The organism is Stappia sp. P2PMeth1 (assembly GCF_900185735.1).
Taxonomy (GTDB): Bacteria; Pseudomonadota; Alphaproteobacteria; order Rhizobiales; family Stappiaceae; genus Stappia.
The window spans coordinates 1-54,128 of sequence record NZ_FYAW01000031.1 but is presented as its reverse complement, the minus strand read 5'-3'; the positions used below and the strand labels follow the sequence as shown (position 1 = coordinate 54,128).

Below are 54,128 nucleotides of genomic sequence, written 5' to 3'. Positions count from 1 at the left end.
CCGCCCCCACGCCCGCCGGCAGCCGCCGGGCCGCGATCTCGGCACCGCCCGCCTGCTGGCCGGCGCCCTCGCCCCCCGCCGCGCCCAGCAGCATCGCGAAGGCCGAGGCGCCCTGCTCGCCGCCGCCGGCAAGGCCGGTGCGGGCGGCCGTGGTGCCGGCCGTCGATGTCGTCGGGAACTGCCCTGCGAGGATCACGCGTTTCTCCGCCAGTCGTCGGCGCGGACACCGGATCCCCGGCGCGCGCCATCTTTTGCAAGAGAGGAGAGCAAATGCCGGGCCAGATCGGAAAAATCGCGAAAATCCTCGCCTTTTCGGTAAACACCCCCTTGTCGAGCCGCCCTTTGCGCCTCACATGCCGGGTAAAGTTTGCCGGGTGTGGCAAGCTTTGCCGGGTGGACCGGGCGAAAACCGCCCTGGCGCGCTGCGGCGTCCCCTTTCCCATGGGCCGGGCGATCCGCTATAGTCGCGGGCAACAGAAGCGGGCCGCCAGATACAGAGACCTCACGCGCGTCCTCCAGCGACCGTCCGCGCAGAGCCCGACAGCCGCCGCAAGCGGCCGCCGGCCCGCAATCCGACAGGACCGCAAGGTGACATTCATGCTCAACAGTCTCGACATCCCCAAGCGACCGGAGGACACCCGCGTCGTCGTCGCCATGTCCGGCGGCGTCGATTCCTCCGTCGTCGCCGGGCTGATGAAGCGCGAGGGATACGACGTCATCGGCGTCACGCTGCAGCTTTACGACCACGGCGAGGCGGTGCACCGCGCCGGTGCCTGCTGCGCTGGCCAGGACATCCAGGACGCCCGCCGCGTCGCCGAACGCCTCGGCATCCCGCATTACGTGCTCGACTACGAGGACCGCTTCCGCGAGAAGGTGATCGAGCGCTTCGCCGAGAGCTACATCGCCGGCGAGACGCCGATCCCCTGCGTCGCCTGCAACCAGACGGTCAAGTTCTCCGACCTGCTGGAGACCGCCCGCACGCTCGGCGCCGACGTGCTGGCGACCGGCCACTATGTCCGCTCCCGCCTCATCGACGGCCATCGGGCGATGTTCCGCCCGGTCGATCTCGACCGCGACCAGAGCTATTTCCTCTTCGCCACCACCCAGGAGCAGCTCGACTTCCTGCGCTTCCCGCTCGGCGGGCTGACCAAGCCGCAGACGCGCGAGCTCGCCCGTGAGTTCGGCCTCACCGTCGCCGAGAAGCAGGACAGCCAGGACATCTGCTTCGTGCCGCAGGGCCGCTATGCCGACGTCATCGAGCGGCTGAAGCCCAATGCCGCCGAGCCGGGCGACATCGTCCATGTCGACGGCCGGGTGCTCGGCACCCATCACGGCATCATCCACTACACGATCGGCCAGCGCCGCGGCATCGGCATCGCCACCGGCGAGCCGCTCTATGTCGTGCGCCTGGAGGCGGAGGGCCGCCGCGTCGTCGTCGGCCCGCGCGAGGCGCTCGGCACCCGCGAGATCGTCCTGCGCGAGATCAACTGGATCGGCCCCGGCCGCCTTTCCGACATCCCGCCAGGCGGCATCGAACTGCACGCCAAGGTCCGCTCCACCCGCCCGCCCAAGCCGGCCGTGCTGCGCCTCGTCGAGGGCCAGGCGGTGATCGATCTCGCCGACGGCGAGACCGGCGTCGCGCCGGGCCAGGCCTGCGTCTTCTTCGACGACGACGGCGATGGCGCCCGCGTTCTCGGCGGCGGCTGGATCGAGCGCACCATTCCCGTCAATTCAGGCCTCAGCGCCCCGCGCGCCGAAGCCGCCACCGTGGTTCCGCTGTAATGGCTGCCGAGTTCTGGCCCGTCAGCCGCCTGCGCCGGATCGCCGACCGCCTCGCCAAGCGCCTCGGCCTTGCCCGCGTCGCCGGCCCCTCCACCGGTTCGGTGGAAAGCGCCTATGCCCGCTGGGCGCCGGTCTATGACTGGGTGTTCACCGCGCCGCTGGTCTTCGGCCAGCGCGCCGCCGCGCGCGAGGCCAACCGGCTGAGCGGCGAGCTGGTGGAAGTCGGCGTCGGCACGGGCCTGTCCCTGCCGCTTTACGGCGAGAACCTGACCGTTACCGGCATCGACCTGTCGAAGCCGATGCTGGAGCGCGCCCGCGAGCGCGTGCGCCGCAAGAAGCTGAAGAACGTCGCCACCTTGCGGGCGATGGACGCGGCCGAGATGGATTTCGACGCCGCCCGCTTCGACATCGCCACCGTCATGTATGTGATGACCGTGGTGCCCGACCCCTCCGCCGTGCTCAAGGAGCTGGAGCGAGTGGTCAAGCCCGGCGGCACGGTGATCATCGTCAACCATTTCGCCGCCGACAAAGGCCTGCTGGCGCTGATCGAGCGCGGCCTTGCCCGCTTCGCCTCGACGCTTGGCTGGGACCCGCTGTTCCGCCGCGAGACGGTGCTCGACAACACCGCGATGGAGCTGGTCCGCGAGGAGCGCCTCGCTCCCTTCGGCCTCTTCACCATGATGGTGTTCCGCCGTCCGGACTGACCCGAACCGATCCTCTCGAGCCCGAAACGAGCGGCGGGCCGGTGTTACCCGGCCCGCCTGTCGTTGCATCCTGTCGTTACGTCCTGCCGGTCACATCTTTCCGGTCACATCTTGCCGATCGAGAAGAACAGCGTCTCGCCCGAGGCGTCCTGCAGGCCGTCATTGTCGGTGACGACGAAGGCGGTGCCGGCCGCGTCGATGGCGAAGCCCTCGACCTTGTCCTGCACATAGCCGTTCAGCACCATGAGGTCGGGAAGCAGGTCGCGCACCTCTTCCTTGCTCACCACCGGCAGGTCGCCGCCGAGCGGCGCCGGCTGCAGCTCCGCCACCGGCACGCGGTAGAGCTTCTTGATTGTCGCCGCCGCGCCGATCTGGTTGTCGCGCTCCAGCACATAGACATGGTCGCCATGCAGGGTGATCTCGGACAGGCCCACCCAGCCGGTCTCGGCCGCGTCGAGCGGGTAGTGCACCGCGCCCCAGGTCTTGGCCTTGGTGTCATAGGCCACCAGCTTGACCATCCCCTTGGGATCGTCCTTCCATTCGCGCTGCACCGCCATCCACAGCACGTCGCCCTGCACGGTGATCCCCTCGAAGCCGAAGCGGATCTCGTGGGCGAGCAGTTCCGGCGGCAGGGCGATCTCCTGGCGGATCTCGCCCTTGGCATCCGTGCGATAGATCGCATGCGGCACCAATCGGTCGCTACGCCCTTCCGAGGCCAGCCAGAAGCCGCCGTCACCGGCCAGCGCAATGCCTTCCAGATCCAGCTTCTGCGCCGGCTGGCCGGAGCGGGTCACCACCCGCTTTTCGGTGATGCGCGCCGGCGTCTGGTTGGCGTCGATCGTGTAGATGGCCGGCTGCATGCCGTAGACGCTGTCGGACACGGCGTAGAGAATGCCGGGCTTTTCCGCATCCGCCACCAGGCCGGACAGCGCACCCCAGCCGATCAGGCTGTCGGCCCCGGCCGAGGTCAGCATCGGATAGGCGGCCGGCGCGTCCTGCCATTCGTAGATCATCACATGGCTGCCGGCGCCGCCGTCCTCGCGCGCGTCGAACTCGTTCGCCGTGGCGATCAGGTTGCGCGAGGGGATGGCGACCACGCCCTCGGGGCTGATGCCGGAGGGCAGCACCTGGTGCAGGCGCGGTTCCGACAGGGTCGACACGTCATAGACGCCGATCACCGAGCCGCGCTCGGAGGCGACGAAGACCATCGGGATGCCGCCGAACGTGCCGGTCTCCATGCCTTCCGGCTCCACGCCCTTGGAATGGCTGCGGTGCTCGGGATAGTGGCCGATCTCGACCAGTGCATGTTCGAACGACGTGCCGGCGTCATAGACCAGCGTGCCGTCGCGGCGGAAGATCGACCAGCCGCGCGTGCCGCCCTTCCAGTCGCCCTCGTTGGCGAAGGCGACATGGTCGCCGTCGAGCCACTTCACCGCATCCGGCTCGCGCGGGATCGGGCCCTTGCTGCCGGTGAACTCCAGCGCGCCGTTGCGGCGGGTGTCGACGCCCTCCAGCGTCACCTCGCCGGCCGAAAAATGCGACACCACCGTGCCGTCCGCGCCGATGATGACGATGTGGTTGTTTTCCTGCAGCGTGACGACGATCTCGCCGGCCTCGTTGATGTCGACGAATTCCGGCTCCGGATCTTCCGGAGCGATCTCGGCAAGGCCGGTCATGTCGATCACCTGCAGCGCCGCGCAGTCCACCGCGCCGTCGCTGACCGGCAGCTTGACGACGAAGCCCGCCGGCATCTGCGGCAGGCCGCCATCGCCCAGCTTCTCGTCGCGCTCGTTCTCGATCGCCACCGCCAGGAAGCTGCCGTCCGGCGCCTTGGCGACGGAATCGGGCTGGCCGCCGAGGTCGCATTCGGCGACGATCGCCTTGCTGGCCGGGTCGATGGTCACCAGCTTGCCGGAGGGATTGGCATAGCTTTCGGACGTGTTGACGCCGGCGAAGACCATGTTGCCGACGAAGACGGCGGTGGTCGGCTCGCCGCCCACGTCGATATTGCCGAGCGGCTTGGGCGCGCGCGGGTCGGTGATGTCGATCAGGCCGATCACCCCGAGCGGGCTGTCGCTATAGACCAGGGTCATCCCGTCTTCCGAGGCGGAGATGATCTCGGCCGAGGTTTCGCGGGCCAGATCCTCGCCCGGCGCCATGTTGGCGATCACCGGGAAGGTGGCGATGCGGTTGAAATTCTGCTCGGCGCCGGCCATCGCCGTGGAGGCGAGAAGGGCTGCTGCGAAGCCTGCAAGTGTACGGAGTGTCATGGGTTCCCCTCTCCTGACCGCGATCGGTCGCGGATACGCGGAACCCGTGTTAGGGGCGGTCTGTGACACGCCGTTGACAGCCCGTCCCGATCCGCCTGGCGGCACCGTCACACAGGTTTGGCGGAAGGGATCGAGCGGCCGGGACAGGGGCTAAGGGGGAGAGCCCCTGCGGCCGTCGGAAAACCGCGTCAGCTTTCCGTTTTCTCGGAAATCTCCAGCAGCAATTCGTCTTCATCGCGGAAATAGAGGGTGAAATGCTCCGGGTTCAGCGCCCGCCGGTCGGGATCGGGCTCGCGGTCGAGGATATACTGGATGGCCTTGCCGACATCTTCCGCGATCATCGGCACCGCCTCCTTGAAGGAGGGGTAGCCGGCGATGAGAGTGTAGGACGTGACGAGGACCGTTCCGACCATCTTGAACCGCGCGATGATGCTGCCCGCGCGCACGTCGCTGAAGTCGAGGGTCAGCCCTTCAAGGGCGACATCGTATCCCGAAATGCTGAAGCCGAGGCCCGCATCGAGGACCGCGTGAAGAGCGTCATTGATCTTCTCCGCGATCTCCCGCGAGGCCTGCTCGGCATATGCGTCCCCGACCTCCGCGAGGGAGACCCCCGTATAGACGATCTCCGCATAGCCCAGGGTGAGGGTCTCCGCCTCGGGTTCGGGCTCCATCATCTCCATCATGGCCATTTGCTTGCAATCCGCTTTTTGTCCGCGCAGGCAGATCAGAATTCATTCATGAAACAAAATTATACTACCATTACTGCCTTAAATTTAAAAGTATTATTACGTTAACTTCACGCAAAAATCCTCTCATCTGCACAAAGAGAGGTTCTGCATGTTGAAAAATCCCCGCATCCTTGCTGCCACACCCCACCAGAGCGACAGCCGGGAGAACGGCCGTCGTCACACACATGAGTTGCAGCGCCGCTATGGTCCAGCACAGGCCGCCACACGCGGCCTGCCTCCAGCCAGCATGGCCCCCCACCAGTAAAGAATGCCAGCAAAGGAGTCCCAGCATGGATCGCAAGACCGAACAGGACGTTGATTTCGAAGGCTTCTCCTTCGACGCATTCGACGAGGCCCGCAGGCCCTCCCCGCAGACGACCGGCTTCGACCAGGTGGTCGACAGCGCGCTGTCCCGCCGCGGCCTGCTCGGCCTCCTCGTCTATGGCTCCGGCGCCGCCGCCATGGGCCTTGGCACCGGCGTGACCGGCCTGCTGTCGTCCGTCTCCGCCGAGGCCGCCGCCTCGCGCTTTGCCTTCGCCGCCATTCCGATCGCCACCGACGCCACCGTGCATGTGCCGGAGGGCTACACCTGGCAGGTGCTGGCGCGCTGGGGCGACCCGCTGTTTTCCGACGCCGCGGAGTTCGACCACGCGACCGGCGGCGACGCCGCCACCTCCGACCGTGTCTTCGGCGAAAACACCGACGGCATGGAACTCTTCACCATCGGCGGCCGCCAGGTGATCGCGGTCAACCACGAATACGTCAACCCGAAGCTCAACCTGCCGAACAATGACGGCGGCACGCCGGCGAGTGCTGAGGACGTGCGCAAGCTGCAGAACCTGCAGGGCGTCACCGTCATGGAAGTGGCGGAAGGCGAGGACGGCTGGCGCATCGTCGTCGACAGCCCGCTCAACCGGCGCATCGACCACAACACGCAAATGCGCCTGTCGGGTCCGGCCGCCGGCCACGACCTGTTGAAGACCGAAGCCGATCCGACCGGCACCGCCTCGCTCGGCACCTTCAACAATTGCGGCTCGGGCCGCACCCCCTGGGGCACCTATCTGACCTGCGAGGAGAACTTCAACGGCTATTTCGGCTCGACCGACGAGGCCGTCGCCCTGCCCGAGCACTTCAAGCGCTACGGCATCGGCGCCAAGAGCGTCTATTCCTACGAGAAGTTCGACCCGCGCTTCGACATCTCGAAGAACCCGAACGAGCCGCACCGCGCCGGCTATGTCGTCGAGATCGATCCGTCCGACCCGTCTTCCGTGCCGGTCAAGCGCACCGCCCTCGGCCGCTTCAAGCACGAGAACGCGGCGACGGTTCTGACCCGCGACGGCCGCGTCGTCGTCTATATGGGCGACGACGAGCGCGGCGAGTTCCTCTACAAGTTCGTGTCCGCCGGCATCTACACGCCGGGCGGCGACACCTCGACCCTGCTCGACGAGGGCACGCTCTTCGTCGCCCGCTTCGCCGACGACGGCAGCGGCGAGTGGGTCGCGCTGACCCCGGAGGCGACCGGCATGTCGGCGGCCGAGATCGCCATCTTCACCCGCGTCGCCGCCTCCAAGGTCGGCGCCACCACCATGGACCGGCCGGAATGGGTCGCGGTCAACCCGGTGGCGGCGGAGGCCTATTGCGCGCTCACCAACAACACGCGCCGCGGCGTCAAGCCGAATGCCGGCGGCGACGACACCCCGGTCGGCGGACCGAACCCGCGCGCCGAGAACCAGTATGGTCAGATCGTCCGCTGGTATCCGGCCGGCGACGATCACGCCGCCACCGGCTTCACCTGGGACCTCTTCGTCATGGCCGGCAATCCGACCGTCCATCAGGACGCCTATGCCGGCTCGCCGAACATCCATGACGGCAACATGTTCAACGCACCCGATGGCATGATGTTCGACACGACCGGCCTGCTGTGGATCCAGACCGACGGCGACGACGACAACGCCGGCGACTTCGCCGGTCACGGCAACAACCAGATGCTGGCCGGCGACCCGGCGACGGGCCGCATCGAGCGCTTCCTGACCGGCCCGCACGGATCGGAAGTGACCGGCCTCACCTGGTCGGCCGACCGGCGCACCATGTTCGTCGGCATCCAGCATCCCGCCTCGCCCTTCCCGGACGGCGAGGGCACGCTCGGCCGCTCCAGCATCGTCGCGGTCAAGCGGGCGGACAACGCGCCGGTCGGCTGAGGCCGTCCCGGATCGCCCTTATTCCCGCCCTGTCCCCGTTTCGGGGGCCGGACGACAAGCTCCGGCGCGCTGCGACAAGCGGCGCGCCGTTTTTTGCGACGATTGAGAGAGTTTGAGAGGCCGATTCTCAAAATTTCTCAAAATTTTGCAAAAATCTCGCAAAATTCTGCAAGCCTCCGCCCCCTGCTCCAACCCTGTCCCGCGCCTGCCTCGCGCCTGCGCCGCCCCTGCGCCGCCCCTGCGCCGCGCCTGCGTCGCCCCTGCCCCGCGCCTGCCTCCGCCCCTGCCTCGCCCCTGCGCCGCGCCCGCTCTTGTCCCCGACGCCGCGCTCGCTCTTATCCCCGCCGCCCGCGGAGCGCGCATCGTCCCGCTCCTGATTTTGCAAATCATTCGCAATTGCATTGACAAGTTGCAAATGGTTCTCATAATCATTCAAAACAACGGGACATCCCCGCCGCCGGCACTGCCGGACCGGGAGACACGAAAGGATACAGCGCATGCGAACGGGATCTATCACCGGGCTTCGACGGATCGCCCTGGCGGCGGGCTTGATGCTGCTGGCGCTCGCGGCCCTCGCGCCGGGCCAGGTCCGGGCCGAGGCCTCGCAGGCGGCGCGGCCGCTGTCGGTCGTGGTTACCACCGGCATGATCGCCGATGCGGCGCGGCGGATCGGCGGCGATCATGTCGAGGTGCGCGCGCTGATGGGGGCGGGCGTCGACCCGCATGCCTACCGCCAGACCCGCTCCGACATCGCCGCCATGGCCCGCGCCGACCTCGTTCTCTGGCACGGCCTCTACCTTGAGGCGCAGATGGAAGGCTTTCTCAAGGAGCTCGGCGCCCGCAAGCCGGTCGTCGCGGTGGCCGAGAGCCTGCCGCGCGAGCTGCTGATCTCTCATTTCGACTATGCCGACAAGGTCGACCCCCATGTCTGGATGGACCCGCGCCTGTGGTCGCGCGTCGTCGAGGCGGTGCGCGAGGCGCTTGTCGCCGCCCGGCCGGAGGCGGAAAAAGCCTTTTCGGTCAATGCAAAAGCCTATCTTGACGAGTTGGAGCAGGTCGCCGCCTATTCCGACACGGTCTTTGCCAGCGTGCCCGAAACCGCGCGGGTTCTGGTGACGGCGCACGACGCCTTCAGCTATTTCGGCCGCGCCCAGGGCTTCGAGGTGCTCGGCATCCAGGGCATCTCGACCCAGAGCGAGGCCGGCCTGCAGCGCGTCGCCGAACTGGTCGACATCCTGGTGGACCGGCGGATCGGCGCGGTTTTCGTCGAAAGCTCGGTCTCAGACCGCTCGATCCGCGCGCTGATCGAGGGCGCCGCGGCGAAGGGCCACACCGTCGCCATCGGCGGCGAGCTCTTCTCGGATGCAATGGGCCCGGAAGGCGCCTATGAAGGCACCTACCCTGGCATGATCGATCACAACGCCACCGTGATCTCGCGCGCTCTCGGCGGCGATGCGCCGGAGCGCGGCATGGCCGGCCGGCTGGCGGCGGGAAGCTGAGGAGCGTGACGGCGATGCAGGCGCGCGACAGGATCGAACTGGTGGCGGACCGGGAGGCGGAGGCCGAGGCGCGCGCCGAAGCGGCGCGGGCGGCGATGGCCCTGCGGGCGATCACCGTCTCCTATGGCGAGAGCCCGGCGGTGTTTTCCGTCGACGCCACCTTCCCGCGCGACAGCCTCATCGCCATCGTCGGCCCCAACGGCGCCGGCAAGTCGACCCTGCTCAAGGCCGCGCTCGGCATCGTGCCGCGCCTGTCGGGCACGGTCACCGTCTTCGGCGCGCCGCTGGAGCGGGCCCGCGCAAGGGTTGCCTATGTGCCGCAGCGCGCCTCGGTCGATTGGGACTTCCCGACCCGCGTCATCGACGTCGTCCTGATGGGGCTCTATCGCGAGCTCGGGCTGCTCGGCTTCGTGCGCGCCAGCCACCGCGAGCGCGCGCTCGCCTGCCTCGCCCGCGTCGGCATGACCGATTTCGCCGACCGTCAGATCGGCCAGCTTTCCGGCGGCCAGCAGCAGCGCGTCTTCCTCGCCCGCGCGCTGGCCCAGGACGCGGACCTCTACCTGCTCGACGAGCCCTTCGCCGGTGTCGACGCCGCGACCGAGAAGGCAATTATCGATGTTCTCAAGGCACTTAAGGCGGAGGCGCGCACCGTCGTCTGCGTCCATCACGACCTCGCCACCGTCACCGCCTATTTCGACCGGGTCCTTCTGATCAACACCCGCCGCATTGCCGAAGGGCCGGTCGCCACCGCCTTCACGGCGGAGAACCTGCAGGCGACCTATGGCGGCCGGCTCGCCTCCGCCCATATCGACCAGTTGCGGCTGTCGGAGCAGGGCTGATGCCGGTGCCGGGCTCCCCGATCGAGGCGTTTCTGTCAGCACTGCTGCTGCAGGCCGGCTACAATGCGGGCCTTGTCGCCATCGGCGCCAGCCTGCTCGGCATTGCTGCGGGTGCCGGCGGCACCTTCCTGTTTCTGCGCAAGCGCGCCCTGCTCAGCGATGCCATCGCCCATGCGACGCTGCCCGGTGTCGGTATCGCCTTCCTGGTCATGGTCGCCTTCGGCCTCGACGGCCGCAGCCTCGTCGGCCTCCTGGCCGGCTCGGCCCTGTCGGCCGGCCTTGGTCTTCTGTGCGTCGAGTGGATCACCCGCCACACCCGCCTTGCCGAGGACACCGCGATCGGCGCGGTTCTCTCGGTCTTCTTCGGCTTCGGCATCGTCCTGCTGACGGTGATCCAGACCCTGTCGCAGGGGCGGCAGGCCGGGCTCGAAGGGTTCCTGCTCGGCTCCACTGCCGGCATGCTCTACCAGGACGCGGTGGTGATCGCGCTTGGCGGCGTCCTTGCCGTTCTCGCTCTCGTGGCCTTGCGCCGGCCGATGACGCTGGTCTCCTTCGATCCGGGCTTTGCCGCCGCCCTCGGACTGAACACTCGCCGCATCGACCTTGCCATGATGCTGCTGGTGCTGGCCGTTACCGTCGCGGGGCTGAAGATCGTCGGCCTCGTGCTGGTGGTCGCCCTGCTGATCGTGCCGCCGGTCGCAGCCCGCCTGTGGAGCGAGCGCACCGACCATGTGGTGCTGATCGCCGGCGCCATCGGCGGCCTGTCCGGCTATGTCGGCGCCGCGATGTCGGCCGCCGCGCCCGGCCTGCCGACCGGCCCGATCATCGTGCTCGTCGCCTTCTCGCTGTTTCTCGTCTCGCTGCTGCTGGCGCCGGGGCGCGGCGTTCTGGCCGCCGCCATCCGCCACCGCCGGTTCCAGTTGCGTCTGCATCGCCGTCAGGGCCTGCTGTCGCTGGCCCGCGGCGAGCCGATCTTCGACCCGCTCACCTTGAAGGTTCTGCGTCGCGAAGGGCTGATCCGACCCGACCGCGTGCCGACCGAAGCCGGGCGCCTCGAAGCGACCCGCGCGCTGCTCGACGAACGCCGGTTCGAGGTCGCCCGCCGCATCCACCGGGACGACCCGCTGAGCCACCGCTATGACGGGCTGACCCCGATTGCGGCCGTGATGACGGGTGACGAGATCGCCGAGATCGACCGCTTGCTGGCCGACGCCGCGGCGCGGCACCGCCGGGAGGACGCATGATGGGCGCCGACTTCGTCCAGCTCTCGCTCACCCCGATCCTGATCGGCGTGCTCGCGGCGATCGCCTGCGCGCTGCCGGGCAACTTCCTGATCCTGCGCCGGCAGGCGCTGATCGGCGACGCGATCAGCCATGTCGTGCTGCCGGGCATCGTCGTCGCCTTCCTGGTCACCGGCAGCCTTGCCAGCCTGCCGATGCTGCTGGGCGCCGCCGGAGCCTCGCTGATCGCGGTCCTGCTGATCGAGACGATCCGCCGGCTCGGCCGCATCGAGCCGGGCGCGGCCATGGGCGTCGTGTTCACGGCGATGTTCGCCGGCGGCGTGCTGCTGCTGGAGCAGAGCGACACCAGCGGCGTCCATCTCGATGTCGAGCACGCGCTGATGGGCAATCTGGAGAGCCTGATCTGGTTCGACGCCACCGGTTGGAGCTCGCTGCTGGATCCGGTTGCCCTTGCCTCACTGCCGCCGGAACTGCCGCGCATCGCGCTGGTCGCCGCCCTGATCACCGTGCTGATGCTGGTGTTCTGGCGGCCGCTGAAGCTCTCCACCTTCGACGAGGGCTTTGCCGCAACGCTCGGCCTGCCGGTCCGCCTGATCGGCCTGGCGCTGGTCGCCGCCTCGGCAGTGGCCGCCGTCGCCGCCTTCGATGCGGTCGGCTCGATCATCGTCATCGCCATGTTCATCTGCCCGCCGGCCACCGCCCGGCTGATGACCGAGCGGCTCGAGCACCAGGTGGCCTGGAGCACCGGATTCGCGGCGCTCTCAGCGGTGCTCGGCTATGTGCTCGCCGGCTATGGACCGCTCTGGCTCGGCTCGGCCCATGCGGTCAGCGCCGCCGGCATGATCGCCACGGTCTCGGGCCTGATGCTGGCCGCCGCCTGTCTCGCGGCTCCGCATCGCCGCCGTATCGGTCAGCCGTCAGCCTGATACTTTTGCCATTTCCTCTTGAGATGCGCAATTTGTCGAGACTTTATCTACGTATAACTAAATAAAACTACGCAACTTATACAATTACATTCGAAGTGTAAGTTTCTTTTCGAATTGAAAGTACGATTAAAGGTCGAAAATACAATCAGCCCTGCAGCTTCTGTCGATTGAAAGAAACTCTGCGCAGTGAGAACATTCGCGCATAGGATGTTATCGACGTTAATTGCAATTTTTTGTGGAGGGCTGTGATGTTCGACGTCTCCAGCGTTCGCGAGATCGAATACGGCGCCAGCGGCGTCACCTATGTCTACCAGGACCACGACGATCCCAAGCTCTGGTACATGGTGCCGGTGCCGCGGTTGCGGACTCTGGACGGGGCTCCGGCCTTCGGCCTGACCGAATACACCTCCAATGGCGGCGGCATCGCCGGCCTGTGCACCTTCGAGATGGAGCTGGTGCAGCCGCTCGAAGCGCGGCGGGCGGCGGAAGAGATCCTCGGTCCCGACATTTCCTGGGGCGGATTCGTCTGGGTCGGCGGCACCGCCTTTTTCTATTATGACATTGCCGGCGAGACCCAGGTCCTGGCGATCGAGCCGACGCTCTACGGCACCAATGTCGCCGCCTTCCAGATCGAATTGCCGACGGCGGAGGCGGTCAACACCTTCAAGAACGCCTTCAGCGGCGACGAGGGCGGCGCCTCCCCCTTCCGCGTCGAATACGAGATGCAGGTGCTGACCAAGCTGCTCGGCGCCAAGGCGACGGTCAGCTACACCGCCGAGGCCGCCATCGAATACGAGAAGAAGTACAAGACCGTCCGCGACACCTGGGGCAACCAGAAGCAGGTGTTGCAGGAGGTCAAACAGGTGCTGCGCCAGTCGGGCGCCGGCGAGGTCAAGGTCGAGCTCGGGCCGGGCAGCAGCGACGAACTGGCCCAGCGGGTGCGCGACTGGGGCTGGACGACGCTGGAAAACCAGGTCGCCAACACGGTGGCCGCCGCCGCGATCATGGCAACGGGGCCGTTCCCGGTCTCCGCGACCACCTCGTTCAACCAGACCTATCAGGAAGACACGGTGATCGACTGGTCGACGCCGGTCAGCAGCTTCATGCGCCGCTTCACCGCCGACGAGTGGAAAAAGGTCTTCACCAAGGTCGACAACCGCAAGCTCTCGGTGGTCTTCAACCTGATCGGCGAACTCACCCGTTCAGGCTCTGACGATCCGATCGCTGAGACGGTGACCGTCACCGTCACCTACCCGACGCGCAAGACCGACAACACCTTCATGCTGATCGTCACCGACGGCGACCAGTCCTCGAAGATCTACGAGGCGCCGGGCGACTTTTCCGGCGGCAGCTACAATCCGGAATTCACCTATAGCTATGTGATCCACTTCAAGGACGGCAAGTCCTTCCAGAGCGACCCGATCACCACCACGGATACGCTGGTCAACATCACGCCCAACGTCTTCGGCACGCGGCAGGTCACGTTCATCGGCCAGGCCATCCCCTTCTCCGGGGCGACCGGTGTGCGGCAAGTTAATATCGACTTCTTCTTCGCCCCGCCGGCCGGCAATCCGGCGATCGTCCAGACCAAGACGATGACCGGCAACGGCGAGACCAACGCGGTCCGCTTCGAGAGCTTCTACAACCTGCCCATCGGCCCGAATTACAGTTATCGGCTGCGCTACCAGATGGCCGACAATACCGAAATCGTCTCCGAACCGCCGGGCGCCCTGTCCTCGGCGCCCGACTACACCGGCTCGGGCAATGCCGACATCGTCTTCGTTCTCGATCCGAAGGGCCTGTTCACCCAGTTCACCCTGCGCGCGTTCAACTACACGAGCGAGCCGACAACGCTGCTGCTGGTCGATGTCAACGCCCAGTATTTCGACCCCGCCAACAACGGCGACCACTGGGTGGCGGAGAACAGTTGGTCGAACTGGGAGCCGAAGGGCGCGCTCAGCTTCGCCGAGCCGCGTTGGAACTTCCAGGCGATCAACAACACCAACAATGCCTACTTCAACATTTCCGGAAACATTTTCTACTCTGACGGCCAGAGCTTTACCCTCGACAGCTATCGTCAGTCGAGCGAATACAAGACATTGACCATCACCAATACGATACAGAACTACAGCGTCAAGGTCGACAGCAGCCGGATCGACTGGACGCAGGTGGCGAGCGTCAACCTCACCATGTTCCAGTTGACGCCGAAGGCGCGCCAGACGTTCGGCGACAGCCTGCCGGGCTTCCTGTCGCGGCCGCGCCACGAGATGACCCGGGCGGAGCGGGTCGAGGCGGAAGCCTCGCAGCAGAACGTCATCCTGTTCAGCCTGCTGGGGGCCCCTTCGGGTGTCGTCGTCGAAAATCTGGAACGCTATTACGGCATCCAGCGCCTGCGCAGCGAGCCGACCATCGAGTTCTACTACACCGCCGTCTATGTGCTGAAGGACGGCAGCACCCGCGAGTTGGAGAAGCAGCAGGTCTCCGGCCGCCTGTCGGTGGAACTGCCGCCGCTGCCCCCGGCAACCGTGACGGCCGGCCTCGTGCACCAGGTGATCGATCCCGATGCGCTGGCCGCGCGGATGCGCCAGGGCGGGTGAGCGCCATGCCTCCGCCGATCCCGTCCGGGAACGCGCGGCGGCGACGGGATCTGGGTGCCGAGCCTCCGGTTCGGCTCCTGGCCCCGCTCCCGGATGTGGGAGCGGGAACGGTTCCGGCTGCCGCCGTCTCGTCGCTCGACCGCCTGCTGGCGGCAGCCGCCCCCTTGCTGCCGCCAGGACTGACAGCACAGGACTGTCCGCCAAGCGATCTCACGCCGGCCGGCGCGCCGCTTGAGGCCGCCTTCGTCTGGGCCGATGGCGAGGCGGGCTGCGATCCGCGACTCAGCCTCGATCCCGCGCCCGGCGCGCGGCCCGACACGCGCCGGGCGGCGGCGCTGTCGCTCTGCCGGACGGGTGCGGGGACGGCGCTCGCACCCGCCGCGCTACGGCTCGTCGAGCGGCTGTCCTGCTGGCAACGGCAGGCGGGGGCCCGCTATGGCGCCTGGGCGGGTCTGCGCGAAGCGCCCTCCGGGGGCCTTGCCGCCAAGCTCTATCTGGAACTGGCGCAGGCGACGAAGGCGAATGGGCGCCCGCTCTGGGCCGCCCTGGAGGAGCGCCTTGCCGGCGCGCCGCCGGTGCTGGCGGGCCGAAACCTCAGGCCCACCATGCTCGGCGTCACGCCGGACGGCGGCCTGCTGGAGCTCTACTATCGCGCCGACCCGCTGTTTCCCGGCGATCTCGACACGCTGATGGCCCGGTTCGGCCTTGCCCCGCGCGGGCACGAGGTTCGCCGGCTCATCGAGCGGCTGACCGGGCGCAGCGTCCGCTTCGAGATCCCCTCCAGCGACATCGGCTTCTCCGTCGCCTTCAGGATGGCGGCCGAGGGCCGGACCCAGGCTGTCGCCTTCACCTTCTATTCCAACGCCGCCGCCCTGCTCGGGCCGGATGCGCGCATCTTCGACGCGCTGCTTGTCGAGGGTGCGTCGCGCGGCTGGGACATGACGGCCTATGAACAGGCCTTCGCCGGCTCCGCCGCGCTGCGACGCACCGGCGAGGCGCCGCTGCAACGGCACGGGCTCCTTGGCATCGTGCTGGCGGCAGATGCCCCGCCGCGCGTGACGGCGACGCTCGCCGTGCCGGTTCCGCCCGCGGGAGGCCGCCATGCTTGAGCCCGCCCCGCGCCCGGCTGGTCTTCTGGCCGATCTTCTGGCCCTGCAAGCGCCATCCGGGGCGTTTCCCTCGCAGGTGGAAACGCCGGCCGGGTGTGTCGCCGACGAAACCGCCTTCGTCACCGCGCAAGTGGCTTTGCTGCTGCCGGCGCTCGGCCGAAGCGAGGCGGCGATGCACGCCCATGCGCGGGCGCTCGACTTCGTCGAGGCTTGCGAGGATGCGAGCCTGCCGGGGGCTTTCCGCTTCTATCCGCAAGGCGGCGGCGGGCCCCGCCTGATCGACAGCCTGCCGCCGGACGCGGACGACACGGCGCTCGCCTGGATGGCGCTGGTCGCCGGCCGCCGCCGCGAGGCGCGCGAAGGGCGGGCACGGCTGGCGGACCTGCTGCCGCGCCTCGCCTGCGGCCCGCTGCGCCGCGGCGATCCGCCGTTCGCGCGGGCGCCGCTCCTGCGCACCTGGTTTCTCGACAGCGATCCCGGTCCCGTCGACCTGACAGTCAATCTCAACATGCTGGCAGCGCTCGCCGCCTGCGGCGCGGCGAGCTCCGACAGCGATCTGTCGGGCCTGATGCTGCAGCTTGCCGGGCGCCTTTCCGCCGTCATCGCCGCCCATCCCCCGACCCGCTCGGCCCTGCGCGCGCTCAGTCCCTACTACGCCGATCCGGCGGAACTGGCGATCGCCGCGCTGCGGGCACGGGCCTGCGGCGCGCCGGGGATCGAGGGGCTCGCCGGAACACTCGCGCCCCTTGACGCGCGCGAGCGCGCCGCCGGGCGGCCTCCTGACCGTCCGCTCTATTGCAACGCCCATGGCCGACCGCTCTGGCGGGCACCGGCCCTGCAACTCGCCCGGCGCCTTGCCGACCGGGCGCCTGCCGCCTTCGACCTGTCCCTTTCACCGGCCAGATTTTCGGGAGGTTTCCATGATTGCGATGCCCAGGTCCGTTTTTGCTGAACTCGATGCCGGCGAGCGTCCGGCGGCCCGCGCCAGCACCAAATACATGGAGACCTTCCAGCTCTCCCGGCCGGCGCTCGGCGGCACCGATATCGTCACCTACGCCAATGTCGCCGGCGATCTCGACCTCTACACCATCGGCACCGGGGGCGAGGTCTACCGCCTGCGCCGGGGCGAGAAATCGCTGGCTCCTTACCAGGATACCGACCTGCATATTCGCGGACGGCAGCTCTTCCTCTACACCTCTGGTTCGGAAAGCAGCGACACGCCGAACATCATGACGCTGGGCGACAACGGCCAGCTCTCGCTTGCCGAATATCAACCGACCACCGCCAGCTACTACCAGCGCGAGACCAAGCCGCGCGATGCGGGCGAGACCATCCGCCAGTTCCGCGGCGCGCGCGGCATCACCGGCAATGTCTATGTCAATGTCATGCTGGACGTGCCGGGTGAGAATTACGGCCTGCTCGCCAACAATTTCTTCAAGCCGGGCAGCAGCGAATGGGCCGGGCCGGTCTGGGCGCCGGTGATGGGGCCGGGCGGCACCCAGGCGCAGGTCAAGACCATCGCCATGGTCGCCAACAGCGCCGTGCAATCGGCGATCTTCGCTATCGGCAAGGACAATTCGGTCCTGTTCAGCGAGACCAGCGACCGCACCTCGGCGCTGCGGGTGCTGGGACCGAAAAAGGCGACGGCGCTCTATGTGGTGGCCGATGCCAATGACCGGCTCGCGATCTTCGCGGTCGAGCAGGGCACCGGCAAGCTGCTGCTGAAGAAGGAGAAAAAATACCAATCCGGCACGGTGAAACAGTTCGACGACTGGATCCAGGTCGATCCCGCGCAAAGCGTGCCGCTGACCGAGATCTACGCCTCCGTCACCTTCGACGACCTCTTGCAGGTCTTCGGCATCGGCACCGACGGGCGGCTGTGGCGCGCAGGCCAGGCACCCGGCAGCGGCCGCAGCGCCGAGCCGGTGTGGCAGACGCTGTTTCCGCTCGGCAACGAGATCCCGTCCGACCCCGGCTCCAAGGCGACGATCTTCACCGTCGGGCGCGACCGGGCCGGCTATGCGGAGGCCTATACCGTATCGGCGGCCGGCGACCTCACCCGCTTCTGGCAGTCGCCGACCTCGCGCCAGTGGTTCGACCAGCGCATCGACCTGCTGCGCCAGGACAACGACATGGTGCCGGTCGAGACCCATGCGCTGGAGATGGTGGTGCTCGACGAGGACGGCATGCCGCTGTCCTTCGCGCCCGTGTCGATCCAGGCCTCGTTCCTCGTCACCCTGTTCGTCGACGGCCGCTCCTATCGCTGCAGCCAGCTCCAACGGGTGGCGGCGCAGACCGGACCGGGGGGCAAGCTGGTGATCTACCAGCAGGCGACGGCGCTGGCGGCGGCAACGCTCTATGTCGAGACGCCGGGAACGCTGGCCGGCACGCCGATCGTGGTGGAGCCGAACCTGCAATTGCAGGAGAAACTCGCCAGCCTTTCGGTCGCCGACATCAAGAACGCCAAGGATGCCGCCGGCAACTACTTGCTGCCGGCCGAGTATCGCGGCAGCGACGAATATGCCCAGAGCCTGCAGCAGATCACCCAGGCCTCGATGGAGATCGCCGGCCAGCGCGAGACGAAAGCCGCAAGGGTCGTCTATCACACCGTGTCGCGGCGCATGGCGGCGCGCGGCTTCGACCCGCGGCTGGATTTGCGCGCCATGTCCGGCACGGCCTGGTCGATCGACTTCACCTCCGGCTTCCCGCAATACCAGCCGATGACGGTCTCCGAGGTCGCGACGTGGAAAAGCGAGCGACTCGCCGCGATGCGGGCCTCGGCGGCCAATGACGACGGCGCGGAGGTCGCCGGGTTCCTCGGCATCGACTGGGGCGATGTCTGGAACGGCATCAAGAACGCGGCGAAATTCGTCATCGACGGGCTGACCAAGATCGTCGTCGAGATCATCGACGGCATCGGCCGGGTGCTGTTCGAGATTGCCGGCAAGGTGTTCGAGGCGATCATCGAGTTCGTCCAGCAGGCCTTCGACTTCGTGCAGGGCGTCTGGAACTGGCTGAAGGTGAAGTTGCGCCAGCTCTTCGAATGGCTCGCCTTCCTGTTCAACCTCGGCGACTTCCGGCGCATGGCCGAGGCGGTGGAACACAATACGCGGGTGCTGCTCGACTTCACGGCGGCGGGCGTCGACCACGTCAAGGACATGATCCTGTCCGGCATCGACACGCTGAAGGAGTCGCTCCAATCCGTCGTCGACACGATGATCCAGGAGCTCAACAAGGACGACAACCCGACCTACGACCAGTTCTCCTCGCAACAGGAGATGACCGACGAGCAGGCGTATGAGATGGAGCACAATCTGTTCTCCAACGCCTATGAGCAGAACGGCGGCAAGGCCGATGAGCGGGGCGGCAGCACGGTCAGCCTGATGAGTTCCAGCGCCCTGTCGAGTTCGCTCGACGGGCTGATCGCAATGATGGAGGACCTTGCCAACAACTTCCAGTTCGGCGACGGCAAGGAAGCATTCGAGGAGGCGCTGACCTTCTTCACCGCCATTGGCGACGATCCCAACAACGCGCTGAACCTGTTGATGAGCGGCGTCATCAAGCTAATGGAGAGCGTCGCGCTCTTCGCGCTCGACGCAGCCAAGGGCGTCATCGCGACGCTGATGGATCTCGTTCGGGAAGTGGTGGAATCCTTCCGCGACGTGCTGTTCTCGGAATGGGAAATCCCGGTCCTGTCGCAGCTCTACAAGTTCTTCACCGGCAAGAGCCTGTCGATCCGGGTCAGCCAGATCGCGTCCTGGCTGGTCGCGATCCCGGCGACGCTGATCTACAAGCTGGCGACCGGCAAGGCGCCCTTCCCGGACGAAGCCTCGCTCGAGGCCTATAAGAACTACGTCACCGTCGACTGGGTGAAATCGAAATTCGGCATCGCGACCGACAAGCAGGTGCTGTTCGACAGCACCTCGGAAAAGGTGGTGGCCGGTGTCTCGCTCGGCATCTATGCGGCGGCGATGGTGGTGCGCATCTTCACCGACGGGCTTACCGGCTTCCTCAGCTCCACCGGAGCGATCCCCGATCAGGGCAGCAGGGTGCCGGAGGGGCTGAAGAATTACTCAAGGAGCTGGACCCCGAAAGGCAAGAACCTTGCTGGCCTTGCCGCCGTCCTGATGCGCTACGTCACCACTTTCGCCACCATGCCCTGGCTGATCCGCCCTGGCTCGCCGGCGCCGAGTTGCCCGGCCGGGCAGCCGGGCTTCGCCGGCGTCATCTGGATCTGCCAGGTGATCGCCGGGCCGACGCGCGGGCTGCTGATCCTGGCGTTCCCAGGCGGCAAGGCGCGTACCTACACGGCGGAACTGACCGTCACGCTGTGGGGCTTTGCCAATATCGGAATGATCTCCTGGAATTACGCGGCAAGTCCGAAGAAGGACACGCTCGCCAAGCTCGGCCTGTCGCGGGCGCTGACCAATGTCATTCCCGGACAGGCCACGCGCTTCCTGTTCGTTCCCGACGTGCAGGAGGCGCTGTACTACGTACCGGCGATCATCGGCGAGGCGCTGATCGTGGTCGGCTATCTCGGCTCGGCCGGCATCGCCGTAGCGGAACTCGTCGAAGTGGTGAAAGCCGACTGAGACGAGGCCCGCTGGCGGCGGAAGAGGGGGCGGCGCCCGTCTTCCGCCGCCAGCGCGAGCCATCTGCCTCATCGCGGCCGGCAAACCGCAATCCGCTCGCTCGGCCAAGCCCTTCCGCAGAACAGACAGGCCTCCCAAGAACGGTCACCTCCCGGATCGGATAATTCTGTCATTGTATGTTCATATGAGCGTTGTGCTATGTTCATATGAACGAAGTAGAGACGGAACGTCCGCATTCGGGAGGAAGACAGTCGCTCATGACCGGCGACCTGACCATAACCGCGCGCCAGCGCGAGATCGCCGACCTCGTGCAGTCGAACGGCTTCGCCTCGGTCGAAGCGCTGGCCGAGCGCTTCGAGGTGACCACCCAGACCATCCGGCGCGATCTCACCCGGCTGTGCGAGCACGGCATTCTGCGGCGCACCCATGGCGGTGTCGAGCCGCCGGCCCCGGCGGGCAACCTGCACTATGCGCGTCGCCAGATCCTGAACCTGCCACAGAAGCGGGCGATTGCCGAGACGGTCGCGCGCCATGTGCCGGACGGCGCCTCGCTGGCCTTCTCCATCGGCACGACGCCGGAGATCGTCATGCAGGCGCTCACCCGGCATGAGGGCCTCCGGGTCTTCACCAACAACCTGCATGTCGCCTTCTCGGCCTCGCAGAACCCCGGTTTCGAGGTGACCATCGCCGGCGGCCGGCTGCGCCACGGCGACCGCGACATCCTCGGCGCCGATACCGAGCGGTTCTTCTCCGCCTATAAGGTCGACATCGGCGTCTTCGGCGTTGCCGGGGTCGATGCCGACGGCACGCTGCTCGACTTCCACGAGGACGAGGTCGCCGCGCGCCAGGCGATCCTCGCCAATTGCCGCCGCGCCTTCCTGGTGCTCGACGCCAGCAAGTTCGGCCGCCCGGCGCACGTACGCGGCGGCCACATCACCGACGTTGCCGCGGTGTTCTGCGACACCGCCCTGCCCGCTCCCATCCAGGCGCTGCTCGCGGCCGCCGGACGCGAGAGCGTGGTGTGCACCAACACCGGCGAGGAGCGCTGATGACCGCGACCGACACCCGCCCGGGCGGGCAGGAAATCCGGCTTGAGACTGTCTCGAAGGTCTGGGGCGCCCACAAGGCGGTCGACGACCTGTCGATCCGCGTGCCCGCCGGCACCTTCACCGTCCTGCTCGGCCCCTCGGGCTGCGGCAAGTCGACGACGCTGAGGATGATCGCCGGCCTGGAAAGCGCCGATGCGGGACGTATCCTGATCGGCGGGCGCGACGTCACCCATCTGCCGGCGGCCGAGCGCAACCTCGCCATGGTGTTCCAGTCCTATGCGCTGTTTCCGCATCTCGACGTCGCCGAGAACATCGTCTTCGGCCTGAAGGTGCGCCGGATGGCGAGGGACGAGCGCGAGGCGCGGTTGAAGCGCGTTGCCGATCTGCTCGGCCTGTCCGCCCTGCTCGACCGCAAACCCTCGCAACTGTCCGGCGGCCAGCAGCAGCGCGTGGCGCTGGGGCGGGCGATCATCGCCGAGCGGCCGGTCTGTCTGATGGACGAGCCGCTCTCCAATCTCGACGCCAAGCTGCGCCACGAGATGCGGGTGGAGATCCGCGCGCTGCAGAAGAAGCTCGGCTTCACCATGGTCTATGTCACCCACGACCAGGTCGAGGCCATCACCATGGCCGATCAGGTGGTGCTGCTGAATGGCGGCCGGCTGGAACAGGCGAGCGATCCGCGCGCGCTCTACCAGCGGCCCGAGACGCCATTCGCGGCCCGCTTCATCGGCGTACCGCCGATGAACGTGCTGCCGGGTGCGCTGCTGGCGCATGTGGATGCCGATCTCGCCGCCCACAAGGTCGGCCTGCGCCCCGAAGCCTTGACGCTCGCCGCCGCCGGTCCGCTCGCCGCACGGGTTACCAGCCTCGAATATCTCGGCGCCGACATGCTGATCGACTGCGCGGCGAACGGTGCGACCTTCACCGTCCGCCTGCCTGGCGACCACGACATCGCCACAGGCACCGAGATCCGCCTCGGCTTCGCGCCGCAGGACCTGCACGTCTTCGACGGCACCGCCGGCCACCGCCGCGATGATCTGGCGATGGCGGCCGGAGCCCGGCTCGCCGGCTGAACCCGCGGGCGGACCCAGACGAATGACGGGCCGGTCGCTCCCGGCCCCGACAGGAAACGCTCCCGCCCCACGCGCGGGACGTGACGCCGGCACAGCCAGCGCGAAGCGGCCGGCACAACATGAGGGAAGGCAGACATGTTGAAATCGATGCTGATGAAGGCCGCCGCCACGGCGACCCTGACAACCGGACTGGCACTCGGCACCTGGGCCTCCGCCCAGGCCGTCGAACTGCAGTTCTTCTTTCCGGTGGCCGTCGGCGGCAAGGCCGCCGATACCATCCAGGCCCTGACCGACGAATATGTCGCGAACAACCCGGGCGTGAAGATCGACGCCGTCTATTCCGGCTCGTATCAGGACACCATCGCCAAGGTGATCACCGCCTCGCGCGGTGGCACGCCGCCGCAGCTCTCCATGGCGCTGTCGGCCGACATGTTCACTCTGATCGACGAGGACCTGATCGTCCCCTTCGACGACTACCTGAAGAGCGACGAGGACAAGGCCTGGATCGAGGGCTTCTATCCGGCCTTCATGGAAAACAGCCAGACCGGCGGCAAGACCTACGGTATCCCGTTCCAGCGCTCCACCCCGGTGATGTACTGGAACAAGGAGGCCTTCAAGGAGGCCGGCCTCGACCCCGAGACGCCGCCGGCGACTTGGGAAGAGCTGGTCGAATTCGGCAAGAAGCTGACCAAGAAGGACGCCAACGGCAACGTCACCCAGTGGGGCGTGCGCATCCCGAGCTCCGGCTTCCCCTACTGGCTGTTCCAGGGCCTGACGACGCAGAACGACGTGATCCTGGCCAACAGCGAGGGCAACAAGACCAATTTCGACGATCCGAAGGTGGCCGAGGCACTGCAATACCTGGTCGACCTCTCCACCAAGCACGGCGTGATGGAGCCGGGCATCGTCGAGTGGGGCGCGACGCCGAAGGCCTTCTTCGAGCGGCAGACCGCGATCATGTGGACCACCACCGGCAACCTGACCAACGTGCGTGACAACGCGCCGTTCGAGTTCGGCGTCGCCATGCTGCCGGCCAACAAGCGCCGCGGCGCCCCGACCGGCGGCGGCAACTTCTACCTGTTCAAGGGCGCATCCGAGGAGCAGCTCACCGCCGCCGCCGACTTCGTGAAGTGGATCACCGGCCCCGAACAGGCGGCCAAGTGGACCATCGCCACCGGCTATGTCGCCCCGCGTCCCGATGCCTGGGAAACCGAGGCGATGAAGACCTACGCGGCCGAGTTCCCGCCGGCGACGGTTGCCCGCGACCAGCTCGAATTCGCCGTCGCTGAGCTGTCCACCTACCAGAACCAGCGCGTCACGACGATCTTCAACGATGCGCTGGCCGCCGCCATCACCGGCCAGAAGGACGCGGCAACTGCGCTGCAGGAAGCCCAGGCCCAGGCCGACGCGATCCTCGCCGAGTATCGCTGAGCCTGCGGGGCGCACGGCGCCCCGACGACACCAGAAGGGGATCGGCGGCATCTGCCGCCGATCCCCGCCGGGTTGACCGCCTCCGGCGGCAGCTCCCGACACGAACCAGGGCGACGACGATGACGACCCCGACAGGACAGGCGAGAGTGCCGATGCTGATCCGCAGCCGCGAGTGGGTTCACGCGTGGCTGTTGCTGCTTCCCGCGCTCTTCTTCCTCTTCGCCTTCACCCATGTGCCGGCGGTGATGACGCTGTGGAACAGCTTCTACTCCACTCCGCGCGGACGCCGTCCGGCCCGCTTCATCGGCCTCGAGAACTACGAGCGGATGATCGGCGACCCGGTCTTCTGGAAGGTCCTCGGCAACAATCTGTGGTTCGCCCTCGGTACGATCCCCACATCCATCGCCATCGCCATCGCCATGGCCCTGTGGGTCAACGACCGGCTGGCCGGACGCGGCTTCGTGCGCATGGCCTATTTCACCCCGACCGTGCTGCCGCTGATCGCCGTCGCCAATATCTGGCTGTTCTTCTACACGCCCGGCTTCGGCCTTATCGACCAGGCCGCATCGACCCTGTTCGGCTGGCCGCAGACCAACTGGCTCGGCGATCCGGCGACCGCTCTCAACGCGGTGATCGTCGTCACCGTGTGGAAGGAAGCCGGCTTCTTCATGATTTTCTACCTTGCGGCGCTGCAGGCGATCCCGCCCTCCCTGGTGGAAGCGGCGAAGATCGAAGGCGCCGGCCGCTGGACGATCTTCTGGCGCATCACCTTCCCCCTGATGATGCCGACGACGCTGTTCGTGTCGATCAACGCGGTGATCAACTCGTTCCGCCTGGTCGACCACATCTTCATCCTGACCAATGGCGGTCCGGACAACGCCTCGTCGCTGCTGCTGTTCTACATCTACGAGACGGCCTTCAAATACTGGGAGACCGGCTACGGCGCGACGCTGACCGTCGCCATGCTGGCGATCCTGTGCGCGCTCGCCATCGGCCAGTTCTTCTTCTTCGACCGTAGGGTGCACTACAAATGACCGCCGCAGCCGACGCCCCCGCCCGCCCGCGCCGCCGGCGCTTCGACCTCGACCGCGCGCTCAACACGCTCGCCGCCTGGGCGCTGGCGCTGCTGTGGATCCTGCCGCTGGCCTTCGCGATCTGGACGGCAATCCACCCGTCCGCCTACGAGGCCCGCTTCGAGCTGCTGGCGCCGCTCACCTTCGAGAATTTCGAGAAGGCCTGGGGCGCCGCGCCCTTCGCGCGCTACTTCCTCAACACCTTCATGCTGGTGACGCTGATCCTCGCCGGCCAGTTCCTGCTGTGCACGCTCGCCGCCTATGCCTTCGCGCGCTTCGCCTTTCCCGGCCGCTCGATCCTGTTCACCCTGGTGCTGCTGCAATTGCTGGTGATGCCGGACATCCTGATCGTCGAGAACTACAAGACCATGCGCATCCTTGGCCTGGTCGACACGATCCCGGCGATCGCCCTGCCCTATATCGCCTCCGGCTTCGGCATCTTCCTGCTGCGCCAGACCTTCATGACCGTGCCGCGCGAACTCGACGAGGCCGCGCGCATCGAGGGTGCCACGGTGCTCGGCATCCTGTGGCGGGTCTATATCCCGCTCGCCAAGCCGACGTATCTCGCCTACGGCCTCGTCTCGGTCAGCCACCACTGGAACAATTTCCTGTGGCCGCTGATCGTCACCAACTCGGTCGACACGCGCCCGGTGACGGTCGGCCTCAGCATCTTCTCCGCCATCGACTCCGGCATCGAATGGTCGGTGATCAATGCGGCGACGCTGATGACCTCGGGCCCGCTGCTGATTGCCTTCCTGCTGTTCCAGCGGCAGTTCGTGCAGAGCTTCATGCGCGCCGGCATCAAGTAGGACGGATCGCTTCCGCCAAATGCAAGACACCCCGGCAGGTCATCCGCCTGCCGGGGTGTCGATATATTGGCAGCGCTCGCCCTACTTCACCGTGACCGGCACCCGCGCGACGACACGGGGCTCGCCGGTGGCGATCACATAGCGCAGCTCGTACTGGCCCGGCTCCGTCGGCGCCATCACCGTGATATGGCCGTCGGCGATATTCTCGGCACTGTTCCACGCCCCTCCGATATAGGCGGCATCGCCCTCGTCAGGCCGTGCGAAGCCGATCCAGTTGGCATTCGCCACCGGACCTTGCGCCGTCACCCGCACCTCGCTGCCGGCGACGACCTCTGCCGGGACCTCGAGCGTCACCTCGGCCTCCGCCACGGTGACGGGGAGCGAGGCCAGCACCTTCACCCCGTCCGAAGCCGAGAGCACGTAGCGCAGTTCGTAGTCGCCCGCGACCGCCGGCGTCGACAGGCGAACGCTGGTGCCCTCGGGCATGGCCCAGCCGAGATAGCTGCCCGCATCGGAGCCGACAGGGGCGAAGCCGACCCAGTCGCGGCTGCCTCCGGGGCCCGTCCAGGCGACAGTCACATAACCGCCGACCACGACAGGGCCCTCGACCGAGACCGACGCCGGCGACTCGACCACCTTGAAGGCCTTGCGGACCATCACCTGGCCGTCATTGCCGGCGATATAGACCGCCTCGTAATCGCCGGGCTCGGACGGCGCCTGCATGGTCAGCACCGGCCCCTCCACTAAATAGGCGTAACGGTTTCCGGACGCATCCGCCGAGCCCCCAACCGGCACGAACGCAAGATAGTCTCGATCCCCGTTCGGGCCGCGCCAGGACACCTGCGTCATCGTGCCGGCCGGCACCTCCGCCGCAAGGTCGATCGCAAGATCCGCCGGCGTCACCTCGACAGCAGCGGTGGCGAGGATGCGATCCCCGCCCTTCGCCCACACATAGGCAACGGCATATCTGCCCACCTCCGACGGCAGGCGCATGTCCAGCGGACTGCCATCACGGATCCAGGCCCAGTTGTCGACCTCCAGACGCTGGCCGCCCGCATCCAGGATACGCAGGAAGTCGCCCTCCTCCATCGGGCCGGTGAAGCTGACCGAGACGGTGGAGGCTGCCGGGGCGGAGGATACGGCCAGGACAATGCTTGCCTGCGGCACATCGCTGGCGAGCCTGACGACGACCGCCGCGCCCTTATCGGCGACCGTCACCTCGACACCCCCGGCGCGCTCACCGGCCGTGGCGCTGACGAGATAGTCACCGGGCGCAAGATCCATCTTCGCCTCGTTGCCGCCGAGCGTTGCGACAAGCTGCTCGCTCGCCGCATCGACCACCGTCCAGTCGACCTGCCCGCTCACCGGCGCGCCGGTTTCCGCCTCGACCGCGCTGAAGGCCACCGGGAAGCCCGCCGGCTCCGCCGAAACTGCCTCTGTCGAGTTCCTCAGCGCCTCCGCCAGTTCCCCGGCATTGCGGGCGTTGAAATAGCGCCCGCCGGTCGCCGAGGCGATGCAGGCGATCTTTGCCTGATCAGCGCGCGAGGCGATGTCGAAGCCGATGACATGGGCGGTGAAGTCGATGCCGCCGGCGGCAAGCTCGCGGGCAAGCGCGCAAGGATCGCCGCCGCAGGTCTCGATACCATCGGAAATCAGCACCAGCCGCGCCGGCCGGTCGTTGGCGTTGAGACTGGCCGCCGCCTGCCGCAGCGCCTCGGTGATCGGCGTCTTGCCGCGCGGCTTCATCGCCGCCACGGCGCGGTTCAGGGCCGCCCGGTCGAGCGGCGTGATCGGCACCACCTGTTCGACGTCGCCGCAATCGCCGGTGCGCCGGTGGCCATAGGCAATCAGGCCGGTCGGCGCGCCGTCGGGAAGGGTGTCGACGAGCCCCGCAAGGGCCTCGCGGGCGATCTCGACCTTGGCCACCCCGTCGATCTGTCCCCACATGGAGTTCGACATGTCGATCACGAGCAACGTGTCGGGCTGCGTGTCCTGTGCCGCCACGGACGGCACGGCCAGTGCCGTCGCCAGGAGCGCGGCAATTCCTGTCTGTCGCAAAACGAACCTCCACCGGATGCATGAAACACCGCGCACAACTGCAGGCGGGCAAAGCCACAATAGCGGCTGCGGTACGACGCGATGTGACACCCGTCACGAGATGAGGGTGGAAGACGCCGCGACCCGGCCTTGCAGGACGTCCGTTTTTCTCGGCACTGCGTCCGGCATTGACCGCCCCTGCTTGGCGGCTGGCGTGTCTGGCGACAAGAAGGGGCGGCGTGCCATCCGCCGCACCAGGGGGGCAGTGTGGCACGAACCTCCGGACGGACTTCAAAAACGGTTTCAGGATACGCGCATGACCCAATCCCTTCCCGCGCTGTCGTCTCGCGGCCGCCTGACGGCTGCCCTTCTCTTTGCCGCCGCTCTTGCCGGCTGCCAGGCACCGGCGAGCTCCGGTCCACCGCCGCCGCCGGCCTTTGCCGCCCCGTCCTTCGGCGCGCCGGCTTTCGGCAGCACGCAGGCGCCGGCGGCCTCGCCGATCCAGCGCACCGCAACCCTGTCGTCCTCGACGAAATCCTGGGAGACGCCAGACGGCACCCGCCACACCAAATCGTCCAGCACCACCGCGTCCATGCGCGTCGATCCCAACGCGATGGGCAATGCCGCCGCGATGCTGTTCGGCGCGATGATGGGGCAATCCACAGCCGCCGCTCCCGCCCCCGTCAGCAAGGGCCAGATCGCCGGAGACTGGAATGTCGATGTCGACGGCAGGCAATGCCGACTGTCGCTGCGCCCGACCGGAGCTGGCATGGGCGACTTTGCCTCGACGTTCGGCTGCATCGGCACCGAGCTGCAAAGCGTCACAAGCTGGTCGCTGCGCGGCAACGAGGTTGTCCTGAACGGAATGATGAGCAAGCGTGTCGCCGTTCTTCGTCTCAGCGGCACGAACCGCATGGACGGCCCGCTCGATGGCTCCTCCGGGAAGGTCGTCGCCTGGCGCTGACGCGAAAGAGACAGGCGAGGCCTCGGTCTCGCCTGCCCCTCAGGCGCTGAGCAGGCGAATCCACTCCTCGTAGCGACGGTCGAGGTCGCGGTCGAATTCACGGCCGCTTCGATGCGCCCAAGCGGGGGCCGCGCGCATGTCGCGCGCCGTCGTGCCGAAGCGGGCGCGGAAGGCCCGCGAGAAGGCGCTGTCGTTGGCGAACCCGCAGTCGGCGGCGATCGCCGAAATCGGCCGTTCGGCGAAGCGGTGGTCGATCAGCATGCGCAGCGCAAGCCGCAGCCGCTGCTCGCGGATATAGGCAAGGACACCGCCGAACGGTTCGAACATCTCATAGAGGCGGGTGCGCGAGACGCCGGAGAGGCGAGCCACCCGCGCCGGTGACAGGTCCGGATCCCGCAGGTGTTCGGCGATGCGCTGGCGCGCCCGCACCAGCAGCGCGAAAGCGATGCCGGCCTCGCCCTGCCCATCCTCTGACTTGCTCGCGTTGAGGCAGGCGGCGGTGAGCGCGAGGGTCGCGGCACTGGCTTCCGTGGCTTGCGACAGGCTCATCCCCGAGGCCAGCGACTTCAGAGCCGTCACATGGTCGATGAGGAGCCGGGCCAGCGGATTGCCCGGCGCCGAGATGATCTGCATATGCCGGTCGCCGGCCTGTTTCAGCAACGGCTCGATCAAGGGACGCGGCAGCAGCAGCGACAGATTGGTGAAGTCGCTGGTGCGCGAGCGCATCTCCTGGGCGAGGTCGAAGACCACCAGCGCGTCCTGGCCGAACACCTGCTCGCGGCCGCGATGGGTGAACTCCATCGTCCCGGCCTCGTAGATTTGGATCATCAGATGATCCATGCCGTCGCGGGCGATGGTGGCGGACGAACGCGCCCACTCCTGCGCCTGGGTATGGGTGCGCGCCATCGCCAGGTCGCCGATGACATGAGCGTCGAGTTCGGCGCGAAAGCCCTCGGCCCGGCGCTCCTTCGGCACGTCCACCTCGAACAGGCAGCCGATGCTCTCGCGCCAGACGTCGAACTGCTCGGCAACCGGCACCGCATCCAGCGAAAACACCGAATGCGGCACGCGCGATATATCTTCCGTCGTCAAAGGCCCCTCCGGGGAATTGCCAATCAGGTTTAGCAGGAGATCACGCTCCTGCAAGTCCCCGATCGCGGGCCCCCGTCCACAGCCACACACGAAGGGCACCCGTGTCCGATGCCCAGGCAAGGAGTCATGCGCCCTTGAGGCGGGCCGTGGTGTCCTCGGAAAAGCCGCCTTGCGACTTTTTCCCGAACGACGCGCGCCAGGACGCGGAGAGCGGCGGCAACGCCGCGATGGCCGCGGCGATCGCCGGGTCGAGACGCGGATCGAAGCGGGCGGCGACGATCCTGTCGAGCGGCCAGTCCGGCAGCGGACGCGCCTCCAGTTCCATCGTGTCGCCGACCGCGATCCGACCTTCCTCGATAACCCGGTAGTACCAGCCGGTCCGCCCGCTCTTCTGCATGGCGACCGCCATCTCGTCGATGCCGGTATGGGCCGGCAGCTTCCAGCAGGGCTGGCGGCCCTGGCAGATCTCCACCAAGGCGGTACCGATACGGAACCGGTCGCCAAGGCAGACATCGGCCTCGGTCACCCCGACCGTCGAGACATTCTCGCCGAAACCGCCGGCGACAAGTCGCCCGGCATGTTCGGGCCATCGCGCGGCCCAATAGGCATAGTGGTCGGCCGGATAGTGGTGCAGAGCCTTCTCCGGCCCGCCATGCACGCTGCGGTCGGCCTGCTCGTCCCCGTCAAGCCCCTCCAGCCCGACATCGAGCCCATCCGTCACCGGCAGCTTGCCGATGGCCGAGGGCGGCTTGCCGTCCCATCGCTGACGCGCCTTGCCGATATAGAGGCCGCTGACGGATACGCTCATCTGCATGGGAAACTCCGGTCGGAAAAACAGGAAGCGCCACCATATGGGCGCGCGCGCCCCCTCACAAGCCGCCGACTGCCGCACAGCCCCCCACAGAGCCAGCAACAACCGAACCAATAAGTGATTGGTTCGAGGGCAGAACACGCCCGTTCTTTCGGCAGATCACCTCTGAAGTGATCTGGATGAAGGCAGCACCGCTCACTCTGAGAGCAGTGCGAACAGACCCAGCGGCACCGGCTTGCCAGGCCCGAGATTTCGCGCCAATAATGGAACCAATAAACAAAAAGGTACGAGGCGAACGCGACTTCCGTGACAGACGAAACTCAGACACAGCGCAATTCCAGCCTGGCGCTGGAACGGCTGCGCATCATCGTCGACCAGTTGGAGCGGGAAGCACGCGACCAATTGCCGACGGAGCGTGAACTGGCCGAACAGATCGGCGTCGGCCGCCGCGCCGTGCGTCGCGCGCTCGACGTGCTGGAAGCGGAGGGGCGGATCTGGCGCCGCCAGGGGGCCGGCACATTCATCTCCGCCGCCCGCAGCGGCACCGAGAGCCGCATCCGCTATCTGCCCGAAATGAGCAACATGTTCGAGGTGATGGAGGTGCGGCTGCGCATCGAGCCGGCCCTGGCCCGCCTCGCCGCACTCCGCGCCACTCCCGCCGACATTGCCCGCATGCGCGAGATCTCCGACAAGGTCGCCAGGGCAACCGACATGGACAGCCGCGAGCTGTGGGACAGCTCACTGCACCGTGCCGTTGCCATGGCCGCCGGCAACACCCTGTTCCTCGCCCTGTTCGATGTGGTCGACCGGGTCCGCCAGGACGAGAACTGGCGCCATGTACGCGAGGCGCTGCGCACGCCGAGCTCGCAACGTCTCTACCATTCCCAGCATGAGGAACTGGTGGACGCGCTGGAGCGCCGCGACCCGGTCGCCGCCGAGCGAACCATGCGCAAGCACCTGCTCAGCCTGCAGGAACGCCTGATGCTGCAGACCGTCGAGGGGCACGCAGATGTCGAGTGAGACCGGCGCTGCACCCACGGTCGCATCCCGGACGCCGCTGCTGGTCGTCGACGATCTGGCCCTTCGCTTCGGCGACAGCTCGTCCAACGTCGTCGACGGCGTCAGCTTCGATGTCGCTGCCGGCGAGACGCTTTGCATCGTCGGCGAAAGCGGCTGCGGCAAGTCGGTGACCTCGCTGGCGCTGATGGGCCTCTTGCCGATGCCCCCGGCCGAGCTCGTGCGCGGCCGCGCCCTGTTCGAGGGGCGCGACCTCTTCACCCTCTCGCGCCGGGAGATGGGAAGGCTGCGCGGCGACCGCATGGCGATGATCTTCCAGGAGCCGATGACCTCGCTGAACCCGGTCTACACGGTCGGCGAGCAGATCGCGGAGATCGTCCGCCGCCACCGCCCCGTCGGGCGGACCGAGGCACGGGCCCGCGCGCTGGAGATGCTGGAGCGGGTCAAGGTGCCGGCTGCCAAACGCCGGCTCGACGACTACCCGCACCAGATGTCCGGCGGCATGCGCCAGCGGGTGATGATCGCCATGGCGCTTGCCAACGATCCGCGCCTGCTGATCGCCGACGAGCCGACCACCGCGCTCGACGTGACCATCCAGGCGCAGATCCTCGACCTGATGCGCGAATTGCAGCAGGAAACCGGCACGGCGCTCATCCTCATCACCCACGACCTCGGTGTGGTCGCCGAAATCGCCGACAAGGTCGCGGTGATGTATGCCGGACGCATCGTCGAGACCGGGCCGGTGGCCACGATCTTCGACGACCCCCAGCATCCCTACACGCTCGGCCTGATCAGTTCCGTTCCCTCGCTCGGCGAGCGCAGCGGCCGGCTCGCCGCCATTCCCGGCATGGTGCCGACGGTCGAGCGCATGCCGGCGGGATGCCGCTTCGCCCCGCGCTGCCCGTTTTCCGACGCCGCCTGCCGGACGGAAGCGCCGCCGCTCGCGGAGATCTCCGCCGGCCATGCCGTCGCCTGCCGCTATGCGCCGCTGGAGCGCCACTTCGGAGACGCGGCATGAGCGGCGACAGACAGGATGTGATCCTCGAGGCGCGGGGCCTCGCCAAGCGGTTCCCCGTCGGATGGAAGCTCTTCGGCGAGCGCCAGAGCGTGCGGGCCGTCGATGGCGTGTCGCTGAAGGTCCGTCGCGGCGAGACGCTGGCGGTGGTCGGCGAGAGCGGCTGCGGCAAGTCCACCCTTGCCCGGCTGCTGCTGCGGCTGATCGAGCCGAGCGAGGGCGAGGTGTTCTATGGCGGACGCGACATCGCCGCCCTGCCGAAAGGCGAGATGCGGCGCCTGCGCAAGGACCTGCAATTCATCTTCCAGGACCCCTTCTCCTCGCTCAACCCGCGCATGAGCGTCGGCGCCATCATCGACGAGCCGATGCGCGTCCACGGCCTAGGAGATGCCGCGTGGCGCCGCGCCGAAGTCTCCCGCCTGCTGACCCGGGTCGGGTTGAGGGCGGAATTCGCCGACCGCTACCCGCATGAGTTTTCCGGCGGCCAGCGCCAGCGCATCGGCATTGCAAGGGCGCTCGCCTCCGGCCCCAAGGTGCTGATCGGGGATGAGCCGGTCTCCGCGCTCGACGTGTCGATCCAGGCCCAGGTGATCAACCTGCTGGAGGATCTGAAGCAGGAATATGACCTGACCCTGGTGCTGATCGCCCATGACCTTGCCGTGATCCGCCACATGAGCGACCGGGTGGCCGTGATGTATCTCGGCGAGATCGTCGAGCAGGGCGAGACGGACGCCGTTTACGCCGCACCGCGCCATCCCTATACCCGCGCCTTGATGCAGGCGATCCCGATCCCCAGCCCACGGGCGCGCAAGGCGGCGGTGCAGCTTGCCGGCGACGTGCCCTCGCCGCTCGCTCCGCCGCCCGGCTGCCGCTTCCACACCCGCTGCCCGCTTGCCGATGGCCGCTGCTCGACCGTCCACCCGCCGCTGCAGGAAGTCGAGCCCGGCCGCCACGTCGCCTGCCACCACTGGCAGCGGATGGCGGCCGAGGGTCAGGCTGCACTCATCGAACCGGAGGCCTCGCATGCCGCCCGTCATCGCCTTTCGCTTTACCGGGACAGAAGCGAACGCCAGCAGAACTCCCGTCCCGCAACCTGAAAACAAAAGAACCTGACCAGAGGATCCTTGAGAATGCGACAGAGTCTTCTTGCAGCCTTGCTGCTGAGTGCCAGCGCCCTTGTCGCGCTGCCGGCCGCCGCCGCCGACCTGCGGATCGGTCTCCAGGAGGATCCGGACGTTCTCGATCCGGATCAGTCCCGCACCTTTGTCGGCCGTATCGTCTATGCCTCGCTTTGCGACAAGCTGGTCGACATCACGCCGGAGCTCGAGATCGTGCCGATGCTGGCGACCGCCTGGTCATGGTCGGAAGACGGCAAGGTGCTGACCATGGACCTGCGCGAAGGGGTCGTCTTCCATGACGGCACGCCCTTCGACGCGCAGGCCGTGAAAGCCAATATCGAGCGGTCGAAAACCCTGCCGGAAAGCCGCCGCAAGAGCGAGGTCCAGTCCATCGAAAGCGTCGAGGTGACCGGCCCGATGCAAGTGGCGATCACCGTCAACGAGCCCGACGCGACGCTGCTCGCCCAGCTCTCCGACCGGGCCGGCATGATGATCTCGCCCACCGCAGCGTCTGCCGCCGGCGCCGATTTCGGTGCCAACCCGGTGTGCTCCGGCCCCTTCGTCTTCAAGGAGCGCATTCAGCAGGACCGCATCGTGCTGACGCGCTTTACCGACTACTGGAACGCCGACGCGATCCACTTCGACAGCGTCACCTTCCTGCCGATCCCCGACACGACCGTGCGCCTCGCCAACCTGCGTTCGGGCGATCTCGACATGCTGGAACGGCTGGCGGCCACCGACGCCGCCTCGGTGAAGGCCGATTCCCGTCTCGTCTATGCCGACGCGGTCAGCCTCGGCTATCAGGGCATCACCATCAACATCGGCAATGGCGAGCGCGGCGACAACCCCTTCGGCAATGATCCGAGGTTGCGCCAGGCCTTCGAACTGACGCTCGACCGCGACGCGATCAACCAGGTCGTATTCGAGGGCGTCTTCGCGCCCGGCAACCAGCCCTTCCCGCCGACGAGCCCCTGGTACGACAAGGAGGTGCCGGTTCCGGGGCGAGACATCGCCAAGGCCAAGGAGTTGATGAAGGAGGCCGGCCACGAGACCTTCGAGCTGGAAGTGCAGGTCGCCAACAACCCCGTCCAGACCCAGTTGATGCAGGTGGTGCAGTCGATGGCCACCGAGGCCGGCTTCATCGTCAGGCTGAAGTCGATGGAATTCGCCAGTCTGCTCGCCGACCAGACCGCCGGCAACTATCAGGCAAGCCAGGTGGGTTGGTCGGGCCGCACCGACCCGGACGGCAACATCCACCAGTTCCTCACTTGCAATGGCGGCATCAACGACAGCAAGTATTGCAATCCGGAGGTCGATGCGCTGCTCGACAAGGCGCGCACCAGCAACGACATCGCGGTTCGCAAGGAGAGCTATGACGCGGCCCTCAAGATCCTCTCGCAGGATCTGCCGATCATCTACCTCTATCACCAGACCTGGATCTGGGCGCTGGACGGCAAGGTCGAAGGCTTTGTCCCCTTTCCGGACGGCATGATCCGCCTGCAGGACGTCAAGTTCAAATCCTGATGTAACCCCTGCGGGGCCCGGACTGCCGGGTCCCGCAGCCTTACGGATATGGCCCGTTCATGCTGACCTTCATCGCCAGACGCCTGCTGATCGCGATCCCGACCCTGTTGCTGGTGTCGGTCTTCGTGTTCACGCTGCAAAAGCTCCTTCCGGGCGACCCGGCCCTGGTCCTTGCCGGAGAGGACCGCAATCCGGAGGTGCTTGCCTTCATTCGCGACAAATACCGGCTGAACGATCCGATCCTCTACCAATATGCCTACTGGCTCGGCGGCCTCGTGCAGGGCGACCTCGGCGTCTCCCTGCGCACCAACCAGCCGGTGCTGCAACTCATCCTCGACAAGCTGCCGGTCACCATCCAGCTCGCGGTGATGGCGATGATCATCGCAATGGCGATCGGCATTCCCGCCGGCATCCTGTCGGCAGTGAAGAAAGGCGGCCCCATCGACTACATCGCCAATTTCGTCGCCCTGTCGGGCCTGTCGATCCCGAATTTCTGGCTTGGAATCATGCTGATCCTGCTGGTGTCGGTGGAACTCGGCTGGCTGCCCGCCTCCGGCTACACCTCGCCGTTCCAGGATCCGGTGCGCTCGTTCCAGACCATGATCATGCCGGCCTTCGTCCTTGGAACCGCGCTTGCCGCGACCTTGATGCGCCACACGCGCTCGGCCATGCTCGGCGTTCTCAAGGCCGACTATGTGCGCACCGCCCGCGCCAAGGGGCTGGGCGAGCGCATCGTCATCCTCAAACACGCCTTCCGCAACGCGCTGCTGCCCATCGTCACCCTCGGCGCGCTGCTGTTCGGCGAGTTGCTGGCCGGCGCGGTGCTGACGGAACAGATCTTCACCATTCCCGGCTTCGGCAAGCTGATCGTCGACGCGGTCTTTACCCGCGATTACGCGGTCGTGCAGGGCGTCGTCCTGTGCACCGCCGCCGGCTTCATCCTGATGAACCTCATCGCCGACGTGCTCTACTTCCTGCTCAACCCGCGCATGAGGGCAACGCTGTGACCGCGCCCGCTCTGCTCACCGGAGCCGATGACGGCGACCTGCCCGCACGCGGCGGCAGCCGCGCCTGGAAGAAGCTGAAGCGCAACAGGAGTGCCCTGTTCGGCTTCGTACTGGTCGCCTTCTTCGTCGCCATCGCCGTGCTGGCGCCGATCCTGCCGATCGCCGACCCGGCTGCCACGAGTTGGTCGGCGATCCGCAAGCCGCCGTCCGAGCTCTATTGGCTCGGCAGCGACGAAATCGGCCGCGATCTCCTGTCGCGCATGATCTGGGGCGCCCGCGCCTCGCTCCTCGCAGGCGTCGTCTCGGTACTGCTCGCGGTCGCTGTCGGCGTACCCTTCGGCCTCCTCTCCGGCTATTTCGGCGGTTGGACCGACCAGATCATCTCGCGCATCACCGACGCGCTGCTGGCGACGCCGTTCCTGATCCTTGCCATCGCGCTTGCCGCCTTTCTCGGGCCCAGCCTGACCAATGCGATGATCGCCATCGGCCTGTCGGCAACACCCATCTTCATCCGCCTGACCCGCGGTCAGGTGCTGTCGGTCAAGACGGAGGACTATGTGGAGGGCGCGAGGGCCATCGGCCTTTCCGACATTGCGATCATGTGGCGCTACATCCTGCCGAACGTCTTCGCGCCGGTGCTGGTGCAGGCGACGCTGACTGTCGCGACCGCCATCATCGCCGAGGCGAGCCTGTCCTTCCTCGGTCTCGGCCAGCAGCCCCCAGACCCGAGTTGGGGGTCGATGCTGAACGTCGCCAAGAATTTCATGACCCAGGCGCCCTGGATGGCGTGGTGGCCGGGCGCCGCCATCTTCCTCGTCGTCCTCGGCTTCAACCTGCTCGGCGACGGCTTGCGCGACGCGCTCGACCCGCGCGAGAGCTGACCCGAGCTTCGGCCCGGCACCAAAACGGAAAACCCCCAAGGGAGATCGGATGTCCACCTTCACCACCAGACCGGAAATCCGGGGCACGTTCGGCGTCGTCACCTCGACCCATTGGATCGCCACCGCCGTCGGCATGAGCATTCTGGAAAAGGGCGGCAATGCCTTCGACGCGGCGGCCGCAACCGGCTTCGTGCTGCAGGTCGTCGAACCGCATCTCAACGGCCCCGGCGGCGACCTGCCGGTGATCCTGCATGATGCCGCAAGCGGCAAGATGGAGGTGATCTGCGCGCAAGGTCCGGCCCCGGCGGGCGCGACCATCGACCACTATCGCCGCGAAGGCCTGTCGCTGATCCCCGGCGACGGGCTGCTGGCCACCGTCATTCCCGGCGCTTTCGACGGCTGGATGCTGATGCTGCGCGACCATGGGCGGCTGCCGCTGCGCGACATTCTGGAGCCGGCGATCCACCATGCGCGCAGCGGTCATCCGATGCTGGCACGCGTCTCCGCCACCATCGCCGGCCTTGCCGGCTTCTTCGAGAAGGAATGGCCCACCTCACACGCCACCTGGTGTCCGGGCGGCAGGGTGCCGGCGACGGACGAACTGTTCTGCAATCCGGCCCTTGCAGACACCTGGGAGCGGCTGCTGAGGGAAGCGGAGACGAAAAGCGGCCGCGAGGCGCAGATCGAGGCGGCGCGCAATTGCTTCTATCGCGGCTTCATCGCCGAGGAGATCGCCGCCTTCGTCGAAAAGACCGAGGCGATGGACGCCAGCGGCACGCGGCACAGGGGTGTATTGACCGCCGACGATCTCGCCAACTGGCGCGCGACGACGGAAGCGCCGCTCACCTACGACTATCACGAGTGGACCGTTGCCAAGACCGGCCCATGGGGCCAGGGACCAGTGCTGCTCCAGGCGCTGGCGCTGCTCAAGGGGACAGCCATCGGCGAGGTCGACCCGGTCGGCGCCGACTTCGTGCATCTGGTCGCCGAAGCGATGAAGCTCGCCTATGCCGACCGCGAGGTCTATTACGGAGACCCAGCCTTCACCGACGTGCCGATGGCGCATCTGTTGTCGGACACCTACAATGCCGGCCGGCGGGCGCTGATCGGCGAAACCGCCTCCTTCGACCTGCGCCCCGGCATCGTGCCGGGCTACGAAGCGCAGGTGCAAAAAGCCATGCAGGTGATCGAGGGACTCGGCACCTCGGCCACCGGCGTCTACGAGCCGACCATGGCGCATCTGTCGGAAAAACGCGGCGACACGGTGCACATCGACGTCATCGACCGCTGGGGCAACATGGTGTCCGCCACCCCGTCCGGCGGCTGGCTGCAATCCTCGCCGGTCATTCCGGCACTCGGCTTCTGTCTCAACTCGCGCGCCCAGATGTTCCTGCTGGAGGAAGGGCTTCCGACGTCGCTGGCGCCGGGCAAGCGGCCGCGTACCACGCTGACCCCCAGCCTTGCCCTGAAGAACGGCGTTCCAACGCTTGCCTTCGGCACGCCCGGCGGCGATCAGCAGGACCAGTGGCAGTTGTCGCTGTTCCTGCGCCTCGCTCATCACGACCTCAACCTGCAGGAGGCGATCGACCAGCCGCTGTTCCACACCACCCACTTTCCGGCGTCCTTCTACCCGCGCCAGCGCCAGCCGGGCCATATCATGGTAGAGGAGAGCTTCGGCCGGCCGGTGCTCGACGCCTTGCGCGCGCGCGGGCATGCTCTCGACGTGGCGCCCGCCTGGTCCATCGGCCGGCTGACGGCCGCCCGCCGCGACCCGAGCGGGTTGCTGCGTGCCGCCGCGACGCCGCGGCTGATGCAGGCCTATGCGGCCGGACGCTGACGGGAGACTGCCTGAATGACCTACTCGATCGTGGCCCGCGACCCGGCCTCCGGCCAGTTCGGCATTGCCGTCGCCAGCCGCTTCTTCGCGGTCGGGGCCATCGTGCCCTATATGGCCGGCGGCATCGGCGCCATCGCCACCCAGGCCTTCATCTCGCCGCTCTACGGCACCGACGGGCTGAAGATGCTGCAGGCCGGCGCCTCGGCCGAAGAGATTGTGACGGCGATGACCGGCCGCGATGCCGGTTCCCATTCCCGCCAGCTCCATGTGATGGACGCAAAGGGGCGCAGCGCCGCCTTCACCGGAGAGCGGTGCATCGACTGGGCCGGCCACCTGATCGCCGAGGGCGTCTCGGTGGCTGGCAACATGCTGGCCGGGCCGCAGGTTCTCGATGCGACGCTGACGGCCTATCTCGCCCATCCGCAAAAGGCCTTCGCCGATCGGCTGCTCACCGCGATGGAGGCGGGCGAGGCCGCGGGCGGCGACAGGCGCGGCAAGCAGTCTGCGGCTCTGAAGATCGTGCGCGGCGAGGCCTATCCCTGGCTCGACATCCGCGCCGATGACCATCCCGATCCGCTGCCTGAGTTGCGCCGCCTGCTGGCGGTGGCAGGCGAGCGCTACCTGCACGTGGCCGAGAGCCTGCCGACCTCCGACAATGTCTCGGGCATGCTCGATCGCAGCTCCGTCGATCTGAAGATCGCCGAACTGGAGGCCGAGCGGATCCGGGAAGGCCGACCTTCCGCTTCCTTCGCCACGCCGCTGTTCTGAAAGCCGTTGCCGGGCAGGGCAGGCCGGAGTAAGCGCTGACAGACAGCGATGGGCGGAGGATGCGATGGACGAGCGGGAACAGCAGGGGGTGACCGGCGAGCCCTTTCCGCGTTTCGTCACGCTCGCCTCGCATGAGGGGCCGGGGCTCGCCCGCTACCGGGCCTCGCTCGCCCGGTTCGGCATCGCGCCGGACGTCGTGTGGACCGGCAAGCCCTATCCCGGCCATCTTGCCGCAATGCAGATGCTGGGCGCGCATCTGGCGCGCCTGCCCGCCGACGAGCTCGTCGTCTATACCGACGCCTTCGACGTGGTGCTGATCCGCGATCCGGCGGAGCTTATTTCGCGCTACCGCGCTTTCGCAAATCCCATCGTCATCTCGACCGAGCCGGGCTTCACCTGGAAGCTGCCCGGACGGCTTAGCGCCTCCCGCGCCTACCCGCCGGCCGGCGGCAGGAGCGGCATGTATCGCTACCTGAATTCAGGCGGGTATATCGGAACGGCCGGCGCGCTCGCCGCCATGCTCGGCGAACTCGACTATGCCAGCGCCGTCGACTGCGACCAGTCGCTGATCAACAAGTGGTTCATGGAAAACCCCGGTCGCGCCGCCCTCGACTACGATCAGGAGATCTTCGCCAGTTCCGCCTGCCAGTCCGGGCTGGAGCGCAAGCTGTACCGCTTCGATGGAACGCACCTGACCAACACGCGCACGGGCGGCAAGCCGTTCTTCTTCCACTTCCCGGCCGAGAATCGGCTGTGCACGAAGCATGTGCTCGACATGCTCCCCTTCGATCTGCCTCGCCTGCCCGTTCGCCCGCGCGACCGGCGCAAATACATCCTCAACGTGATCGAGAGCCGGCCGACCTTCTGGCTCGACCGGCCGGCCTATCCGCTGGAGGATGTCGTCGGCCTCATCACCTTCCGCCTGCTGCCGGCAGCAGCCCTTACCGGCCTCGGCTATCTCGCCTGGCGCGCCATCGGCTGAGCACCGGCATCCGCGCCTTTACTGCGGGTCCAGCGCCGCCTCGACCTCGATTTCCACCTCGTAGCCACCGATCAGGCTGCCGACGGCGAGCATGGTATTGGCAGGGCGAATCTCTCCGAAGACCCGGCCATGCGCCCTAGAGGGCCCTTCCCAGGCACCGACATCCTGCAGATAGACCCGCGTGCGCACCACATTCTCCATCGAACCACCAAAGGCGGTGAGCGCGGCAGCGATCTTGTCGAGGATATAGGTGGTCTGGGCCTCGGCATCGCCCGGAGCGACGCAATGGTCGGCGCCGTGAGTGGCGGTGGTGCCCGAAACCAGAACGCGGTCGCCGATGCGCATCGCACGACTGAAGCCGGCCAGCGGCTCCCAGATGCTGCCCGACGACAGCCGCCAGCGGTTGGGACGGCCCGGCACTGGTTCCGGCGTATAGACGCTGGGGATCTGGTCAAGATGGTGGCTGAGGTCGCCCGAAGCGGTGAGGAACGGCGGGCGGCGATACTCGTCGCCGCAATCGCCGGGGATCGGCTTCATCGCGCCGAAGGCGTCTTCCAGCAGGGCGCGATCCTCGTCGTCGAGCGCAAAGCCGAAGAGACGGAGATTGTCGGCCCGGTGTTCGCTCTCGCCCACCCGCGCGCCGATGATCACGCCGGCAACGGAGGGCGTTTCCAGCACCCAGCGCGTCGCGACGTTGGAGAGGGAAACGCCGTGCTTGCGGGCGATGCGGTCAAGCGCCGAAAGCAGTCCCTGGAAAGCCTGCCAGCCGCCGGCCGTGTCGATGAAGCGCTTGTACTTCATGCGGCTCCAATCGGCGATTTCGGTCGGCTCCGGCTTGCCGAGCCAGCGCTCGGAGAGGAACCCGCCGCACAGCGTGCCATAGGCGAGAAGCCGTACACCCCGCTCCTGGCACAGGGCGGTCAGGGCTCCGGCGGCGCGCCGGTCGACCACCGAAAAGGACACCTGGTTGGACACGATTGGAAGGTTCTCGGCGATCGCGACGCGAAGGTGCGCGGCGTCGAAATTGGTGACGCCGATCTCGCGGATGAGCCCTTCCTCGCGCAACCTCGCAAGATGCTTGAGGGCATCGAGCCAGCCGGGATGCTCGAAGGTCCACCAGTGGAACTGCAGCAGGTCGACACACGCAACGCCGAGCCGGTCGAGCCGCTCCTGAACGCCAGCCCGCACGGCGTCCTCGCTCATCGGCCCCGGCTCGGGACACCACTTGGTGAAGGCGAGCGGACGCCCCTCCCCTTTGCCATGGCGCGCCAGCAATCGGCCGGCAACGAGTTCCGCATTGCCGTAGTGGTCCGCCATATCGAACGTGGTGAAGCCGGCGGCCGCGTATTCGGCAAGATGGCCGGCGGCCGCTTCCAGATCGACAGGCGTGCCGTCCTTCTCGATGTCGGCGATCTGCCAGAGGCCGGTCAGAATGCGGCTGATCTCCAGGTCGGGGCCGAGTTTGGTGGTTTCGGGGCGGCTGGTCATGTGCGCTCGGATCCTGTCGTGGCGGCGGGTGTGCCGCGCCATCTGTGAAGGAAGGGCAGGCGGCGGCGCGCACTGCCCGGTTCGGGAAGCAGCCCTTGCGGGCGGAACAGAAGGATGGCGCACAAGGCGACACCGATGATGACGGTCTGCAGCGAGGCAGCACGGGCCTGCTCGCCGGCGGGAGCCAAGGCTTCGACCACCGCCGAAGAAGCTGCCCAGAGCGCCCAGACCAGCAGCGCCCCGAGGATGGCGCCGCGATTGTTGCCGGAGCCACCGACAATGAGCATCGCCCAGACCTGGAAGGTCAGCATCGGCAGGTAGTTTTCCGGCGCGATGAAGCCGATGAAATGCGCCTGCGCGGCGCCGCCGAGACCCATGATCGCCCCGCCGAGTGCGAACGCCTCGATCCGGAAGCGGCGCGGGCTCTTGCCGAGCGCCTCGGCCGCCACCTCATCCTCTCGAATTGCCCTCAGCACCCGCCCCCAGGGACTTCTCGCCAGATGCTGGAGCATCAGGTAGAGGCCGAACACTACGGCGACGAGCAGCGCCAGATTGGCAAGCGAAAAGGCGAGCGACCGGCCGGCCAACTCGCCAAAGGGGCGCGGGATCAGGCTGATGCCGAACGGTCCGCCCGTGACGCCTTCGAGATTGAGCACGGCAAGCTGGATGGTCACGGCGATGCCGAAGGTCGAGATGGCAAGGTAGTCGGCGCGCAGACGGATGGTCATCCAGCCGATCAGCGCCGACAGCACCCCGGAGGCGACGAAGGCGCCGAGCCAGCCGATCACGATCGGCAGCTCGAACCCGCCGAGCCGCCCCTCCACCGGCGGCGAGGTCAGCAGCGCCGAGGCATAGGCCCCGACGGCGACGAAGCCGGCGACGCCGACATTGAACAGGCCCGTCTGGCCCCACTGCACATTGAGACCCAGCACGATCACCGCATAGGTCAGTGCAACCGCGAGGAAGAAGGCGCAATAGGCAAGGAGTTCCAGGCTCATGTCGCCCTCCCGAACAAACCGGTGGGGCGCAGCACCAGAACGACCGTGATCACGGCGAAGGCAACCGCCGCCCGCCATTCGGCGCCTATTGTCTGAACGGCCAGCGCCTCGCACAGACCGACGATCAGCCCGCCGAGCATGGCACCCGGCACCGAGCCGATGCCACCGAGGATGACGGCGGCGAACAGCGGCAGCAGCAGGTCGAAGCCCATATAGGGGCGAATCTGCACCAGCAGACCCGACATTGTGCCGGCGGTGCAGGCGAGCGCACCGCCGATGATCCACACCGCCCGCACGATCTTCGCCGTATCGATGCCGACGACGCCAGCCAGCGCCGGGTTCTCGCTGACCGCACGCATGGCGCGGCCGAGATCCGTGCGGGTGAGCAGCAGGTGAACGGCGATCACCGCCACGAAGGCGAGGCCGATCAGCAAGAGCTGGTCGGGCGTGGCGCGGATGCCGCCGGGCAGCGGCATCGCGATCTGCAACTCGCGGGAATAATAGGCAGGCTTCGAGGTGTAGAGGAATTCCAGCAGGCTGCGCAGCGCCATCGACGCACCGAAGCTGGCCATCACCACGATGATCGCCGTCGCCCCGCGCCGGCGCAGTCTCGCAAACAGCAGGCGATCGACGAGAAGCGCCAGCAGCGCGGTGCACGCCATCGCCAGCAGGACGGCGAGAATCAGCGCCGCCGACACGCTGAACGGATCGAGCGGGGCAAGGCTAGCGCCCGATACCGCACCGATGGCAAGCGACAGGATCAGCGAGAGATAGGCGCCCCAACTGACCAGCTCTCCATGGGCGAAATTGGCAAAGCGCAGGATCGAGTAGGTCAGCGTCAGGCCAACCGCTCCAAGGCCGATCATCGCCCCGGCAAGCAGGCCCTCAAGCAGGATCTGGCCGCTCATCGCGCACCCTCCCCGGCGGTGGCGGCGCCGTCCGCATGGGCGCCAAGGAACAGGCGGCCGATATCCGGATCGGCAGCAAGGTCCGCCGCCGGAGCATCGTGGCGCAGCAGGCCGTCGACCAGGATCACGGCACGCGAGGCAATCGCCAGGGCCGCCCGCACATTCTGCTCCACCAGGAGGATCGGCACGCCGCTGCGATTGATCTCGGTGAGCCGCTGGAACGTTTCCGACACCGCCTTCGGCGAGAGCCCCGCCGAGGGCTCATCGAGGATCAGTACCTTCGGCTCGACCAGCAACGCGCGGGCGGTGGCCAGCATCTGGCGCTGACCGCCCGACAGACCGCCGGCGATGGCACCCGGCCGGCTTGCAAGATCCGGATAGGCCGCAAGCATGGCATCGATCCGCGGCTGGCGCTCCGCCTTGGGCAGGACCGCGGCGGCGACCTGCAGATTTTCGCGGATCGTGAGCGTGGCGAAGATGTTCTCCGTCTGCGGCACGAAGGCCAATCCCTTGCGCACCAGCGCATGGCGCGGCTCGTCCGTGATCTCCTCGCCGGAGAGATGCAAGGTGCCGCCATGCAGTGGCACCAGCCCGGCAATCGCCTTGACGAAGGTCGACTTGCCCGCGCCGTTCGGCCCAAGCACCGTGACGAACTCGCCAGGCGCCAGAGTGAAGTCGACCCCCTTGACGATGGGCAGATCCGGCTCGTAGCCGGCAACGAGGCCACGGGTCGCAAGTGGAGACGCGGGCGAGGCTGGCATGGCCGTCATGTCGAGCCCTCCGGCAGAACCTCGCCGAGATAGGCTTCCGTCACCTCGCGATTGGCCATGATCTGCGCCGGTGTTCCGGCCGCCAGTTCCCGCCCCGAGGCCATCACGACGATCCGCCCGCACAGGCGGGCGATCATGTCCATGTTGTGCTCGATCAGGAGGATGCTGACACCCATTCGGTTGATCTCGACAATCCGGTCGATAATGACATCGAGCAGCGCCGGATTGACGCCGGCGGCCGGCTCGTCGAGCAGGATCACCGCCGGTTCGGCCATCATCACACGGGCAAGCTCCAGCAGCTTGCGCTGGCCGCCGGACAGGACGCGCGCCGGCTGGTCGACGAGATGGCCGAGGGTCACGAAGTCGATCAGCGCCTTCGCCCGCTCGCGTGCCGCACGCTCCTCAGCCCGCACCCTGCCGGGCTGCAGGAAGTTGCGCAGGATGCTCTCGCCGGTCTGGTTCTGCGCCGCCGCCATGACATTGTCGAGGATGCTCATGCCGGCGAAGGGGCGCGGGATCTGGAAGGTGCGCCCCAGGCCCATCGACAGGCGTCGCGCCGCCGGCTGACGCTCGATCCGCTCGCCCTTGAGACGGATCTCGCCGGCATCCGGCTTGAGGCTTCCGGCGATCAGGCTGAAGAACGTGGTCTTGCCGGCACCGTTCGGCCCGATCAGCCCGACGATCTCGCCCGCATGCAGGTCCAGAGACATGCCGTCCACCGCTCGGTTGCCGCCGAAGCGCCGGGAAACGCCTGTCGCCGACAGGACCGGGAACGGTCCACTGTTCGCCGCACGCGCCGTCCCCTCCCCGTTGCTGCCGACTGACTGCAAGGATCCGCTCCTTATCCCGGCGCCCGGCGGCGGGGTCTTTTCGCCTCTGTCTGTCGTTCACCCCGTGAGCATCCGACAGTCGCCAAAGGACCGCCTCGCGATCCGTGATGTTTGATCAAACATATCTTGATCACAGATCGCGTTTGATTGTAAAGATGGTCCAGACAGGTTTTGGCAGGCGCCGACGGTGCCGCGACGACCGCCTTGCCGGGCGATTCCGTCGGCATGGCGGCTCTCGCACAGCGCAAGATCTGCCCCGAAGACGGAAAACCAGGGAGGAGGCCGTGGCTGCAAGGACGGCGAGCGGACTGCTGCGCGTGGCGGGCGCCATGCCGGGAACCGATGCCGGCGAGAGCGACGACGCGCTCGCCCCGCTCAATCCGGTCGGCCGCCGCACGGTGCAGGACAGCGTCTATGACGAGTTGCGCCGATCCCTGATCCAGGGCCTGTTCGATCCCGGCGAGGTCCTGCGGATCGTCGACGTTTCCAACCGCCTCGGCACCAGCACCATGCCCGTGCGCGAGGCGCTGGCCCGACTGATCTCGGAACAGGCGCTGGAGGCGATGCCCAACCGCTCCGTTCGCGTTCCCCTGATCTCCCGCGACAGGCTGGAGGATCTGGCCCGCGCCCGGGCGCTCATTGAAAGCGAGGTGATCGCCCTCGCCATGCCCAATGTCACCGACGCCCTGGTCGAGGACCTCGTGCGCCTGACCGACGCCTGCGACGCCGTTCTGGCGACCAGGGGACGCGAGATCTCGGGTGAGGCGGCGGACCTCAATCACGCCTTCCACTTCACTCTGTATCGGGCGGCCGGCTCGCAGGTGATGATCCCGATCATCGAAAGCCTGTGGCTGCAGTCTGGCCCGTATCTGCGCGCCTCCGCCCGCCTGTTCGATGCCGCCGTCGACCGCTCCGCCACCCATTTCCACCGCGAGATCATCGAGGCGGTCACGCGCCGCGATACGCCGGGGGCGCAGGCCGCGCTCAGGGCCGATATCGGCCGTGCCTTCGACATCCTGCGCAAGCACCTGACCGAAACCGGCGAGGAAGCCCAATGAGCAACGAAGCGGACGACGACAGCTTCGAGCTCTATGATCTGCGGGTCGAAGCAGTGATGCCGGAGGGCGGCGGCAAGGTCTATTGCGGCGCAAAGCCGGGCGACCATTTCGAGCTGCGCGGCGAGATGCTCTACCTGCCACCGGGCCAGGGCTTCTCGATCTATTCCATCGCCGCCGTGCTGCCGCTGCTGGCAGCCAAGCAGCGCCCGAGCCATCCCAACGACTGGATGACCAGCGACGCGGATGTCGCCTGCCCCGACCCCAACTGCGCCAGCCGGCTGCGCATCACGCGGCTCGGCCGGCGCCGTTTCTCCCACGCGGCGACGACCGCCGTCCCCCTTCCAAACGACGCTGGCGGCAGCGCAACCGGCGGGTGACCCCGTGACCTCGATGGAACGCCATGTCCTGAAGGACGATCACGTCATCTCCCGTGTCATCCGTGGCGGCTGGCAGCTCGCCGGCGGCCACGGCGCCGTCGACCGTAACACGGCGATCGACGACATGATCGCCTTCGCCGATGCCGGCATCACCACCTTCGACTGCGCCGACATCTACACCGGCGTGGAAGAGCTGATCGGCGCCTTCCGCACGCGCTACCGCGATATGCGCGGAGAGGAAGCCCTATCCCGCATCTGCATTCACACCAAGCTGGTGCCGGACCTCGATCGACTGATCGGCATCGACCGCGCGCATGTCGAGGAACTGATCGATCGTTCGCTGACGCGGCTGCGCTGCGAGCGGCTGGACCTCGTCCAGTTCCACTGGTGGGACTACAACGCCCCCGGCTGGCTGGACGTCGCCCTGTGGCTCAAGGAGCTTCGCCAGACCGGCAAGATCCGCAATATCGGCGTCACCAATTTCGACAGCGACCATGTCGCCGCCATGCTGGCCGCGGGCGTACCTCTGGTCTCGGCGCAGGTGCAGTATTCCCTGCTCGACACGCGCCCTGCCAAGCGGCTTGCCGGCATCGCCCGCGACAACAGCATGTCCTTTCTGTGCTACGGCACCGTCGCCGGCGGCTTCCTGAGCGAGAACTGGCTTGGCCGGGCGGAGCCGGCGGCGGAGCTCGAGAACCGCTCGCTGGTCAAATACAAGCTGATCATCGAGGACTTCGGCGGCTGGGATCTGTTCCAGGCGCTGCTTGCCGCCCTCAAGCAGATCGCCGACAAGCACGGCACCGACATCGCCAGCGTTGCCAGCCGCTGCGTGCTCGACCGCGATCAGGTCGGTGCGGTCATCGTCGGTGCGCGCAACCGGGCACACCTTCCCTCGAATCTCGGCCTTTGCGATATCGCCCTGGATGCCGACGACCGAGCAAGGATCGCCGCGGTGCTCGCCTCCGCCCGCGAGCTGGACGGCGATGTCTACACGCTGGAGCGCGACCGCCACGGCCGCCACGGCCGCATCATGAAATACAACCTCAACGACGAGAAGGCCGCATGATGGGAGCGGGCAACATCGGCGCTGCCGCCGCGCGCGAGATCATCGCCCGGCACGCGTTCTTCGTCGACTGGTTCGCCGGCCGGCTCGAAGACAGCGCCTTTGCCGCCGCGCTTGCTGCCTTCGAACCGGACTTTCATCGCATCGGCCCGGACGGCGCCCTGCAGGACCGCGAAGGCCTGGCATCGATGCTGTCCGCGGCAAGGGGGCGGTTTGCTGAGGGTTTCGCAATCGCCATCGAGGATATCGCGGTGCTGCGCGAGACCGGCGACGATGCCCTCGTGATCTATGTGGAACGGCAGGAGCTCGGCGGAAGGACCACCTTCCGCCGGGCCGGCGCGCTGTTCTCCAGGAATGCCGGCGCTCCCCTGGGGGTGGCGTGGCGCTTCGTCCAGGAAACCTGGATCAAGGACCGCACGGACGGACAACCGGCGGCAGAACAACGAGAAGGGGAACAGCAATGAGCAAGTTGAAATGGACTTCCGCGCTTGCCGGCGGCGTCCTCGCCGCGCTGGCGGCAGGTCCGGCGGCACAGGCCTGCGAGGTCACCATCGGCCTCGTCCTCGAACTCACCGGCCCCGCCGGCCAGTACGGCCAGGCCGGCGCCAAGTCGGTCGAGATGGCCTTCCGCGACCTCAACGAGGCCGGCGGCGTTCTCGACGGCTGCAAGCTGGTCACCGACACCCGCGACAGCCAGAGCCAGGGCAATGTCGCCGTGGATCAGGCGACGCAACTCGTCAACATCAAGAAGGTGCCGGTCATCATCGGCGGCATCATCTCCTCGGTATCGATTCCGATCCTGACCTCGGTCACCGCACCCGCCGGCGTCGTCCAGGTCTCGCCCGCCTCCTCCTCGCCGACGCTGACCCAGCTCGCCCGCGACGGCAAGAGCGGCGGCTACTTCTTCCGCACGATCACCTCCGATGCTCTCCAGGGCACCGCGGCAGCGAAATACGCCATCGACCAGGGGCTGAAGAAGCTCGCGATCATTCATGTGAACAACGACTTCGGCGTCAACATGGTGCGGGAGTTCTCCTCCGCCTTCGAAAAGCTCGGCGGCACCATCACCTCCGTCACGCCCTATAACGAGAAACAGGCGAGCTACTCGGCGGAAGCGTCGGCCGCGATGGCGGGCGAGCCGGACGCGCTCTATCTCGTCAGCTACCCGGTCGACGGGGCCACCATCGCCCGTGCCTGGATCTCGCAGGGCGGACCGCAGACCTTCCTGCTGAACGACGGCATGAACTCCACCGACTTCATCGAAAGTGTCGGTGCGAAGTTCCTGGAAAACGCCTTCGGCACCTCCTCGGGCACCACGCCGACCAAGTCGACGGAGTATTTCTACGGCGCCTACAAGGACGTCTCCGGCGGCATCGAACCGAGCGCTCCCGCCGCCGACCGCTCCTACGATGCCGGCGCCATCGTCGGCCTCGCGATCGCCAAGGCAGGCACCGCCGAAGCCGCCGAGATCAAGGCCGCGATCCCGCAGGTGGTCGCCGCCGATGGCGAGCCGATCTTCGCGGGCAAGGACGAGTTCGCCAAGGCGCTCGAACTGATCAAGGCCGGCAAGCCGATCAAGTACGAAGGCGTCATCGGGCCGGTCGGCTTCGACGAATACGGCGACATCACGGGCCCCTTCCGCCTTTGGCGGATCTCGTCCGGCGAGGTCACGACCGTCGGCCAGATGTCGGCCGAAGACGTGATGGCCCTCAAGGACGAGTTGGTCGGCAAGTAGGCCCGTCCGGTCGCACCTCATGACGTCGAAGGGCCCGCGCCATGCCGGTGCGGGCCCCACGCCGTTTATCGCTCCGACCCTGTTTCAGGCAGCAAGCCCGAGGATCGCCCGCGCTTCGGCAACGCTCGCCGGGTGGCGGCCATAGTCCGGGCACAAGTCGACGACGCGCTGCACCAGGGCGGCGTTGGACGGCGCCAGCCGCTCCTTGTCGAGGCGTACATTGTCCTCAAGGCCGGTGCGGCAGTGGCCGCCAAGTTCAAGGCTCCAGCGGTTGAGTTCGATCTGGTTGCGGCCGATGCCCGCTCCCGTCCATGTCGCGTCCGGCATCAACCGCCTCAAGGTCTCGACATAGAACTCGAAGACCCTGCGGTCGGCCGGCATGGCATTCTTCACACCCATCACGAACTGGACGTGCAGCGGCGCCTTCAGGCGGCCGTCCTTGACCATCGCAGCCGCCTGGAAGACATGCGACAGGTCGAAGGCCTCGATCTCCGGCTTGACGTTGCAGGCGAGCATTTCGGCCGCCAGCCAATCCACGAGGTCCGGCGGGTTCTCGTAGACGCGCGTCGGGAAATTGTTGGAACCGACCGACAGCGACGCCATGTCGGGGGAAAGCGGCAGCATGCCGCCGCGCGCCTTGCCAGCCCCCGAACGGCCGCCGGTCGACAACTGGATGATCATGCCGGGGCAGTGCTTTTTCAGCCCCTCGACCAGCCGGGCGAAACGCTCCGGATCGGAGGTCGGCGTGCCGTCCTCCTCGCGCACGTGACAGTGAGCGATCGTGGCTCCCGCCTCAAACGCCTCCTGCGTGCTTTCGACCTGCTCGGCGATGCTGATCGGCACTGCCGGGTTGTCGGATTTCTGCGGCACGGAACCGGTGATTGCCACGCAGATGATGCAAGGGTCGGACATGGGAGCACAGACCTCCTGTGGAACATGATCGGCCCGCGGCAAGCCGCAGCCTGACACACCCTCCCGGGCCGGCGTCTCACGAAGGCCGAAAATCTGGCTAGCAGCTTCCCCGAAAAACGGCAAACGGCAAAGTCAGGCCAACCCCCGAGCGGCCGCAAGCGCGTCGCTCGAAACGGTCGGATCGGCGGCTCCCGACCTCACTGCGCTTCGAGCGAGCAGGGCCGGCAGGTCGGAGACCGGAACCGGAGCGCCGAACAGGAAGCCCTGCGCAACACGGCAGCCCGCACCGGTCAGCAGGGCCACCTGTTGCTGGGTCTCGACGCCCTCGACGGTCACCCCGATGTCGAGCCGCGCGGCCAGTTCGAGAATAGAGGTCACGATCGACAGGCTGTGCCGGTCGCTTTCCAGCGAGCGGACGAAGCTCCGATCGATCTTCAGTTCGTCCCACTGGAAGCTGCGCAGATAGGACAGGGCCGAATAGCCGGTGCCGAAATCGTCGAGCGAGATCGAGACCCCGAGCGCCTTCAGCTTCTTCAGCGTCGAAATCGCCCGGCGCGTGTCCTTCATCACGACGCTTTCGGTCACTTCCAGCTTGAGCCGCGATGCCGGCATGCCGAAACGCAGCAGCACGTCGGCGACGGTTTCGGCCAGGTCCTCACGCGCGAGTTGGGCGACCGACAGGTTCACCGCTACCGGCAGATCGTCAGACAGGGAGAGCGTGTCGCGACAGGCCTGCTCAAGGATCCGCTCGCCGATCTCGACGATCCGACCGGAAGCCTCCGCAATAGGAATGAACTCGCTCGGCGGTATCCATCCAAGAACCGGATGCCGCCAGCGGGCCAGCGCCTCCAACCCGACGATGCGCCCCGTCAGCATGTCGACCTGGGGCTGGTAGTGGGTCGCGATATCGCCATCTTCCAGCGCCTGGGTGATGCCCTCCTCGATCTGGCGATGGCGCGTCGCGTCGGCACGCATCGACACGTCATAGAGTTGCACACGGCCTTTGCCGGTCGCCTTGGCGTGGCTCAGCGCGAGATCTGCGTTCTGCAGCATGGCAGCACCACCTTCGCCGTCCTGCGACAGGGCAACGCCGATGGTGGCGTTGACGACGACATTGCCGCCCCCGAGCGCGTGGGCTTCATGCAACCCGTCGATGAGTTGCTTGGCTCGGATCGCCGCCTCCTGCTCACCGCCCGAAACACGCGTGAGCACCGTGAACTCGTCTCCGCCGAGACGCGAAACCACATCGCGCGGATGCCAGTCGGCAACGATGCGGCGCAGTCTGTCCGCCACCGAACGAAGCAGGTCGTCGCCCGAAGCATGGCCGAGAATGTCATTGACCGCCTTGAACCCGTCGAGATCGAGAGCGAGCACGGCAAGGCGCCCCTCTCCCCGACCCTCGGCGGAGGAGAGCGCCTGTTCCAGCGCATCATGAAAGGCAATGCGGTTGGGCAGGCCCGTGAGCGGATCGTGCCGGGCGGCGAATTCGAATTCCCGCGCCGCCTCTTCGGCCACCGCCCGGGCCCGACGCAGGGAGCGGGCCTGAAGGGACATGAACAGCAGCAGCAAGGCGCCGATGCCCACCAGCACTTCCACCAGGATATTCTGAAGCCGCTGCCGCTCCACCAGGGTGCCCCGGATCTCGGCGGCCTCGACCAGATTTTCCGTCAGGGCCTCACCGCCGATCCGGTCAACGATGCCAACGACTTTCTCCAGCACCTGGTCGATGCGCCGCAGGGCGGCTTGATCGGGCAGAGCGAGATAATCGCTTTCGATCGCGGCGACATCACGCCTCAGGTCTTCCATCATCTCCCTGCGCTGCGGCGAACGGGAGACGAATGCGCCAAAGGACCCCGACGACCATGTCTCGATACGGCTGGCCAGAATATTGTAGAACAGCCACGCTTCCTCGGCGTCCGCCAGATCCCCGGTCGCCGCATAGCGGGAGAGCCGTTGCCGGGCGGTGATCGCATCGACGCGCCCGTTCATGCCCGACATGGCGATGTCGTAGCGCATCGACCTGTCCACCGCCCCTCCGGTCGTCAGCACCGCTTCGGCGTGCAGCAGCACCGCGACGACCAGCACCACCAGAACCGTTATCGCCAGATGGCGAAACCGCTCGCCAATGGCAGTCGCACGCTTGAGGAGTTGCGACGGGCTCATCGGCTCACTTCAGCTTGATGCGACGCAACTGCCAGATCGATCGGGAGTAGAAGAGTTCGTTGCGCAACTCCGGAAAGCGGTCGAAGGGGTAGATGACGAAAAGCGGCCCCTTGTCGCGAACGCCGAGATACGCTCCATCGGCCTTGAAAGCGAGAAGCACCCCATAGGCGGCAAGATCGGAGACCGGAATCTCGGCGTAGAAATTGTTGAGGGCAACCCCTTCGATCATTGTCCCCTTGGATCCGACTCGCTGCAGCAGGTCGGACAGCAGGACGCCCTCGAATGTAACGACCTTGTCATGCCAGGGGGTCGATGTGGTTACAGCCGTTACGCCAATGGCCTCCAACTCGGCAATCGTGAAGTCACGCGGACCATTCCCCTCGATGCTGCCTTCCACCGTCAACACGACAGGACTGGCGGCATGGGCCGCTGCAAGCAGCCAGACGCCTGCAGCAATTGACAATAACAACCGCAAAAATGACATGACTCTCTCCGCATCTTGCCTGTTCTTCGATCCATGGCCGCTAGAATGCGCGTTTACACGAATTCAGGCTACGGTTCATCGGATCATATATTACAGGATAGAGGCAAAATTTGGATTAATTACTTTACAAGAAACACTGCATATTAACCATTCATTAACCATTACACGTCGAAGCGGCAGAAATTTCACCATGAAGGCACCCGCTTCAGGAGGCTTCTGCGGAAGAGCGCGCCTCCCGCAAGCACGAGCACCCCGCCGGTTTTTTTCCGGCGGGGTGTTTTGTTTGGGATGTGGGTCTGTTTGAGGGTTTCGGGGTTTCAGGTTTTGAGTTTTGCGACGGCGCGCTTGGCCATGACGGTGATGAGGTTT

46 protein-coding genes are annotated in these 54,128 nt (G+C 67.1%); 31 read left to right on the top strand and 15 right to left on the bottom strand.

Going from position 1 to position 54,128, the window contains the following annotated elements; translation table 11 throughout:
• Positions 1 to 196: hypothetical protein (locus P2PM1_RS19675; protein ID WP_208985350.1), on the bottom strand; the 196-nt coding region annotated here is incomplete at its 3' end.
• 401 nt (positions 197 to 597) lie between these two features.
• Here P2PM1_RS19675 and mnmA point away from each other — a divergent pair.
• A complete protein-coding gene (gene mnmA, locus P2PM1_RS19670; RefSeq protein WP_186400221.1) occupies positions 598 to 1,782 on the top strand; it encodes a tRNA 2-thiouridine(34) synthase MnmA in 1,185 nt (394 codons plus the stop codon).
• Complete coding sequence (locus tag P2PM1_RS19665; protein ID WP_186400216.1) at positions 1,782 to 2,486, top strand: class I SAM-dependent methyltransferase; 705 nt, start codon at positions 1,782 to 1,784, stop codon at positions 2,484 to 2,486. Before mnmA ends, P2PM1_RS19665 begins: the two co-directional genes overlap by 1 nt.
• 104 nt (positions 2,487 to 2,590) lie before the next feature.
• On the opposite strand, the gene P2PM1_RS19660 is transcribed toward P2PM1_RS19665, so the two are convergent.
• Positions 2,591 to 4,756 (bottom strand): esterase-like activity of phytase family protein, encoded by a 2,166-nt coding sequence (locus P2PM1_RS19660; protein ID WP_186400215.1) that lies wholly within the window; start codon positions 4,754 to 4,756, stop codon positions 2,591 to 2,593.
• A 188-nt stretch (positions 4,757 to 4,944) separates the two neighbouring features.
• Positions 4,945 to 5,439, bottom strand: a complete 495-nt coding sequence (locus P2PM1_RS19655) for a hypothetical protein (RefSeq protein WP_186400214.1) — start codon at positions 5,437 to 5,439, stop codon at positions 4,945 to 4,947.
• A gap of 335 nt (positions 5,440 to 5,774) precedes the next feature.
• Here P2PM1_RS19655 and P2PM1_RS19650 point away from each other — a divergent pair, with 335 nt between their 5' ends.
• From P2PM1_RS19650 to P2PM1_RS19585, 14 genes are all read left to right on the top strand, one after another.
• On the top strand, positions 5,775 to 7,682 hold the full coding sequence (locus tag P2PM1_RS19650) for a PhoX family phosphatase (RefSeq protein WP_186400213.1): 1,908 nt from the start codon (positions 5,775 to 5,777) through the stop codon (positions 7,680 to 7,682).
• 497 nt (positions 7,683 to 8,179) lie between these two features.
• Complete coding sequence (locus P2PM1_RS19645) at positions 8,180 to 9,181, top strand: metal ABC transporter solute-binding protein, Zn/Mn family (protein ID WP_208985349.1); 1,002 nt, start codon at positions 8,180 to 8,182, stop codon at positions 9,179 to 9,181.
• 14 nt (positions 9,182 to 9,195) lie between these two features.
• On the top strand, positions 9,196 to 10,020 hold the full coding sequence (locus P2PM1_RS19640; RefSeq protein WP_305849899.1) for a metal ABC transporter ATP-binding protein: 825 nt from the start codon (positions 9,196 to 9,198) through the stop codon (positions 10,018 to 10,020).
• Positions 10,020 to 11,264 (top strand): metal ABC transporter permease, encoded by a 1,245-nt coding sequence (locus P2PM1_RS19635; RefSeq protein WP_186400212.1) that lies wholly within the window; start codon positions 10,020 to 10,022, stop codon positions 11,262 to 11,264. The genes P2PM1_RS19640 and P2PM1_RS19635 overlap by 1 nt, the downstream gene beginning before the upstream one ends.
• Positions 11,261 to 12,187: a metal ABC transporter permease gene (locus P2PM1_RS19630; RefSeq protein WP_244293014.1), complete on the top strand. Its 927-nt coding sequence runs from the start codon at positions 11,261 to 11,263 to the stop codon at positions 12,185 to 12,187. The genes P2PM1_RS19635 and P2PM1_RS19630 overlap by 4 nt, the downstream gene beginning before the upstream one ends.
• A 248-nt stretch (positions 12,188 to 12,435) precedes the next feature.
• Positions 12,436 to 14,784, top strand: coding sequence for a hypothetical protein (locus tag P2PM1_RS19625; RefSeq protein WP_186400211.1), 2,349 nt, complete (start codon positions 12,436 to 12,438; stop codon positions 14,782 to 14,784).
• Positions 14,781 to 15,893 (top strand): hypothetical protein, encoded by a 1,113-nt coding sequence (locus tag P2PM1_RS19620; RefSeq protein ID WP_186400210.1) that lies wholly within the window; start codon positions 14,781 to 14,783, stop codon positions 15,891 to 15,893. Before P2PM1_RS19625 ends, P2PM1_RS19620 begins: the two co-directional genes overlap by 4 nt.
• A complete protein-coding gene (locus P2PM1_RS19615) occupies positions 15,886 to 16,845 on the top strand; it encodes a hypothetical protein (protein WP_186400209.1) in 960 nt (319 codons plus the stop codon). The genes P2PM1_RS19620 and P2PM1_RS19615 overlap by 8 nt, the downstream gene beginning before the upstream one ends.
• Positions 16,814 to 20,485 (top strand): hypothetical protein, encoded by a 3,672-nt coding sequence (locus P2PM1_RS19610; RefSeq protein WP_186400208.1) that lies wholly within the window; start codon positions 16,814 to 16,816, stop codon positions 20,483 to 20,485. The genes P2PM1_RS19615 and P2PM1_RS19610 overlap by 32 nt, the downstream gene beginning before the upstream one ends.
• A gap of 257 nt (positions 20,486 to 20,742) precedes the next feature.
• A complete protein-coding gene (locus P2PM1_RS19605; protein ID WP_186394537.1) occupies positions 20,743 to 21,534 on the top strand; it encodes a DeoR/GlpR family DNA-binding transcription regulator in 792 nt (263 codons plus the stop codon).
• Positions 21,534 to 22,607, top strand: a complete 1,074-nt coding sequence (locus tag P2PM1_RS19600; RefSeq protein WP_186400207.1) for an ABC transporter ATP-binding protein — start codon at positions 21,534 to 21,536, stop codon at positions 22,605 to 22,607. Before P2PM1_RS19605 ends, P2PM1_RS19600 begins: the two co-directional genes overlap by 1 nt.
• A gap of 135 nt (positions 22,608 to 22,742) precedes the next feature.
• Entirely contained in the window at positions 22,743 to 24,038 is a 1,296-nt protein-coding gene (locus P2PM1_RS19595; protein WP_244296453.1) for an ABC transporter substrate-binding protein, read from the top strand.
• Between the two features lie 119 nt (positions 24,039 to 24,157).
• Positions 24,158 to 25,072 (top strand): carbohydrate ABC transporter permease, encoded by a 915-nt coding sequence (locus P2PM1_RS19590; RefSeq protein WP_208985348.1) that lies wholly within the window; start codon positions 24,158 to 24,160, stop codon positions 25,070 to 25,072.
• A complete protein-coding gene (locus tag P2PM1_RS19585) occupies positions 25,069 to 25,920 on the top strand; it encodes a carbohydrate ABC transporter permease (protein ID WP_186394539.1) in 852 nt (283 codons plus the stop codon). The genes P2PM1_RS19590 and P2PM1_RS19585 overlap by 4 nt, the downstream gene beginning before the upstream one ends.
• Before the next feature lie 81 nt (positions 25,921 to 26,001).
• Here the strand turns inward: P2PM1_RS19585 and P2PM1_RS19580 are convergent, their stop codons facing one another.
• Positions 26,002 to 27,978 (bottom strand): VWA domain-containing protein, encoded by a 1,977-nt coding sequence (locus P2PM1_RS19580; RefSeq protein ID WP_186400206.1) that lies wholly within the window; start codon positions 27,976 to 27,978, stop codon positions 26,002 to 26,004.
• Positions 27,979 to 28,273: 295 nt separating this feature from the next.
• Between P2PM1_RS19580 and P2PM1_RS19575 the strand changes: the two genes are divergently transcribed.
• Positions 28,274 to 28,921, top strand: coding sequence for an AprI/Inh family metalloprotease inhibitor (locus P2PM1_RS19575; RefSeq protein ID WP_186400205.1), 648 nt, complete (start codon positions 28,274 to 28,276; stop codon positions 28,919 to 28,921).
• 39 nt (positions 28,922 to 28,960) lie between these two features.
• Here the strand turns inward: P2PM1_RS19575 and P2PM1_RS19570 are convergent, their stop codons facing one another.
• On the bottom strand, positions 28,961 to 30,013 hold the full coding sequence (locus P2PM1_RS19570; protein ID WP_186400204.1) for a helix-turn-helix domain-containing protein: 1,053 nt from the start codon (positions 30,011 to 30,013) through the stop codon (positions 28,961 to 28,963).
• Positions 30,014 to 30,137: 124 nt separating this feature from the next.
• Positions 30,138 to 30,827: an MOSC domain-containing protein gene (locus P2PM1_RS19565; protein WP_186400203.1), complete on the bottom strand. Its 690-nt coding sequence runs from the start codon at positions 30,825 to 30,827 to the stop codon at positions 30,138 to 30,140.
• Between the two features lie 303 nt (positions 30,828 to 31,130).
• Between P2PM1_RS19565 and P2PM1_RS19560 the strand changes: the two genes are divergently transcribed.
• The 9 genes from P2PM1_RS19560 to P2PM1_RS19520 all read left to right on the top strand — a co-directional run bounded on the left by P2PM1_RS19560 (position 31,131) and on the right by P2PM1_RS19520 (position 40,973).
• Entirely contained in the window at positions 31,131 to 31,844 is a 714-nt protein-coding gene (locus P2PM1_RS19560) for a FadR/GntR family transcriptional regulator (protein ID WP_186394543.1), read from the top strand.
• On the top strand, positions 31,834 to 32,859 hold the full coding sequence (locus tag P2PM1_RS19555; protein ID WP_186400202.1) for an ABC transporter ATP-binding protein: 1,026 nt from the start codon (positions 31,834 to 31,836) through the stop codon (positions 32,857 to 32,859). Before P2PM1_RS19560 ends, P2PM1_RS19555 begins: the two co-directional genes overlap by 11 nt.
• Complete coding sequence (locus P2PM1_RS19550; RefSeq protein ID WP_186400201.1) at positions 32,856 to 33,953, top strand: ABC transporter ATP-binding protein; 1,098 nt, start codon at positions 32,856 to 32,858, stop codon at positions 33,951 to 33,953. The genes P2PM1_RS19555 and P2PM1_RS19550 overlap by 4 nt, the downstream gene beginning before the upstream one ends.
• A gap of 33 nt (positions 33,954 to 33,986) precedes the next feature.
• On the top strand, positions 33,987 to 35,498 hold the full coding sequence (locus P2PM1_RS19545; RefSeq protein ID WP_186400200.1) for an ABC transporter substrate-binding protein: 1,512 nt from the start codon (positions 33,987 to 33,989) through the stop codon (positions 35,496 to 35,498).
• A gap of 59 nt (positions 35,499 to 35,557) precedes the next feature.
• Entirely contained in the window at positions 35,558 to 36,505 is a 948-nt protein-coding gene (locus P2PM1_RS19540; protein WP_186400199.1) for an ABC transporter permease, read from the top strand.
• A gap of 11 nt (positions 36,506 to 36,516) precedes the next feature.
• Positions 36,517 to 37,386 carry an ABC transporter permease gene (locus tag P2PM1_RS19535; protein WP_186400218.1) on the top strand — a complete coding sequence of 290 codons (870 nt, stop codon included), beginning with the start codon at positions 36,517 to 36,519 and terminating at the stop codon, positions 37,384 to 37,386.
• A 49-nt stretch (positions 37,387 to 37,435) separates the two neighbouring features.
• Positions 37,436 to 39,223 (top strand): gamma-glutamyltransferase family protein, encoded by a 1,788-nt coding sequence (locus tag P2PM1_RS19530; RefSeq protein ID WP_186400198.1) that lies wholly within the window; start codon positions 37,436 to 37,438, stop codon positions 39,221 to 39,223.
• Between the two features lie 15 nt (positions 39,224 to 39,238).
• Entirely contained in the window at positions 39,239 to 39,991 is a 753-nt protein-coding gene (locus P2PM1_RS19525; RefSeq protein ID WP_186400197.1) for a DUF1028 domain-containing protein, read from the top strand.
• Between the two features lie 64 nt (positions 39,992 to 40,055).
• Positions 40,056 to 40,973, top strand: a complete 918-nt coding sequence (locus tag P2PM1_RS19520) for a glycosyltransferase domain-containing protein (protein WP_186387148.1) — start codon at positions 40,056 to 40,058, stop codon at positions 40,971 to 40,973.
• Between the two features lie 18 nt (positions 40,974 to 40,991).
• On the opposite strand, the gene P2PM1_RS19515 is transcribed toward P2PM1_RS19520, so the two are convergent.
• The 5 genes from P2PM1_RS19515 to P2PM1_RS19495 are packed head-to-tail and all read right to left on the bottom strand — an operon-like array spanning position 40,992 to position 45,847.
• Positions 40,992 to 42,461 (bottom strand): aldo/keto reductase, encoded by a 1,470-nt coding sequence (locus P2PM1_RS19515; protein ID WP_186400196.1) that lies wholly within the window; start codon positions 42,459 to 42,461, stop codon positions 40,992 to 40,994.
• Positions 42,458 to 43,459, bottom strand: a complete 1,002-nt coding sequence (locus P2PM1_RS19510) for a branched-chain amino acid ABC transporter permease (RefSeq protein ID WP_186394551.1) — start codon at positions 43,457 to 43,459, stop codon at positions 42,458 to 42,460. Before P2PM1_RS19510 ends, P2PM1_RS19515 begins: the two co-directional genes overlap by 4 nt.
• On the bottom strand, positions 43,456 to 44,367 hold the full coding sequence (locus P2PM1_RS19505; protein WP_186400195.1) for a branched-chain amino acid ABC transporter permease: 912 nt from the start codon (positions 44,365 to 44,367) through the stop codon (positions 43,456 to 43,458). Before P2PM1_RS19505 ends, P2PM1_RS19510 begins: the two co-directional genes overlap by 4 nt.
• Positions 44,364 to 45,137, bottom strand: a complete 774-nt coding sequence (locus P2PM1_RS19500) for an ABC transporter ATP-binding protein (RefSeq protein WP_186400194.1) — start codon at positions 45,135 to 45,137, stop codon at positions 44,364 to 44,366. The genes P2PM1_RS19505 and P2PM1_RS19500 overlap by 4 nt, the downstream gene beginning before the upstream one ends.
• Positions 45,134 to 45,847: an ABC transporter ATP-binding protein gene (locus P2PM1_RS19495; RefSeq protein ID WP_186387143.1), complete on the bottom strand. Its 714-nt coding sequence runs from the start codon at positions 45,845 to 45,847 to the stop codon at positions 45,134 to 45,136. The genes P2PM1_RS19500 and P2PM1_RS19495 overlap by 4 nt, the downstream gene beginning before the upstream one ends.
• Positions 45,848 to 46,251: 404 nt before the next feature.
• Between P2PM1_RS19495 and P2PM1_RS19490 the strand changes: the two genes are divergently transcribed.
• Genes P2PM1_RS19490 through P2PM1_RS19470 form a run of 5 tightly spaced genes read left to right on the top strand, consistent with a single transcriptional unit; the run spans position 46,252 to position 50,200 of the window.
• The gene (locus P2PM1_RS19490) at positions 46,252 to 47,025 is read left to right on the top strand and encodes a GntR family transcriptional regulator (protein WP_244301574.1); all 774 of its coding nucleotides are present in this window, start codon (positions 46,252 to 46,254) and stop codon (positions 47,023 to 47,025) included.
• Positions 47,022 to 47,402: a TIGR04076 family protein gene (locus P2PM1_RS19485; protein WP_186400193.1), complete on the top strand. Its 381-nt coding sequence runs from the start codon at positions 47,022 to 47,024 to the stop codon at positions 47,400 to 47,402. Before P2PM1_RS19490 ends, P2PM1_RS19485 begins: the two co-directional genes overlap by 4 nt.
• A gap of 13 nt (positions 47,403 to 47,415) precedes the next feature.
• A complete protein-coding gene (locus tag P2PM1_RS19480; RefSeq protein WP_186400217.1) occupies positions 47,416 to 48,468 on the top strand; it encodes an aldo/keto reductase in 1,053 nt (350 codons plus the stop codon).
• Complete coding sequence (locus P2PM1_RS19475; RefSeq protein ID WP_186387141.1) at positions 48,465 to 48,929, top strand: DUF4440 domain-containing protein; 465 nt, start codon at positions 48,465 to 48,467, stop codon at positions 48,927 to 48,929. Before P2PM1_RS19480 ends, P2PM1_RS19475 begins: the two co-directional genes overlap by 4 nt.
• A complete protein-coding gene (locus tag P2PM1_RS19470; RefSeq protein ID WP_186400192.1) occupies positions 48,926 to 50,200 on the top strand; it encodes an ABC transporter substrate-binding protein in 1,275 nt (424 codons plus the stop codon). Before P2PM1_RS19475 ends, P2PM1_RS19470 begins: the two co-directional genes overlap by 4 nt.
• An 84-nt stretch (positions 50,201 to 50,284) precedes the next feature.
• On the opposite strand, the gene P2PM1_RS19465 is transcribed toward P2PM1_RS19470, so the two are convergent.
• The 4 genes from P2PM1_RS19465 to P2PM1_RS25265 form a co-directional block, all read right to left on the bottom strand.
• Complete coding sequence (locus tag P2PM1_RS19465; protein WP_186394556.1) at positions 50,285 to 51,112, bottom strand: 3-keto-5-aminohexanoate cleavage protein; 828 nt, start codon at positions 51,110 to 51,112, stop codon at positions 50,285 to 50,287.
• Positions 51,113 to 51,244: 132 nt separating this feature from the next.
• The gene (locus P2PM1_RS19460) at positions 51,245 to 53,275 is read right to left on the bottom strand and encodes a bifunctional diguanylate cyclase/phosphodiesterase (RefSeq protein WP_186400191.1); all 2,031 of its coding nucleotides are present in this window, start codon (positions 53,273 to 53,275) and stop codon (positions 51,245 to 51,247) included.
• A gap of 4 nt (positions 53,276 to 53,279) precedes the next feature.
• Positions 53,280 to 53,759 (bottom strand): molybdopterin-dependent oxidoreductase, encoded by a 480-nt coding sequence (locus tag P2PM1_RS19455; protein ID WP_186387137.1) that lies wholly within the window; start codon positions 53,757 to 53,759, stop codon positions 53,280 to 53,282.
• Between the two features lie 90 nt (positions 53,760 to 53,849).
• Positions 53,850 to 54,128, bottom strand: a 279-nt coding sequence (locus P2PM1_RS25265; RefSeq protein WP_208985347.1) for a hypothetical protein, incomplete at its 5' end; no start/stop codon positions are given.

Excerpts from the sequence above, each read along its gene's own strand:
- mnmA (WP_186400221.1), top strand. The coding sequence starts at position 598 with ATGCTCAACAGTCTCGACATCCCCAAGCGACCGGAGGACACCCGCGTC.
- P2PM1_RS19665 (WP_186400216.1), top strand. The coding sequence starts at position 1,782 with ATGGCTGCCGAGTTCTGGCCCGTCAGCCGCCTGCGCCGGATCGCCGAC.
- P2PM1_RS19660 (WP_186400215.1), bottom strand. The coding sequence starts at position 4,756 with ATGACACTCCGTACACTTGCAGGCTTCGCAGCAGCCCTTCTCGCCTCC.
- P2PM1_RS19655 (WP_186400214.1), bottom strand. The coding sequence starts at position 5,439 with ATGATGGAGATGATGGAGCCCGAACCCGAGGCGGAGACCCTCACCCTG.
- P2PM1_RS19650 (WP_186400213.1), top strand. The coding sequence starts at position 5,775 with ATGGATCGCAAGACCGAACAGGACGTTGATTTCGAAGGCTTCTCCTTC.
- P2PM1_RS19645 (WP_208985349.1), top strand. The coding sequence starts at position 8,180 with ATGCGAACGGGATCTATCACCGGGCTTCGACGGATCGCCCTGGCGGCG.
- P2PM1_RS19640 (WP_305849899.1), top strand. The coding sequence starts at position 9,196 with ATGCAGGCGCGCGACAGGATCGAACTGGTGGCGGACCGGGAGGCGGAG.
- P2PM1_RS19635 (WP_186400212.1), top strand. The coding sequence starts at position 10,020 with ATGCCGGTGCCGGGCTCCCCGATCGAGGCGTTTCTGTCAGCACTGCTG.
- P2PM1_RS19630 (WP_244293014.1), top strand. The coding sequence starts at position 11,261 with ATGATGGGCGCCGACTTCGTCCAGCTCTCGCTCACCCCGATCCTGATC.
- P2PM1_RS19625 (WP_186400211.1), top strand. The coding sequence starts at position 12,436 with ATGTTCGACGTCTCCAGCGTTCGCGAGATCGAATACGGCGCCAGCGGC.
- P2PM1_RS19615 (WP_186400209.1), top strand. The coding sequence starts at position 15,886 with ATGCTTGAGCCCGCCCCGCGCCCGGCTGGTCTTCTGGCCGATCTTCTG.
- P2PM1_RS19610 (WP_186400208.1), top strand. The coding sequence starts at position 16,814 with ATGATTGCGATGCCCAGGTCCGTTTTTGCTGAACTCGATGCCGGCGAG.
- P2PM1_RS19605 (WP_186394537.1), top strand. The coding sequence starts at position 20,743 with ATGACCGGCGACCTGACCATAACCGCGCGCCAGCGCGAGATCGCCGAC.
- P2PM1_RS19600 (WP_186400207.1), top strand. The coding sequence starts at position 21,534 with ATGACCGCGACCGACACCCGCCCGGGCGGGCAGGAAATCCGGCTTGAG.
- P2PM1_RS19595 (WP_244296453.1), top strand. The coding sequence starts at position 22,743 with ATGTTGAAATCGATGCTGATGAAGGCCGCCGCCACGGCGACCCTGACA.
- P2PM1_RS19590 (WP_208985348.1), top strand. The coding sequence starts at position 24,158 with ATGACGACCCCGACAGGACAGGCGAGAGTGCCGATGCTGATCCGCAGC.
- P2PM1_RS19585 (WP_186394539.1), top strand. The coding sequence starts at position 25,069 with ATGACCGCCGCAGCCGACGCCCCCGCCCGCCCGCGCCGCCGGCGCTTC.
- P2PM1_RS19575 (WP_186400205.1), top strand. The coding sequence starts at position 28,274 with ATGACCCAATCCCTTCCCGCGCTGTCGTCTCGCGGCCGCCTGACGGCT.
- P2PM1_RS19565 (WP_186400203.1), bottom strand. The coding sequence starts at position 30,827 with ATGCAGATGAGCGTATCCGTCAGCGGCCTCTATATCGGCAAGGCGCGT.
- P2PM1_RS19555 (WP_186400202.1), top strand. The coding sequence starts at position 31,834 with ATGTCGAGTGAGACCGGCGCTGCACCCACGGTCGCATCCCGGACGCCG.
- P2PM1_RS19550 (WP_186400201.1), top strand. The coding sequence starts at position 32,856 with ATGAGCGGCGACAGACAGGATGTGATCCTCGAGGCGCGGGGCCTCGCC.
- P2PM1_RS19545 (WP_186400200.1), top strand. The coding sequence starts at position 33,987 with ATGCGACAGAGTCTTCTTGCAGCCTTGCTGCTGAGTGCCAGCGCCCTT.
- P2PM1_RS19540 (WP_186400199.1), top strand. The coding sequence starts at position 35,558 with ATGCTGACCTTCATCGCCAGACGCCTGCTGATCGCGATCCCGACCCTG.
- P2PM1_RS19530 (WP_186400198.1), top strand. The coding sequence starts at position 37,436 with ATGTCCACCTTCACCACCAGACCGGAAATCCGGGGCACGTTCGGCGTC.
- P2PM1_RS19525 (WP_186400197.1), top strand. The coding sequence starts at position 39,239 with ATGACCTACTCGATCGTGGCCCGCGACCCGGCCTCCGGCCAGTTCGGC.
- P2PM1_RS19520 (WP_186387148.1), top strand. The coding sequence starts at position 40,056 with ATGGACGAGCGGGAACAGCAGGGGGTGACCGGCGAGCCCTTTCCGCGT.
- P2PM1_RS19515 (WP_186400196.1), bottom strand. The coding sequence starts at position 42,461 with ATGACCAGCCGCCCCGAAACCACCAAACTCGGCCCCGACCTGGAGATC.
- P2PM1_RS19510 (WP_186394551.1), bottom strand. The coding sequence starts at position 43,459 with ATGAGCCTGGAACTCCTTGCCTATTGCGCCTTCTTCCTCGCGGTTGCA.
- P2PM1_RS19505 (WP_186400195.1), bottom strand. The coding sequence starts at position 44,367 with ATGAGCGGCCAGATCCTGCTTGAGGGCCTGCTTGCCGGGGCGATGATC.
- P2PM1_RS19500 (WP_186400194.1), bottom strand. The coding sequence starts at position 45,137 with ATGACGGCCATGCCAGCCTCGCCCGCGTCTCCACTTGCGACCCGTGGC.
- P2PM1_RS19495 (WP_186387143.1), bottom strand. The coding sequence starts at position 45,847 with ATGTCTCTGGACCTGCATGCGGGCGAGATCGTCGGGCTGATCGGGCCG.
- P2PM1_RS19485 (WP_186400193.1), top strand. The coding sequence starts at position 47,022 with ATGAGCAACGAAGCGGACGACGACAGCTTCGAGCTCTATGATCTGCGG.
- P2PM1_RS19480 (WP_186400217.1), top strand. The coding sequence starts at position 47,416 with ATGGAACGCCATGTCCTGAAGGACGATCACGTCATCTCCCGTGTCATC.
- P2PM1_RS19475 (WP_186387141.1), top strand. The coding sequence starts at position 48,465 with ATGATGGGAGCGGGCAACATCGGCGCTGCCGCCGCGCGCGAGATCATC.
- P2PM1_RS19470 (WP_186400192.1), top strand. The coding sequence starts at position 48,926 with ATGAGCAAGTTGAAATGGACTTCCGCGCTTGCCGGCGGCGTCCTCGCC.
- P2PM1_RS19465 (WP_186394556.1), bottom strand. The coding sequence starts at position 51,112 with ATGTCCGACCCTTGCATCATCTGCGTGGCAATCACCGGTTCCGTGCCG.
- P2PM1_RS19460 (WP_186400191.1), bottom strand. The coding sequence starts at position 53,275 with ATGAGCCCGTCGCAACTCCTCAAGCGTGCGACTGCCATTGGCGAGCGG.
- P2PM1_RS19455 (WP_186387137.1), bottom strand. The coding sequence starts at position 53,759 with ATGTCATTTTTGCGGTTGTTATTGTCAATTGCTGCAGGCGTCTGGCTG.